This window comes from Pseudomonas sp. CFBP13508 (assembly GCF_005233515.1).
GTDB classification, from domain to species: domain Bacteria; phylum Pseudomonadota; class Gammaproteobacteria; order Pseudomonadales; family Pseudomonadaceae; genus Aquipseudomonas; species Aquipseudomonas mercuritolerans.
Map to the genome: position 1 here is coordinate 283,508 of NZ_QFZZ01000002.1, position 56,723 is coordinate 340,230.

Sequence of the window (56,723 nt, forward strand, 5' to 3'; positions counted from 1 at the left end):
GAGGTTGAACCGGTTTCCGGCAAGCTCGATGGCTTGAGCATTCTGCTGGTCGACGACTCGCCGGAAGTGCTGGAGACCTTGAAGCTGCTGCTGGAGATGGAAGACGCCGACGTAACGGCCTTCGATCATCCGGTGGCAGCGCTGAAAGCCGCTGAGAGCACGCGCTTCGATCTGATCATCTCCGACCTCGGCATGCCGGTCATGACCGGCTATGAACTGATGGCTGCCCTGCGCAAACTGCCGCTGGTGAAAAACGTACCAGCGATCGCCCTCACCGGGTATGGCACTCAGAGCGACATGCAGAAATCCCGGGAAGCCGGGTTCGATCAGCATCTGGGCAAACCGGTGGCGTACGACGACCTGATTGAAACCATCGAGGCGTTGCGCCGCTCGGAGTTGCTGTAGAGCTCGCCAGCGCTCCAACGCAAAAAGCCCCGCCGCACGAGTAAGTGCGACGGGGCTTTTTGTTTATTGAAGAGGTGGTGTCCCAGGCGGGGTTCGAACCTGCAACCTTCCCCTTAGGAGGGGGATGCTCTATCCAATTGAGCTACTGAGACACTGATTGACGCGGGCTGTATGCGACGCGACAGACGGCGTGCATGTTAACGGCCGGCCCTTGTTTTGTCATGTCGTCCGTAGGGCTTTTTAAGTGTAGGCAAGCGCCCTGGAAGATTGCGGGAACTTTTACCGGGCAAATTGCACTACGCGGAAATGCGGTCATTGCAGATTGCAATCAGCGTCGCCGGAAAAAACATACCAAACCCTTGTTTTTAAAGGACTTATCAGCCGTTACACTGTTGGCACGGCGGCTGCTATGCCTGTTCTATCAAAAAGAACAATTTGGAGCGTCGTGCCATGAACAGCACCCTCTTGCTTGCAAACGCAGCGGCATTGGCTTTCTTGCTCGGATCGCATTTTTTTCCCAAGGCTGACGTTGAGCAGCCAGTGGCGCAGCGCATGCCGCATTACCTGCAAGTGCAGAAAGCGCCGCAGTGGGCAGTGTTGAGTGAACGCAGCGACGCTTCTACACAAATGGTCAGCGAGCCTGAGCAAGCCTCGGCGCCAATCACCGAACGTCTGGTTTTTTGAAATATCTTCAGGAGTACAACATGTCCAAATCGGCGACAGGATTTCTGATCCTCGCTTTACTGAGTGGCGTTACCCATCTGGCGCTGTTCGAGGAGACGGAAGTCACCTTGCCTCTGGTTGGCTGTGGCGTGTTTGCGGTGCTGTTCGTGTTGGCTCTGATTGCAGGGCGCAAGATCAAGTTCGATCCGGTTCTGCGTTGAGCCGGATCACCTCGAGTAATGCAGAGACAGCTTCAGCAAGATCAGCAGAATTGTCGACCTGATGAACGGGGCTGTCGCTGGATCTTCGGTCTTTGAACAGTGCGTTGCGAGCCAGCCTCGCATCGATTTGCTCAGGGGTCTCCCGACCACGGCTGAGCAAGCGCTTGCGCAGGACATCATCGTTGACTGTCAGCAGAATCGGCACCAGGGTTGGATACCTCTCCATTGCTTGACGCAGGTTCGCTCTTGACCCGTTAACCAGTACGTGCCGGCCCGCTTGCAACCATTCATCCATTTCCCTTGGAATGCCGTAGGAGAGGCCGTTGGCTTGCCAGGCCAAGGAAAAAGCGCCGGCGTGCTGTCGCCGCTCGAACTCTTCAGGCGTCACGCCAATTGCATCTTCGCCGACGGACTCCGCCGAGCGGGTAATCACCCGGCGCATTACTTCACAGTTCAACGCCCGCAGTGGCTCACGTGATGCATCAATCAGGCTGTCCTTGCCCGAACCAGACGGCCCCATCAGGTAAAAAAGCTTGCCATCCATCCCGAAAACGCCCTCCGACGGGTCCTGCCTCTAGTAAATCGGCAAATTGCCACTATCCTGTACACATAGGGATCAAGAATAGCGAGCCGCATAGCATGCACGCTCCGAAGTCTTCGGACATCAACAGATGTGCATTCAAAAGCGGGCAGCGATACGGAAGGATGGAAAGTTTTCCAACCAGTCCGCATTTCTGACAACTGGTGCTGGCATTACGCCTTTACCCGGCTCAATATTTGTCACAGAATTGACGCCAATGATCTGGCAATTTTGAGGCATGATGCCGGCCTCTTAACAATTCAGGTTGAACCAATTGGTCCGGATGCTTGTCCTACCACACATCCTGCGGCCAATCCCGAGAACCGCTCCCCTGAACTAACCGGTTAAATATATGCGCCCATTGAAACAGGCAATTTATTCCAGCCGTACGGCTGACAAGTTTGTCGTACGTCTGCCAGACGGAATGCGTGAACGCATTGCCGAGGTGGCTCGCAATCATCATCGCAGCATGAACTCCGAGATCATTGCGCGCCTTGAGCAGAGTCTTATTCAGGAAGGCGCACTGGGCGAAGAGCTGAGCATGCGCCTGGACAGCCCGGAGCTGTCGCTGCACGAGCGCGAGCTGTTGCAACGCTTCCGTCAGCTGTCGCACCGTCAGCAGAACGCCCTGGTGTCGCTGATCGCACACGACGCAGAAATGGCCGCAGACGCGTCCTGAGTTATACCGAACATATTGAAGCCAGCATGATTGCTGGCTTTTTTTTGCCCGCAATATGACAGATGGCCGCTTGGCAATTGAGTGTGGCAGGCACAAAAAAGCCCGTCGATTTGACGGGCTTTTCATTGCACAAGGTCAGAGGAGGAAAATGGTCGCCAACCCGAGAAAGATGAAGAAGCCACCGCTGTCGGTCATTGCCGTGATCATGACGCTGGCGCCCATCGCCGGATCGCGACCCATTTTCGCCAGCGTCATCGGGATCAACACGCCCATCAACGCCGCCAGCAACAGATTGAGCGTCATCGCCGCCGTCATGACCACGCCGAGTGACCAACTGCCGTAGAGCATGTACGCGACCACACCGATCACCCCGCCCCAGACCAGACCGTTAATCAAACCGACCGCCAGCTCTTTGCGCATCAAGCGCGAGGTGTTGCCGGTGCTGACCTGATCCAGCGCCATGGCGCGCACGATCATGGTGATGGTCTGGTTACCGGAGTTGCCACCGATACCCGCCACGATCGGCATCAGCGCCGCCAGTGCCACGAGCTTCTCGATCGAACCTTCGAACAGACCGATCACCCGTGATGCGACAAATGCAGTGATCAGGTTCACCGCCAGCCACGCCCAACGGTTACGCAGGGATTTCCACACCGAGGCGAAGATATCTTCCTCTTCGCGCAGACCGGCCATGTTGAGGACTTCGCTCTCGCTTTCCTCACGGATCAGGTCGACCATTTCGTCGATGGTCAGACGGCCGATCAGTTTGCCGTTCTTGTCGACCACCGGCGCCGAGATCAAGTCGTAACGCTCGAATGCCTGAGCGGCGTCGTAGGCATCTTCGTCCGGGTGGAAACTGACCGGATCGCTGGCCATGACTTCCGCGACCTGCTTCTCCGGATCGTTGACCAGCAGACGCTTGATCGGCAGCACGCCCTTGAGCACGCCGTCGTAATCGACCACGAACAGTTTGTCGGTGTGACCGGGAAGCTCTTTGAGGCGACGCAGGTAACGCAGCACCACTTCGAGGCTGACGTCCTCACGGATCGTCACCATTTCGAAGTCCATCAGCGCACCGACCTGGTCCTCGTCGTAGGACAGGGCCGAGCGCACGCGTTCGCGCTGCTGGTTATCGAGACTTTCCATCAGCTCATGGACAACGTCTCGCGGCAGCTCGGAGGCCAGGTCAGCGAGTTCGTCGGCGTCCATGTCCTTGGCCGCAGCCAGGAGCTCGTGATCGTCCATGTCGGCGATCAGCGTCTCACGGACGGAATCGGATACTTCGAGAAGGATATCGCCGTCGCGATCGGCCTTGACCAGTTGCCAGAGCGTCAGACGATCGTCCAGCGGCAAGGCTTCAAGAATGTAGGCGACGTCGGCGGAGTGCAGATCATCGAGTTTGCGTTGCAGCTCGACGAGGTTTTGCCGGTGAACCAGGTTTTCCACGCGGTCGTGGTGCGGACCTTCCTGGCGATGAGTCAGGTCTTCAACGACACGCTGGCGCTGCAGCAACTCGATGACCTGAGCCAGGCGGTCCTGCAGGCTTTCCTGTGTTTTCTTTACTTCGATTTCGGACATAGGCGAACTCCACTCCCAGCAGCGGGGCACGCCGGAAGGATCAATCAGTCAATTCATGATTGGTGAAACGGTTTACTGAACAACTACTGGGTAAGTCCATGGAGGTTTTCCATAAGCCCCGGCGGGGCTGACGGGCGCAATGATACACGCCTGACGGTTTAAAACGTTGAAAAAATCACGGCTGAAACAAGCGCTTGCGAAACAAACCTGAGCACCTGCCTGACCCGTGCAAATGCGACGACTCATCTTGAAAAGAAAACACACCGGCAATGCAAAAAGCAGCGACTACCCTTGAGCGTAGATCGTCACGGAGGACATCGAATGCCATCAAAACCCGCGCTATATCTACTGACCGCCCTGTTCCACACCACGCCTGCCAGCGCCACCACACTTCATCGTTGCCAGGCCGCTGACGGCAGCATCACCTTCACATCGATGAGCTGCGCAACTGGCGAGCAGCTCTCAATTCAGGAAGTTCACCCCTACTCGCCTGGCTGGGTCGCGATCATGCCGGAGTTCAATCACGAAGCCGTGACCGGCATGAAAGACAGCGGACGCGAACCGGGCATCGTCGGCGGCACCGAACACAAATGTGGAACCCTGATCGATAACAGGCAGCGGCGCGAAGCGATCATCAATCGGCGAGTGATTGCCGGCATGAGTCAGCGCGATGTCGAAAGCGCACTGGGCAAGCCGGACAAGATCAACACGCGCACTTCGACCACGAGCTATCGTTACGACCTCAAGCGAGGCCGCAGTGCTCAAATTGATTTTGATGAAAGAGGCTGTGTGAAGGGAAAAGCCAAATCCCGGACAGCAAAAAGCCCGCGTTAAACGCGGGCTTCTTGGTATATGGTGCACTCGACAGGATTCGAACCTGTGACCGCTCGGTTCGTAGCCGAGTACTCTATCCAGCTGAGCTACGAGTGCATTTTGTGTTTTTAAACCAGACCACAACTGGCTGAAGCCGAGTTACTCACCTTACAGCAAATAACTCTTAAATGGTGCACTCGACAGGATTCGAACCTGTGACCGCTCGGTTCGTAGCCGAGTACTCTATCCAGCTGAGCTACGAGTGCATTTGTTGCCGCGCATTATAGGCCGTCTAATCTCTATGTCAAACACTTTTTCTAGTAATTTCAACAACTTACAGAAGAAGCCAGATTACGACGTACTAAGCAAATAATGGCGGAGAACGGGGGATTCGAACCCCCGACACCCTTTTGAGGTGTACTCCCTTAGCAGGGGAGCGCCTTCGGCCACTCGGCCAGCTCTCCGCAACACGGGGCGTATATTAACCAGCTTCTTCCCCGTTTGCAAACATAAAAATCGATAAAAATTAATGGCTTGGTTCTTCGTCCTTCTCTTTCTTTATACGCAGGTAAATTTCCTCACGGTGCACCGCAACCTCTTTCGGAGCGTTGACGCCGATACGCACCTGGTTTCCTTTGACGCCGAGCACGGTCACGGTGATTTCGCCGTCACCGATAATCAGGCTTTCCGCGCACCGACGAGTCAGAATCAGCATACCTTTCTCCTTACGCCATTCATTTCAGGGACAACAGTCTGCAAAAAAAAGGCACCCGACCTACAACCGCAGCGATCGTAGCCCTACATGCCTGAGTATTGACCAGCGCGAGCAAAAGAACAGTTCCGGGGCTCGCGCCATTCAAAAATAAAGGGCGCGGTCAGACCGCGCCCTTCACAGAAGCGGATTACTCGCCCTGACGGGCCGGAGCATCCAGTTCGAAAGCCGTGTGCAGCGCGCGCACGGCCAGTTCCAGGTATTTCTCTTCGATCACTACGGACACCTTGATTTCCGAAGTCGAGATCATCTGGATGTTGATGCTTTCTTTCGCCAGCGATTCGAACATGCGGCTGGCCACGCCTGCGTGGGAACGCATGCCGACGCCGACGATCGAGACCTTGGCGATCTTGGTGTCGCCAACGACTTCACGGGCACCGATCTCGCGAGCGGTGTTTTCCAGCACGGTCTGTGCAGCCTGGTAGTCGTTGCGGTGCACGGTGAAGGTGAAGTCGGTGGTGTTATCGTGCGCGACGTTCTGCACGATCATGTCGACTTCGATGTTCGCGGCACTGATCGGGCCGAGAATCTTGAACGCCACGCCCGGGGTGTCTGGCACGCCACGGATGGTCAGCTTGGCTTCATCGCGATTGAAAGCGATGCCGGAAATGATCGGCTGTTCCATGGTTTCCTCTTCATCAATAGTAATGAGGGTGCCCGGACCCTCCTTGAAGCTGTGCAGTACGCGCAGCGGAACGTTGTACTTGCCGGCGAACTCCACCGCACGGATCTGCAGCACCTTGGAACCGAGGCTGGCCATTTCCAGCATCTCTTCGAAGGTGATCTTGTCCAGACGCTGAGCGACCGGCACCACACGCGGGTCGGTGGTGTAGACACCGTCGACGTCGGTGTAGATCTGGCATTCATCCGCCTTCAACGCTGCAGCCAGTGCCACACCAGTGGTATCGGAACCGCCGCGACCGAGGGTGGTGATGTTGCCGTGCTCGTCGACGCCCTGGAAACCGGCGACAACTACCACGCGGCCGGCCTTCAGATCACCGCGAATCTTCTGGTCATCAATCTGCAAGATACGCGCTTTATTGTGCGCACTGTCAGTCAGGATCCGCACCTGATTACCGGTGTACGACACCGCCGGCACACCGCGCTTGATCAGCGCCATGGCCAACAGGGCAATCGTCACCTGCTCACCGGTGGACACGATCACGTCCAGCTCGCGCGGAACCGGTTGCGCCTCGCCACTGATTTGCTTGGCCAGATCGATCAGACGGTTGGTTTCGCCGCTCATTGCAGACAGCACAACCACCAGGTCATCGCCGGCATCGCGGAATTTCTTAACCTTGTCGGCGACCTGCTCGATTCTCTCGACAGTGCCGACCGAGGTGCCTCCAAATTTCTGTACGATCAAAGCCATTTCAAAGCCGCCTCTGCCCATGAAGGGCGCCCAATAATCTTTCGAACAGTCGCCAGGCCCGCCACTAGACTGCGAGCCCGGCGAGCCGTCTTATAAAGCCTGCTCGACGAATGGAACGGTCAGCGCCAGTGCGCCATCCAGCGCAGCGGCATCGACACCGCCGCCCTGCGCCATGTCCGGACGACCACCGCCCTTCCCGCCCACTGCCGCAGCAGCCTGTTTCATCAAATCACCGGCTTTGAGTTGGCCAGTCAGGTCCTTGGTTACACCTGCAACCAGTACGACCTTTTCCTCATGGACACCGCCGAGCAGGATCACTGCGCGGCCGAGTTTGTTTTTCAGCTGATCGACCAGCGCCAGCAGCGCCTTGCCATCCTGACCGTCCAGACGGGCGGCCAGCACCTTCACGTCCTTGACGTCCATTGCCGAGGCCGACAGATCGTCGCCCGCCGCGCTGGCTGCCTTGGCCTGCAACTGCTCGAGTTGTTTCTCCAGCAGACGGTTGCGCTCCAGTACCGCCGAGAGCTTGTCGATCAGGTTGTCGCGGCTGCCCTTGACCAGGCTGGCCGCTTCCTTGAGTTGTTCTTCCGCCGCGTTCAAGTAGGCCAGCGCCGCAGCACCGGTGACTGCCTCGATACGACGCACGCCCGATGCCACACCGCCTTCGCTGATGATTTTCAGCAGGCCGATGTCGCCGGTACGGTTGGCGTGGATACCGCCACACAGTTCAACTGAGAAGTCGCCCATGCTCAGCACGCGCACGCTGTCGCCGTACTTCTCGCCGAACAGCGCCATGGCGCCTTTGTTCTTCGCGGTTTCGATGTCGGTTTCTTCGGTTTCAACGGCGGAGTTCTTGCGAATCTCGGCGTTGACGATGTCTTCCAGCTGCTTGATCTGCTCAGGCTTGATCGCTTCGAAGTGGCTGAAGTCGAAACGCAGGCGCTGACTGTCGACCAACGAACCTTTCTGCTGCACATGCTCGCCGAGCACCTGACGCAACGCGGCGTGCAGCAAGTGCGTAGCCGAGTGGTTCAGCGCGGTGGCGTGACGCACTTCGGCGTCGACGTGGGTTTCCACCGGTGCGCCAATGGTCAGACTGCCCGCGGCCAGCACGCCGTGGTGGAGGAATGCGCCGCCGGTCTTGGTGGTGTCGCGCACGTCGAAGCGGCTGCTGCCGGCCTGAATGAAACCGCAGTCGCCGATCTGGCCACCGGATTCGGCGTAGAACGGCGTCTGGTTGAGCACGATCACGCCTTCCTGACCTTCGCTCAGCACGTCGACCGACTGGCCATCCTTATAGATGGCAACGATTTTCGCCGAGCCGCTGGTGGCGGCGTAACCGGTGAACTCGGTGGCCACGTCGACCTTGACCAGGGTGTTGTAGTCCAGACCGAACGAGCTGGCCGAACGCGCGCGAACACGCTGCGCTTCCATCTCGCGCTCGAAACCGGCTTCGTCGACGGTCAGGCCGCGCTCGCGGGCGATGTCGGCGGTCAGGTCCATCGGGAAACCGTAGGTGTCGTAGAGTTTGAACACCACGTCGCCTGGCACCACGGTGCCTTTGAGCTCGGCCAGATCCTGCTCGAGGATTTTCAGGCCGTGCTCCAGGGTCTTGGAGAACTGCTCTTCTTCAGCCTTGAGCACGCGCTCGATGTTGCTTTGCTGCTTCTGCAGTTCCGGGAAGGCTTCGCCCATCTCGGCGACCAGCGCCGCGACGATCTTGTAGAAGAAGCTGCCGGTAGCGCCGAGCTTGTTGCCGTGACGGCAGGCGCGACGGATGATCCGGCGCAGCACGTAACCGCGACCTTCGTTGGAAGGCAGCACGCCATCGGCAATCAGGAAACCGCAGGAACGAATGTGGTCGGAGACGACTTTGAGCGACGACTGATCGCCGTTTTCGCAGCCGATCGCTTCAGCCGAAGCCTTGAGCAGATTCTTGAACAGGTCGATGTCGTAGTTGGAGTTGACGTGCTGCATCACCGCACTGATCCGCTCCAGGCCCATGCCGGTGTCCACCGACGGCGCTGGCAACGGATGCAACACGCCGTCGGCGGTGCGGTTGAACTGCATGAACACGTTGTTCCAGATTTCGATGTAGCGGTCGCCATCTTCTTCCGGCGAGCCCGGCGGGCCGCCCCAGATGTGCTCGCCGTGGTCGTAGAAAATCTCGGTGCACGGGCCGCACGGGCCGGTATCGCCCATGGTCCAGAAGTTGTCGGAAGCGTAAGGCGCGCCCTTGTTGTCGCCGATGCGGATCATGCGCTCGGCGGGCACACCGATTTTCTGTGTCCAGATGTCATACGCTTCGTCGTCGGTGGCGTAGACAGTGACCCAGAGCTTTTCCTTCGGCAGCTTGAGCACGCCAGTCAGGAAGGTCCAGGCGAAGGTGATCGCGTCGTGCTTGAAGTAGTCGCCGAAGCTGAAGTTACCGAGCATTTCGAAGAACGTGTGGTGACGCGCGGTATAACCGACGTTTTCCAGGTCACTGTTCTTGCCGCCGGCGCGCACGCATTTCTGGCTGCTGGTGGCACGGGTGTACGCACGTTTTTCCTGGCCCAGGAAGCAGTCCTTGAACTGGTTCATCCCCGCGTTGGTGAACAGCAGGGTTGGGTCGTTGCCCGGAATCAAAGAGCTGGAGGCTACACGGGTGTGGCCTTGCTCTTCGAAGAAGCGAAGGAAGGCTTCACGGATTTCTGCGCTTTTCATTAGGTTCTTCCACGGAGGCTGCGGCCAAAGGCCTGTTCGAAACGTCATGAGACGAAGCGACGGCAAAGGGCCGCATTATATCGGCCCTGCGCGCGGGGTACAGCGTGTTTATACGATAGAAACGGTCAATTGGACGGCTGACGCTGTCACTTGCGTGAAAACTCGACGAATGTCGCGATCACTTGTTCGATTTGCGCGCGGCTGACGTCCATGTGCGTGACCATGCGCAAGCGCGCGGCGGCGCTGAGCCTGATTCCGCGTTCGCCGGCAAAGTCCTTGAGTGCTGCGGCCTTGTCGCCCATTTGCACATACACCATGTTGGTTTGCACGGGTTCGACGACGAAACCGGCCTCACGCAGACCCTCGGCGAGCAACTGGGCGTTGGCGTGGTCGTCGGCCAGCCGTTCGACGTGATGATCCAGCGCGTACAAGCCAGCCGCCGCCAGCAACCCGGCCTGACGCATGCCGCCGCCGACCATTTTGCGCAAACGCCGCGCCTTGCCGATCAGTTGCTCGGAGCCGCACAGCACCGAGCCGACCGGCGCGCCGAGGCCTTTGGACAGGCACACCGACACCGAATCGAAATGCTGAGTGATTTCCCGGGCATCGACGCCAAGCCTGACCGCCGCGTTGTACAACCGCGCGCCGTCCAAGTGCAATAGCAGGCCATGCTCTTGAGTAAAGCGTCGGGCTCGGGCCAGATACTCCAGCGGCAGCACCTTGCCCTGCATAGTGTTTTCCAGCGCCAGCAAACGGCTGCGGGCGAAATGGAAATCGTCCGGCTTGATCGCCGCCGCGACCTGATCCAGATCCAGTGAACCGTCGGCCTGCACTTCCAGCGGCTGCGGCTGAATCGAACCGAGCACCGCCGCCCCGCCACCTTCGTACTTATAGGTGTGCGCCTGCTGACCAACGATGTACTCGTCGCCCCGCTCGCAGTGCGCCATCAGGCCGAGCAGGTTGCTCATGGTCCCGGTCGGCACGAATAGCGCGGCGGCAAAGCCCAGGCGTTTGGCCAGTTCGGCCTCGAGGTGATTGACCGTCGGATCTTCGCCATACACGTCGTCTCCGGTGTCCGCTGCGGTCATCGCCTCGAGCATGGCGGGAGTCGGTTGGGTGACGGTGTCGCTGCGAAGATCGATAACACTCATGAACCTGGCCTCTGGTCAGCAGGGGGAATCCCTTTGTGAAGTGGGATTACTGCGGTCATCGCGCAGATTAATCAACCCTCGACCGAGCAAAAATCCCATTCTTTCTCGAGGAGACAAAGCCCATGTGGGAGCGAGCCTGCTCGCGAAAGCGCAGTAACAGTCAGCATATTCGTTGAATGTGAAGGCGCTTTCGCGAGCAGGCTCGCTCCAACAGTGTCATGTGCATGGCCGGGAAATATGTGTTACAAACTTGCCGCCGCCCGCCTATGGGCGGCACAAACGTTCTCAGGGCGGGGTGCAATTCCCCACCGGCGGTAATTGCGCGCAATGCGCATAGCCCGCGAGCGCTTGGCGTTGCACACGACTTGAGTCGGGGTGCGTCGGCAAGGTCAGCAGACCCGGTGTGATCCCGGGGCCGACGGTCATAGTCCGGATGAAGAGAGAACGGGATCGACGCCAAAGGGCCGTCCGCGTGCATCCGTGCCTGCGTTCGCACCCTTGCATCCCTTTCGATTCATAACGCCCTGTTTTTCACACAAACAGGAGTCAGAACATGCAACCCACCGCTATCGACAGCAAAAGCAAACATCCACAGGGCGAGCGCGTCGCGTTCATCCAGGCCTGCTGGCACAAGGAAATCGTCGACCAGAGCCGTAAAGGCTTCGTCGCTGAAATGCTGGTGCAGGGCTATCAGGAATCGGACATCGATTTCTTCGAAGTCGGCGGCGCCTTTGAGATGCCGCTGCACGCCAAGCTGCTGGCCAAATCCGGCCGTTACACCGGCATCGTCGCCGCCGCCCTGGTGGTGGACGGCGGCATTTACCGTCACGAGTTCGTTGCGCAATCGGTGGTCAGCGGCCTGATGCAGGTGCAGCTGGAAACCGAAGTGCCGGTGTTCTCGGTGTCGCTGACCCCGCATCACTTCCATTCGGGCGAAGAGCATCAGAAGTTCTTCTTCGAGCACTTTGTGCACAAGGGTCAGGAAGCAGCGCGGACTTGCGCGGACACGCTGCAGAAAGTTCGTGCGCTGCGTCGTACAGAGCCGCGTGCGGTAGCCGTGTAACGTCGAGTGAGTTTTTGACCTCACTCAAATCAAATGTGGGAGCGAGCCTGCTCGCGAAGAGGGACTGCCAGCCGACGACAAGTTGACTGGTAGACCGCTTTCGCGAGCAGGCTCGCTCCCACATTGGTTTTGTGCCGATTCAGATGTCGCTATCAGGCGAGGTTTTCGTCAGTGGCCGGGACGATCAGGATGCCGGCGCGCAGGCCGTTCTTGACCTTGGGGTTGGGGAAGATGATCCGCGCGCCCTGCTCTTCGATCACCCAGCGGGTATTGGCCAGGTCTTCGGCCAGCACATAACCCGGTTCCAGCTCGGAAAAGTTCTCGATGTCCGCCGGCAGGTTCAGGCGGAACGCGTCGCTGTGCTTGATGATTTCCCGCGCCACGCTGAACAACTGCAAGCCGTCCAGCCCTTCTTCTGTCTCCGGCTCAGTGCCTTCGATGATCTGCTTCAGACGGGTTTCCAGCAGTGAAACGTTAACGCCGTCGTTCTGCCCGAACGGCCGCGCCTTGCCCAGTTCCAGGGTGAAAGCCTCGGCGTCGAGTTTGTCGTAGGTGTACGAACTGAAGACGATGGATGGCTTGTTCTGCAACAGCACTGCTTCCATGCCGGCGGCGCGCAGGCGCGCCAGTTCGCGACGGGAATGCTGGCGCCCTTCCTTCCACGGGTACAAGGCGAACTGTTCGATTTTCGAGCCACGAATCGCCGTGTGCAGGTCGTAGTGCAGACGCTGGCGATCGGGCTTGCTGAAGAAACTCGCCGCCAGCCGTTCCAGCTCACAGGCGCGCAACGCTTCCGAGCCGCTGCTTTGTTCGTGGCGGCCGTTGAACAGCCGATTGACATCCTGCTCGACGAAACGCTCGCCCTTGCGGATCGCTTCCGGGTTGCCGAACAGGAACAGAATGCGTGCGCGCGGCTTGAGATCGCCGCGTGCAATGTCGTGCAGCAACCGATCGAGCAACTCGATCGGTGCGGTTTCATTGCCATGGATGCCTGCCGACAGCAGCAGGTCGAGGCCATTGTCGCGCGCTTCCGGGGGCCGGACTTCCAGCGCCCCTTCGCTCAACCAGCGCATGCGCACGCCTTCGACAGTCAGTTGAGTCTTCTCCGCCGGTTCGCGGCCGGCGAGGGTCAGTTCAAGCAGTTTGCCGAGGGCGAGCATAGAGCGGTTTCCTTAGTGGTCGTGGTTGCAATCCGGGCCGTGTACGTGATCCTCGTCAGCGCCGAGGTCAGCCGGTTCCATTTCCAGTTGCAGACTTACCAGATTAGTCGCCAATGGGCGCAGCAGCAGGTTGGCGTACTCTTCGTCACCTTCCTCGACGTCCACGCCGATCAGCAGCTGGCCACGGCCGTCCTGCTGGATCCACAGCTCTTTGCCTTGCCACATCACCGCGACGCGGGTGCACGAGGTTTGCAATTGCGTGCCGTCGGTGTCTTCAAGGATCAGCTGCAGGGAATCGCTCATGTTTTTACTCTCTTGGGGTGACACGCCGCGCGCCGCGTTCAGGCAGCGCGCCGGCGATCAATTGATCTGGAAGGGATAAACCGCGCCCAGTTTAAGGATTTGCGTCAGTTCATCCAGTGCCGTCCGGCATTCAAGCAGCAACTGCGGGTCCGCCAGATCGGTTTCGCTCAGGCGGTCGCGGTAGTGCTTTTCAACCCATGCGGTCAACGAACCGTATAACGGGGCCGTCATGATAACGCCTGGGTTGACCGCCGCCAGTTCGGTTTCATTCAGCGCCACACGTAGACGCAGGCACGCCGGGCCACCGCCGTTCTGCATGCTCTGCTTGAGATCGAAGACCTTCACTTCGCGGATCAGCCCGCCGGAACTGGTCAGGCTTTGCAGATAAGCCCAAACGCGTTCGTTGGCCTGGCATTCCTGCGGCACGATCAGCAGCATCGAACCATCGGCACGCGACAGCAACTGGCTGTTGAACAGGTAGGAACGCACCGCGTCATCGACGCTGACTGCCGAACGCGGCACACACACCGACTGGAAGTTGCCACCAACCTTGGCCAGCTTGCCTTGCAGTTCGGCGAGCATCTTGTCGGTCTCGAGGAACGCGTCCTCGTGATAGAACAGCACTTCACCGTTGCCCACGGCGATCACGTCGTTGTGGAACACGCCCTGATCGATGACGTTGGGATTCTGCTGCGCATAGACCACGCCTTCGTCACGCAGACCGTGCAGACGCGCCACGGCTTGCGAGGCTTCGAGGGTCTGGCGTGCAGGGTATTTCTGCGGCGCCGGGAAACGGTTGTCGAACGCACTGCGGCCGAACACGAAAAACTCGACGCCCGCCTCGCCGTACTCACGGCAGAAACGCGTGTGGTTGGCCGCGCCTTCGTCGCCGAACTGCGCCACTGCCGGCAATGCGGCGTGATGGGCGAAGTGCTGTTGATTGGCGAACATCGCCCCGAGCACGCGGCTGGTGGTCGGGTGTTCGATGCTGCGGTGATATTTGCAATTGAGGTTGGCAGCGGTGAAGTGCACGCGGCCGTCAGCGGTGTCGGCACTCGGGCTGACCGTGGCGGCGTTGGCCACCCACATGCTCGACGCCGAGCAACTGGCGACCAGCAGCGGCATCGCTTCTTTGGCGGCGCGTTCGATCACTTGCGCGTCAGTGCCGCTGAAGCCCAGACGGCGCAGCGCGGCCACGTCGGGACGTTCCTGCGGAGCCAGCACGCCTTGCTGAAAGCCCATGTCCATCAGCGCTTTCATCTTCGCCAGACCTTGCAGCGCCGCTTCCTTCGGATTCGAGGATTGCTGACTGTTGCTCTGCGAGGCGACGTTGCCGTAGGACAGACCACCGTAGTTATGGGTCGGCCCCACTAGACCGTCAAAATTGACTTCATAGGATTTCATCAGCGAGGCTCCACGAGAATCTGTTGTTATAGGCTTCAGTAACTATTCTTTAAGACCGAGGCGCGGCCTTCGCGAGCAGGCTCGCTCCCACACTGGAATGCATTTCCCTGTGGGAGCGAGCCTGCTCGCGAATGGGCGCTACGCCATTTTCACGCCAGGCGTCAGGGCCGATGGCAACACCAGGCTCGGGGTTTCCAGCGAGGCCACCGGGTACGCGCAGTAATCCGCTGCGTAATAGGCGCTGGCCCGGTGGTTGCCCGAGGCGCCGACGCCGCCGAATGGCGCGCTGCTCGCGGCGCCGGTCAGCTGTTTGTTCCAGTTGACGATGCCGGCGCGGCTTTCCAGCCAGAACTGCTGGTAACGCGCTTCGGAATCGGAGAGCAAACCGGCGGCCAGTCCATAAGCGGTGTTGTTGGCTTCAGTGATCGCCGCGCCGAAATCGGCATAGCGGATCACTTGCAGCAGCGGCCCGAACAGTTCTTCGTCCGGACGCTCGGCCACGGCCGTCACATCGACAATGCCCGGGGTCAGCAAAGCCGATTGCGCTTGCGGCTGAGTCATTTCCAGCAACGCCACCGCGCCGTTGGCCAGCAGTTGTTCCTGCGCATCCATCAAGGCTTTGGCCGCGCCGAGGGAAATCACCGAGCCCATGAACGGTGCCGGTTGCTGATCGAAGGCACCGACTTCAATGGTCGAACTGACTTCAACCAGACGCTTGAGCAGGCTGTCGCCCCACGCGCCTTGCGGCACCAGCAGACGGCGGGCGCAGGTGCAGCGCTGGCCGGCAGAGATGAATGCCGACTGAATGATCGTGTACACCGCCGCGTCCAGATCAGCGACCTGATCGACCACCAGCGGGTTATTGCCGCCCATCTCCAGCGCAAGAATCTTGTCCGGGCGACCGGCGAATTGCTGGTGCAGGTGATTGCCGGTGCGGCTGGAACCGGTGAAGAACAGACCGTCGATACCCGCGTTCGCCGCCAGCGCGATACCGGTTTCCCGCGCGCCTTGCAGCAGGTTCAACACGCCTGCCGGCAAACCGGCTTCGATCCAGCACTTGACCGTCAACTCGGCGACTTTCGGCGTCAGTTCGCTGGGTTTGAACAACACACTGTTACCGGCCAGCAGCGCCGGGACGATATGACCGTTAGGCAGGTGACCGGGGAAGTTGTAAGGGCCGAACACCGCAACCACGCCGTGGGGCTTGTGGCGCAACACGGCGGTGGCGTCGCCCAACGGGCCGCTCTTCTCACCGGTGCGCTCGCGGTAGCTCTGCACCGAAATCGCGATCTTGTTGACCATGCTGGTGACTTCGGTCGCGGACTCCCACAGCGGCTTACCGGTTTCTTCGCCGATGGTGCGAGCCAGTTCGTCAGCGTGGTTTTTCAACGCAGCAGCAAAAGCTTCGAGGACGCTGATGCGCTCCTCGAGGGTGCGACGTGCCCACTGAGGAAATGCCTGGCGAGCAGCCTGAACCGCCGATTCGACCTGCGCGGCAGTGGCGCCCTCGCCCGCCCACAGCACTTGCTGGGTCACCGGGTTCAGCGATTGAAAGGCCTCGCCCTGACCGGCCAGCCACTCACCTGCGATGTATAGCGAATTCATTATTTCGACTCCCGTGCAGCGGACAGCGCCACGGCGCGAACCTGATCGCCGGCGCTGAGTTGAAGACGTTTCGCGGTCTGTGGATCGACCACCAGGGTGCCCGCAGCCAGACGCGCTGGCGCAGCCGTGATGCGGCAATCCTCGCGCTTGCGGTTGTGGATGATGAACGGCGTGGCGTCATCGCCCGGCGTGCCGACGGCCAGCACCAGCGCTTCGCTGTCACGCACCGCGCGGATCTTGCTGGTTTCGCATTCGATGGCAGGGCCGGCGTCGAAGATGTCGACGTAACCCTGATAGCTGAAGCCTTCGCTCTTGAGCATCGCCAGTGCCGGTTCGGTGTCCGGGTGCACCTGGCCGATGACGTTGCGCGCGTCCGGCGAAAGGAAGCAGGTGTACAGCGGGAATTTCGGCATCAGTTCGGCGATGAACGCCTTGTTGCCGACGCCGGTCAGGTAATCGGCCTGGCTGAATTCCATCTTGAAGAAGTGTCGCCCCAGGCTTTCCCAGAACGGCGAGCGCCCGGCGTCGTCGGACACACCGCGCATTTCGGCGATGATCTTGTTGCCGAACAGCTCCGGGAACTCGGCGATGAACAGCATGCGCGCCTTGGACAGCATCCGGCCGTTGAGGCCGTTGCGGTAATCGGCGTGGAGGAACAGCGAGCACAGCTCGGAATTGCCGGTCAGGTCGTTGGCCAGAAACAGCGTCGGAATTTCGCGGTAGATGTTCAGCTCTTGCGAAGCGCTGACGGTCAGACCGACGCGGAAGTTGTACCAGGGCTCGCGCAGGCCGACCGCACCGGCGATGGCGGAAATGCCCACCACGCGGCCGTCATCGTCTTCGAGCACGAACAGATAGTCGGCATCGCCACGCCCGGCTTCGCCGCGAAAGGTCTTCTCGGCCCAGCCGACCCGGTGGGTCAGGCGCTCTTCGTTGGCCGGCAAGGTAGTCAGGCCGGTGCCGGTGCTGCGGGCCAGGTCGATCAGCGCGGATAAATCGCTGCTGCGTACGGGACGAACAATCATGCTATCTCCTCAAACGGGCCGCTCGCGCCACCCGTGAAACTCGCTAAGGCGTTAAACCGCCACCAGGCGCACGCTGGCACCTTCACCGACGCCCAGGGCTTCGGCTGCTTCCATATCCAGCGTCACCGGTTTGCCCGGCGCGTAATCCAGCTCCAGCAACACCGCGCGGTAATCCTGCAACTGTGCGTTGGCCACCAGGTACTGGCGTCCGGCGCCTTTGACCGGCTCGCCGATCTTCACCGGCACCACGCGGCTCTGGGCGATCGAACGGATCCCGGAAACCCGCGCATGCAGGGTCGGGCCGCCGTCGAAGATGTCGATGTAGTGATCGGTCTCGAAGCCTTCGCGCATCAGGATGTCGAAGGTGATCTGCGCCCGTGGGTGCACCTGGCCCATCGCCTCTTGGGCGGAATCCGGCAGCAGCGGCACGTAGATCGGGTAATGCGGCATCAGTTCGGCGAGGAAGGTGCGGCTTTTCAGCCCGCACAGGCGCTCGGCTTCGGCGTAGTTGAGGTCGAAGAAGTTGCGCCCGATCGCATCCCAGAACGGCGAGTCGCCATTCTCGTCGCTGTAACCGACGATCTCGGTCACCACCGAATCGGCAAAACGCTCCGGGTGGCTGGCGACGAACAGCAGGCGGCCACGGGAATTGAGTTCGGCCCACGGCGATCCGACCAGTTCGCGCTGCACGTAGAAACTGGTCAGCAAGCTGTTGCCCGTCAGGTCGTGGCACTGCGAAAGCACGTGGATCTTGTTGTGGATCTTCAGCTCGCGGGAGGCGTGGACGAAAGTCTCGTTGCGGAAGCTGTAGAACGGCTCCGAATAACCGGCGGAAGCGACGATGGCCGAGCAGCCGACCAGTTTGCCGGTGCTCGAGTCTTCGAGGACAAAGAAGTAACTCTCTTCACCGTTGAAGCTCACTTCGGCGGCGAACGAAGCTTCGCTCGCGGCGATCTTGTCGCTCAGACGTTCCACGTCATCCGGCAAGGAAGTGACACCAATCGGGCTGTCCGCAGCCAGACGCTGTACCTCGCCCAGATCAGCCATTTGCGCGGGGCGCATCACCAGCATGGTGTCACTCCTTTCTCTTCAATATTCACAGAAAAAACCGGGCCCACATAAAGATCGATGCAGGAATGGGACTTGTGGCGAGGGATTTATCCCCGCTGGGGGGCGAAGCACCCCCAAAAATATGGGGCCGCTGCGCAGCCCATCGGGGATAAATCCCCTCACCACAGGTTCAATCCAACAGGTGAATGTGCCCGGTATCAAAAATTGGTTCGGCGCCGGAAAAACTCCAGGCGCCGAAAGGTCCATCAGGCTTGCGTCAACTTCGCCGCAGCACGTTCGAAGCGGTCGAGACCTGCGTCGATATCGGCATCTTCCACCACCAGGCTCGGGGCGAAACGGATCACGTCCGGGCCGGCCTGGAGAATCATCAGGCCTTCCTGCTCGGCGGCGTTGAAGATGTCCTTGGCCTTGCCTTTCCAGACGTCGCTCAGCACGCAACCGATCAGCAGACCGAGACCGCGTACCTGAGTGAACAGGCCGTATTTCTCGCCGATCTGTTGCAGGCGGGTCTTGAACTTGTCGTGCTTGGCGTTCACGCCGTTCAACACTTCAGGGGTGTTGACCACGTCGATCACCGCTTCGGCAACGGCGCAGGCCAGCGGGTTGCCGCCGTAAGTGGTGCCGTGGGTGCCGACGACCAGATGTTTGGCCAGCGCTTCGGTGGTCATCATCGCCGCGATCGGGAAACCGCCCCCCAGGCTCTTGGCGCTGGTGAGGATGTCCGGCGTCACGCCGTAATGCTGGTAAGCGAACAGCTTGCCGCTGCGGCCCATGCCGGTCTGCACTTCGTCGAACACCAGCAGCGCGTTGTTCGCGTCGCACAGTTCGCGGGCACCTTGCAGGTAAGCCAGCTCGGCCGGCAGTACGCCGCCCTCGCCCTGGATCGGCTCGAGCACGACCGCGCAGGTCTTCTCGGACACCGCGGCTTTCAGTGCGGCCAGATCGTTGTAGGGAACGTGGGTGATGCCAGTGATTTTCGGGCCGAAACCGTCGGAATACTTCGACTGGCCACCGACGTTGACGGTGAACAGGGTACGGCCGTGGAAGCTGTTCAGCGCGGCGATGATTTCGTATTTCTCGGTGCCGAAACGGTCGAATGCGACACGACGGGCCAGCTTGAACGCGGCCTCGTTGGCTTCGGCGCCGGAGTTGCAGAAGAACACACGCTCGGCAAACGTGGCGTCGATCAGCTTGTGCGCCAGACGCAGGGCCGGTTCGTTGGTGAACACGTTGGACACGTGCCACAGCTTGTTCGCCTGTTCGGTCAACGCACCGACCAGCGCCGGATGCGCGTGGCCCAATACGTTGACGGCAATCCCGCCGGCGAAGTCGATCAGCTCGCGGCCGGCCTGATCCCAGACCCGGGAACCGGCGCCACGCACCGGAATGAAAGCGGCAGGCGCGTAGTTGGGAACCATTACCTGGTCGAAATCGGCGCGTTGTACCGCAGCGTGCTCAACGGACATCGGAGTCTCCTGAAGAGGAACACCCGCCTGGAACTGGCGAGCGATGAGGGGATTGTAAGGACAGTTGGGTGCCCGGCCTTGTCGCCAAGCGACAACTTCTTATAGCGCAAACCCCGGATTTTCCCGGGTTTACGGCAATGCGACATATAGCGTCGCAAAGGCGCAGTTTACCGGGCGCGGCCGATTTGCGGCAGGCCGCGCAGAATACCAAGTCAGCCTCGCGGCAGAGACATAAATATGTACCGCACGAGGTGCGCTGGCTGCTGATTTGCTGAGGGCTCTTCCCAACGCCAAGGAATGGCCATGCACCTGTCTGAAGGACACCCACCGGCAACCCCGACTGTCGCCAACGACGCGCGACATCCCGCTGAGCATTACCAACCGCTGAAAAAGGCGATCCCCGACTGGCTGGGCGACATCTCGGCCACACGGCGAGACGCACTGAAGAAGAGCGTCCCGCAACTGCCCGAACCGCTCAAGACCGCTCCAGCCGAGCAGCATGCGCAGATGAAAAGTCTGAATGCCGCGCACATCAGTGCCCAGAGTGAAGTGGATAAAAGCCTGGAGCATTTGCAGGACGCGGCAGCGTTCGCCGAGCCCCTGCTCAAGGCAGAACTGAAACGCGCTTTCGATCTGGATCTGGATGTCAGAAACACCTATGTGCGTTTGTACATCCCTGCCACCACTCCCTGGTTCCCTATCAAGACCGGCGCAAGGGTGTGGAGCATTTCGCTGCTCGACGCCGCATTGCATAACTTTGAAGACAAGGAAACCCGCACCGACGCCTTCGAAGCCGAGTCAACTTTCACCACGCCACCGACCACGACGGGACAGTTCGACACCTTGCCCGCGATCAAATCAACGATGAGCATCGCCGCGTTCACCCAGTTGTGTCGCCGACTGGATGTCGGCGCGAAGTATCAAGCCAGCCTGGAAGAAAATCTCGGCTACTCCGATCCCATGATCGCCTCGGTATTGCGCAGCAAGCTGGACGCCAGCGAGAAGGCTGCCATGAAAGCCTCTTTGCAATGGGCACGGATGAACCGCGATGTGTCGGAGAACGCAGTGCGCCTGGTCGAGGCCCTGCTCGATGGCATGAAAGGCATCTACATCCATGGTGCGCCCTTGTTGTGCCATGACGTGACGATGCTCTGCGCGCCACTGACCGGCATCGTTGTCTTCGGGCCGGACTTGACCGTGTCGCGAACCAACGCGCGGATCGTGGCCTATGTGCCGGACGATCCCGAGCACCCGTTCAAGGAATATGCCTCGCCGCTGGAAATGGTCGTTGAACTGACGCGCCAGTTGCGCTCCAAGGAGTACCAGCGGTTCTTCAGCCGCTTCGTCAATCATGAACAGCGCGGATTTTTCTTCGGCACCCTCAACAGCCGCCTCAGCGAAATCAAGTGGCATCCCCACGAACCCGGCAGCTCCCTGCCGGCCTGGCGCGAGGCGCCTGTGGAGCGACCCGATCTGCAGACTGCGCTGGTGCCGTTTCAGGACGACCTGTGGCAGCACCTCTATCAGACGAAACTGAACAAGATTTTCAATGACGGCCGCAGCATCGCCGTGCCCACCGCAGCAGTCGACCAGAAGGCACGCTGGGCGTTCTGGGACTCGGTGGTCGACATCATTTCCACGATCGCCCAGACCGCCGCACTGATCGTCGCCCCCTTCGTACCGGTGTTGGGCGAAGTCATGATGGGGTACATGGCTTACCAGATGCTCGACGAAGCGTTCGAAGGCATCATCGAATGGGCGCAGGGCCGCACCACCGAAGCCTTCGAACATCTGATGGGCACCGTGGAATCGCTGATCCAGTTGGGCATGTTTGCGGTTGGAGGTGCGATTGCCTCGGCTGAGTTTCGCAACGTCTTGCCCAAGGAAGTCGTAGCGTTTATCGACCGTTTCAAACCGGTAAAACTCGCCAATGGTGAAACCCGCTACTGGCAACCCGATCTCGAGCGCTACGAATACCCGGCCCGGCCCGAACCGGATTCGCAACCGACCGCACTGGGCCTGCATCCACATCAGGACAAACAGTTGCTGCCTCTCGAAGATGCGCATTTTTCCGTGCAGGAACACACAGTGCCCGGCCAGTACCGCATCGAACATCCGACTCGCCCCGACGCTTATCAGCCTGTGGTACGGCACAACGGCGACGGGGCCTGGCACACCGAGCTCGAACGCCCCGTGGAATGGGACGGCGAGACCGCACTGCGGCGCATCGGCCCGGCGGTAGAGAGCTTTACCCCGGCCGAGCGCAAAACCATTCTTCAGGTCAGCGGCAGCAGCGAAGATGCCGTGCGCAAAATGCATGTGAATCAGGAGAAAGTCCCGCCGCTGCTGGCCGACAGCATCCAGCGCTTCAAGCTTGACCAGCAGTTGCAGCGCTTCATCGATCAACTCGACAGCGACGTTGCGCAAGAATTTCTGCGCGCCGACCAGGTCACTCAACTGCAATTGCTCAGCGAACATGGCCGCTGGCCGAGCAACCAGCGCCTGCGCCTGATCGATCGCAAGGGCGAGCTGCTCTGGCAGTCCAGCGCAGACGAAAGCCTGCCGTTGACGGAGTTGCGTCAGGACCAATTGATCGGCGGCGACCTGCTCAAAAGCCTGCTTTCGGTTCTCGATCAAGCACAGATCAAGGCACTGCTCGCCGAACCCTTCACCGCGACACCGCCACTGGACGTGCGCTGCCAGACCCTGCGCAAGCAAGTGGTCGAGCTCGCCAGAACGCACCGAAGCACACTGTTCGAATCCCGCTATCGAGCCTTGCAGCACCTCGACGATCCGCTGGCGCAACAGCTCAAGACTCACAACCCCGAATTACCAGCGAGCGTCACCCGCGAGCTGCTCGACACTGCCACAGGGGGTGAACTGCTACAGATCAGCGATGGACAGCTGCCACCGCGCCAACAGGAACTGATGCAATTGGCCAGCCAGGAAGTGCGCATCACCCGGGCCTACGAGGGGCTCGAACTGGACTCGGTGAAAAATTCCGATTCCGACTCGCTGTCGCTGCACAGCCTGAAATTCCTGCCGGGCTGGAGCGGCGATGTGCGGATCGAAATCCGCGACGGTCGCTACGAGGGTCCGGTGGTCGACAGCATCGGGCGCGAGGACGCGCCTGAACAAAAGGTACTGGTCAGGCGCGATGACGGGCGCTATCAGCCCTTCGACGACCGCGGCCAGGCACTGCACTCATTCGGCGATTTCCATTCCAGCCTGTTGTACGCATTGCCCGACAGTGAGCGCAGCAGTCTCAATATCAGGGTGGGCCAGGGCAACGTGCTGAAAGCCGCCATCCGCGAACGCGCCATGGAACGTGAAGAGCTGCGCGTCGTGCTACAGGAGACGCCGATTCGGCCACCGGTCTTCGATACGCTAAGGCTGCTGGGCAGCGACGGTTATTCCCGAGTTGAACAAAGCGATGAGGAAATTCTGGAAGGCTACCGGCAGGACATCCGCGCGCTTTACCCGAAGCTGACCGACCTGCAGATCAGCACAGTGGAGCAGAACATGCGCGCCAGTCCGCTGGGCCAGCGCGCTGAGATCCAGCGGCTGCAGGATGAATACCTGCAATTACAGAACGAGCTGCATGTCTGGGCCAACAACCCGCCCCTCAGTCATCCCGATACCGGCATTGCACTCACCCCGGTGCAGAAACGCGCGGAGATCCAGAACCGACGATTGCTCAGGGAAGAAATCCTCAAAGGCTGGCGTCGGGAGTACCCTACCGACCTCGATGATTACGCCATGGCATCAGGTCACGCCATGAAGCTTGTGCACCCGATCATCGGCGACCTGCCCACGCTGTCGGCTGACCTCAGGCATATCACCACCCTGATCCTTGATGGCGGCGCCACGCCGGGCTCACTGGACAGTTTTCTGCGACAGTTTCCGCGATTACGGATTCTCGATGCACAAAACCTGAGGCTGCCGTCGCTGCCTCAGGCACTCACACACATGCCTTATCTGCGCGAACTGAAAATGCGCAAATGCGGGCTGAGCCTTACGATCACCACGCAGGCTGTGCTCGCCTCCATGCCACAGCTGACCATCCTCGATCTGCAGGGCAACGCCCTTGGTTTGCCACCCGACCTGCACGCGTTGCCCTCGTTGCGTTACGTCAATTTGTCGCGGACCGGCATACATAGTCTGCCAGATGACCTGTTGGATCATCCTCGACTGAGTTCCGGCCAGTTCGATGGCAATCGCCTGACAGCGGTGCCCGAAGGGTTCTTCAATTTGCCCCCCTCCTTGAGCGATAACTTCACCTTCGCTGACAACCCGCTGACCCCAGCGGCGCGCGAACGCGTGAAAAACTTCCATGAATATTCCGGCCGACACTTCGACATTCGTCCGGAGAGCGCAGATCTGCAGCGCACCATCGCACTGTTCCCTGACCTCAACGAGGAGCAAGCCACCAAAGTGTTCTACCGCTTGCCCGGAACACTGACTGAGGCCCGTGTCCAGTTGGCGCTCTGGGAAGCCGAGGTCAGCCAGTTGAACCTGGAACTCAGCCAATGGATCAACCAGGCGGCCACGTTTCACCCTGAAACAGGTGAACGCCTGCCGATCGCCGAACAGACGCGTGAGCTGGATGCCAGGCGGAGCTTCGCGCAACAACTTGAGCAGTTCTGGCGCAGCAGATCCGTGTCCACTCGCGAGGGCAGTCTTGAGGCCAGCGCTGCGTTCAGTGGTGACATGCCCGTGCTCAGCGCAAACTTCGAGCACGTTTACGATATGACCCTGACTGGCAATCGGCAGATTTCGGCGATCGCGCCGTTTCTGGAGTGCTTCCCCCAACTGACCAGGCTCAAGCTGAACAACTTCGAACTCGAACCGAAGGCGTTGCCGATGAATACGCTGACTCGTCTGTTCGAACTGCAGATGAAAAACTGCGGCGTGCTGTTGACTCCGGAGAATCAGGCGGCGCTGCTGTCTTTCGACCATCTGCACCAACTGGATCTGAGCGATAACCCGTTGGGAACCTTCCCCGACCTCAACCTGTTGCCCCGGCTGTGGGACATTGACCTGTCCAACAGCGGCCTCAGCGTTGTCCCGGATGGACTGGCCAGCCACCCGAATCTGCGCTCCGCAATTCTGTCCGGCAATCGCATCACGCAATTACCGGACGCCCTGTTCGATCTGCCTGCCGAGCGCAGCGGCAGCATTGATCTTTCCGACAATCCCTTGTCGACCGAGGCGCGCGACAACGTCCAGACCTACTATCGCAGCCATCGCAAGGACTTCCATGTCATGGCCGCCGACGAGGACATTGGCCTGGCGCAGGAATTGTTCACCAATCTCGATCAGCAGAAGGCCAGCGGCATGATCTACGATCTGCCGGGCAATCTGGCCGACAGCCGCGCACAACTGCTTCGCTGGAAAGCGGAGCTGGCGCAGATGCAACTGGATCTCGAGCGCTGGGTGCAGGAAACGCCGTCCACGCATCCGGTCACAGGCCGTGAGCTTTCGGAAATGGAGCAGGCGCAACAGCATTCGGCACGGACCGCATTCAAGCAAGACCTGGAGGCTTTCTGGCGCCAGCGGTCCAAAGTGGACGGCAAGCGCAGCACGGCCCTTGTGACCGATCTGAAATTCGTCGGCCAGATGCCTCGCCTGAACGTCGACTTCAGCCATGTCTCAACCCTGAAGCTGACGGGCAATGCAGCGATCACCGGCATAGACACGTTCGTGGAGTCCTTTGCCGAGCTGCGGGTGCTGCAAATGAAGAAATTCGCGCTGAATGAAATTCCGCCCTTCATCGCCAACCTGAACAATATCGAACAGCTGCGCCTGGACGGCTGCGCCATCAACTACACCTCCGCCGGACATGATGTGCTCGTGTCGCTGAGCAAGCTCAAGCGTCTGGACCTGAGCAACAATCCACTGACCGTGACACCCGATCTACAGACGATGCCGGCATTGCAGGACGCTTTTCTGACCCGTTGCAATCTCTCGTCTCTGCCCGAAGGTATTGCCGAACACCCGGCTTTGCAGTCCCTGTATCTCAACGACAACAAGATCACACAGTTGCCGGAAGCATTGTTCAGCGCAAATCCGAATCGCACCGCCGGCGTGCGGCTGGCCGGCAATCCGCTGTCTCTGGCTGCTCGCGAGCGAATCAAGACCTACCATGCCGAACACAATCGCCACTTCGGCATACTGCCCGCCCCGAATGACGTTGCGATGGCGCGCAGAGTGTTCCCGCACTTGAGAGACGATATGGCCATCGACATGATCTATCGCCTCCCCGGCACATTGCAGGCAGGTACGGCGCAACTGATGAGCTGGGATGCCGAAGTGACCCGACTGCTCAGCGACCTCGAAGCGTGGCAGCAGCGCGTACCGAGTCATGATCCGACAACGGGCCAACTCTGGACCGCGCAGCAAAGAGCAGCGCAACTTGAGGCGCGAAACCAGTTCAGCGAAAGTCTTGAGGATCTCTGGCGCGGCAGTCGTATCGACATGCCGGATCTGCGCCTGGAAGTCTTGACTACCGAGGCTCCATTCGTCGGCGAACTGCCACAACTGAGCGCCGATTTCAGCCAGATCACGCACCTGAAAATCCAGGGCAATCCACAGCTGAGTATTGCCGATGGCTTTCTCGATTGCTTCACTGGGCTGGAGGGACTGGAATTGCCTGGTTTCGCACTGGGCCGAATCCCGCAAGCGCTGGAGCGCATGCCTTCGCTTGAAACGCTCATGCTCAGCCGATGCAATATCACCCTCGATACTGCCGGACAAGCCACGTTGTCGACCCTGAGTCGCCTGACGGCGCTGGATCTGTTCGGTAATCCGCTGGGCCAGACGCCCGATGTATCGACGCTTGCCAACCTGACCTTCATCGATCTGATCCGCACGGGAATCGAGCGTGTGCCCGCCGGGCTGGATCGACCTGCGCGCCTGAAAACGGCGCTGCTGGGCGAAAACAACATCATCGGATTACCTGAGGATCTCACGGTTTTCGCCAACCGCGGCGTGGATCTGGCTGCCAATCCACTGTCTGCCACCTCGCGCGAACAGATCAAGGCGTGCTACCTGCTCAAGGACGACAATTTCGGTGTCTGGGCCGAACAGGCGGATCTCGATCTGGCCCAGACGCTGTACCCGGGGTTGACTGCCTTCGATGCCAATGACCTGGTCTATCGCCTGCCCGGTTCAATGGCGGACGGACGCAGCGAACTGCTGCGTCGGCAGACCGAGCTCACCTCGTTACTCGGCAGTCTTGATGCCTGGGTCAATGCAACGCCCACTGATTCGGTTAACCAGGGCGTGCCGGAAAATGAAGCGTGGCGCGAGCAAGTCGTCCAGCGCCAACGCTTCAAGGACAACCTGGAAAAACGCCTGCGGCACTTCCCGGTCAACCCCATGGACGGCGAGTTCGTCTGCGACCTTTCGTTCACCGGCGAGCTGCCGCCGCTGTCTGGGCGTTTCGATTACATCGACCAATTGCGGCTGACCAGCACGGCGAGCACTCCTCCTCCCGTCGATCGCTTGCTGGAGCTGTTTCCCCGGCTCAGGGTGCTGGATATCCGCAATTACCCGTTACGTCGGGTTCCTGCGCCGGTCTTTGGCCTCGAAACCCTGAGTAGCCTGAACCTCTCGGGCTGTGAGATCGCAATGACTGCCCGCACGGCAGAGGCTTTCGCACCGCTGAAAAATCTCGGTTCTCTGGATTTGAGTAACAACCCACTGGGGCACAGCCCCGATCTGATCCACTTTCCCGACCTTCAGTTGCTGGACCTGAGCAACACCGGCCTGACCATGCCGCCCGCTGGCTTGTTCCGGCTGACTCAGTTGCGCAAGGCTGACCTGTCCAACAACAGAATCAGGGCGTTGCCGTCCGGGTTTCCGTCCCGTCCCGACATCATGATGACCGAGTACGATTTCAGCGCAAATCCGCTGCAAGCGGAAAGTCAGCAACGTCTGGACAGGTACAACACGGCCCTTGGCGCGCACGACATCGAGACGCGGGCATCGAGTACTCCCGCCTGGAATGAATTTGACGATTTCATGGATTCGGATTTTTCCGATGGCGAGGAGCGACCGTTACCGCCGAGCGACCCTGACTGACGCGCTGTCAGCCGCGCTCCGGCGGTACTGACGACAATTCGAACGGGCTGCTGCTGCGCCGCTGGTTGCGATCTTCGCGCGGCGTGGCACCGAAGAAATTGCGATAGGCGCTGGAAAAATGCGGCCCCGAGGAGAAGCCACAGGACAGGCCGATCTGGATGATCGACTTGCTGGTCTGCATCAACATCTGCCGGGCCTTGTTCAGGCGCAATTCCAGGTAGTACTGGCTCGGCACGCGGTTGAGGTATTGCTTGAAGATCCGCTCCAACTGCCGACGGGATACGCACACATGCTGGGCGATTTCGTCGGTGGTCAGCGGCTCTTCGATGTTGGCTTCCATCAGCAACACCGCTTGGGTCAGCTTCGGATGGCTGGAGCCGAGGCGATTCTGCAACGGAATGCGCTGACGCTCACCACCCTCGCGGATGCGCTCGACCACCAGTTCTTCCGACACCGCACCGGCCAGCTCGGCGCCGTGATCACGGGCCAGCACCGCCAGCAACAGATCGAGCACGGACATGCCGCCGCACGCGGTCAGGCGATCGCGGTCCCAATCGAACAGATGACTGGTGGCGATGACTTTCGGGAAGCGCTCAGCAAAATCGTCCTGCCAGCGCCAGTGCACGGCGGCGCGATAACCGTCGAGCAAACCGAGCTGGGCCAAGGGATAGACACCGGCCGACAGCCCACCGATCACGCAACCGGCACGCACCAGTTGCTTGAGCGCACTGCTCAGCGCCGGCGCCAGGGTGGTCGGTGGCTCGTCAGCGAGCAGGAACAGTTTCTGGAAATTCTCGAGCTTGCCGGCCCAGGGTTCGCCGGGCAATTGCCAGGCCCCTTCGCTCTGCGGCTCGGCCTGCAGGAACGACAGTTCGTAAACCACGTCCGGGTGCACCCGCTGCGCAACACGCAAGGCCTCCTCCGCCAGCGCCAGCGTCAACGCTTTAGTGCTGGGCCAAATCAGGAAACCAATTCGATGGGCAGTCATGGGCGGGCAATCCGAAACGAACAACGGTGATGAAGGCATGGGCCAATGCTAGCCCGGAAATGAATACAAATCCTGAGTCCGACACAGATCCATGTAGGAGCTGCCGAAGGCTGCGATCTTTTGATTTTCGAAAAACAAGATCAAAAGATCGCAGCCTCGTTGCACTCGGCAGCTCCTACAGGGGATCTGGGTCAGGCTTCAGGTCGCGAAGCATGACCTAATCTGGTGCACAACGGCAGTCCTGATTTATTTCAGGCTGCCCGACAGAAACTGCTGCAAGCGCTCCGACTGCGGGTTGACCAGCACTTCGCGCGGGTTGCCGCTTTCTTCGACGACGCCTTTGTGCAGGAACACCAACTGGTTCGACACTTCACGGGCAAAGCCCATTTCGTGGGTCACCACGACCATGGTGCGACCTTCCTGCGCCAGCGCCTGCATCACCTTCAGCACATCGCCGACCAGTTCCGGGTCGAGGGCCGAGGTCGGTTCGTCGAACAGCATCACTTCCGGCTCCATCGCCAGCGCACGGGCGATCGCCACGCGCTGCTGCTCGCCGCCGGACATGTGCCCCGGGAACGCGTCCTTGCGATGGGCCACGCCGACCTTGTTCAGGTAATGCTCGGCCTTTTCGCGGGCTTCGGCCTTGGACACACCGAGCACATGCACCGGCGCTTCCATGATGTTTTCCAGCGCGGTCATGTGCGACCACAGGTTGAAATGCTGGAACACCATCGACAGGCGCGAACGCATGCGCTGCAGCTGCTTCGGGTCAGCGGCTTTCAGCGCGCCGTCCTTGTTCGCCACCAGTTTCAACTCTTCGTTGTTGAGCAGGATCTTGCCCGCGTGCGGCTGCTCGAGCAGGTTGATGCAGCGCAGGAAAGTACTTTTGCCGGAGCCACTGGAGCCGATGATGCTGATCACATCGCCGGCGGCGGCTTTCAGGGACACACCCTTGAGCACTTCGTGACTGCCATAGCGTTTATGCAGGTCTTGGACTTCAAGTTTGTACATGCGGTCGGTTCTCACAAAAACAGTCAGTCAGTCGTTGAGCAAGCGCCCGTGACGCAGCGCTTCGCGCCCCGCCACCTTGGCCAGCCAGAAACCGGGTTGGGCATAGCGCAGCCGTTCAATGGCAAACAGCACCCCGGACGTACCAGCACATACCGTGCTGACCCGATCGGACACAGGGTCGATCACTTGAAAAATCTCGTCGCCCGCCTCGACCCATTCGCCGGGCTTGCGGGAAAAACTCACCACACCGGGGTGCGGCGCGAACAACAATTCGGTGCCTTCGAAAGGCATGCCTTCGCACGCTTCGTGTATCGGGTTCGGCCACTCGCCAGTGATCAGGCCTTGCTCGGCAAGGAACGCCAGAATGCCTTCGGCGTAAGCCTCGGCTTCGACGCGGCCGGTGTCGGCCTGCCCGCCAAGCTCGATGGTCGTCGCCAGACACGCCAGCGGAATCTGCGCATCGGGGAACTGCCGCGACAGGCGCAGCCACGGCAAGGAGCAGGCTTCATCGAACGAGCTGCCGCCGGAATCTTCCGCGAGCAAACCAACCTTGACGTTCAGGTGCGCCGACAGCGAACGCCACTGCGGCCAGTGCTGCGGCAGCGCGTACATGTGCAGCGCGGCTTCGGCATCGCAGTGCAGATCCAGCACCACATCGGCGGTGCAGGCGTGGCTGAGCAGCACACGCTGCATCCCCTGCAACTGGCTGCTCGCTTCAGGCAGGCCGGCCAAGTGGTCGGCCATTGCCTGGCGGATCAGGCGCACGTTGGCGTGCGGATCATCACCGAGTTTTTCGCCCAGCGCCGTCGCGACCGGCGCGCTGAGCTCGACGAAGTCACGGTTGAAATTCTTGCCGCTGCCCGCCTCGAAACGGCCCTGGAAATTGCCTTGCAGCAACTGCCCGAGACCGATCGGATTGGCCACCGGCACCAGCTCGATCACGCCGTTGAGCAAGCCTTGGGCTTCGAGTTCGCCGAGGCGCTTTTTCAGCTCCCAGGCAGTGCGCATGCCCGGCAGTTCATCGGCGTGCAGGCTGGCCTGGATGTAGGCCTTGCGCTCGCCGCTGCCGAAACGGAAAACCGAAACCTTGCGCTCGCTGCCCAGGTGGCTCCACGGCAATACGTGGTCGATGCGTTGCATATCAGTGCTTCCGTGGCGCGAGGTAGCTCAACCAGCGACGCTCGGCCAGTTTGAACAGCTTGACCAGAATGAAGGTCAGGCACAGGTAGAACACGCCCGCGGTGATGTACGCCTCGAACGGCAGGTAGAACTGCGCGTTGACGGTGCGCGCCGCGCCAGTGATGTCGATCAGGGTCACGATCGACGCCAGACTGGTGGTCTGCAGCATCATGATCACTTCGTTGCTGTACTGCGGCAGCGCGCGGCGCAGGGCCGACGGCAGCAGAATGCGCTTGTACAGTTTGAAGCGCGACATGCCCATGGCCTTGGCCGCTTCGATCTCACCGTTCGGCGTGGCCTTGAGGCTGCCGGCAATGATTTCCGCGGTGTAGGCGCTGGTGTTGACCGCAAAAGCCAGGCAGGCACAGAACGTTGCGCTCGACAGCCACGGCCACAGGAAGCTTTCGCGTACCGCTTCGAACTGGGCCAGACCGTAGTAGATCAGGAACAGCTGAACCAGCATTGGAGTGCCGCGAATCACGTAGGTGTACAGCCACGCGGCGCCGTTGACGAGCGGGTTTTTCGAGACGCGCATCAGCCCCAGCGGCAACGCCGCGAGCAAACCGAAGAACAGCGACAGCGCGAGCAGTTTGAGGGTGGTCAGCAGGCCGCCGAAGTACAGCGGCAGTGCCTCCCAGATGACGTTGTAGTCGAAGATCATAGATCAGCCGCCCTTACGCCTACCGAGTAGCGCTTCTCAAGGTGACGCAATGCCAGCAACGAGACACTGGTGATCACCAGGTACATCGCCGCCACTGCGAGGAAGAAGGTGAAAGGCTCGCGCGTGGCATCTGCCGCCTGCTTGGCCTTGAACATCATGTCTTGCAGACCGACCACGGAAATCAGCGCGGTGGCCTTGGTCAGTACCAGCCAGTTGTTGGTGAAGCCGGGAATCGCCAGACGAATCATCTGCGGCACCATCACCCGGAAGAACACCTGAAAACTGCTCATGCCGTACGCCATGCCCGCTTCGGCCTGGCCTTTGGGGATCGCCATGAACGCGCCACGGAAGGTCTCCGAGAGGTACGCCCCGAAGATGAAACCGAGGGTGCCGATACCGGCGGCCAGCGGGTTCAGGTCGATGTAGTCGTCATAGCCGAGCATCGGCGCGACGCGGTTGAGCAGGTCCTGACCGCCGTAGAAGATCAGCAGGATCAGCACCAGGTCGGGAATGCCGCGGATCACCGTCGAATACAGGTCGCCCAGCCACGCCAGCCAGCGCACCGGCGACAGGCGCAACGCGACACCGATCAGCCCGAGAACGATGGCCAGAGCCATGGACGACAAGGCGAGCTGAAGCGTCAGCCATGCGCCATCGAGGATGACAGCCCCGTAGCCTTTCAACATGATTCAGGTCCTCGAAAGTTGGGATGAAAAAATGGCGCAAACCGCAGAGATTCTGTTGCTTGCGCCATTTCGGACTTGTCGCAGAGACGTCTTACTTGCCGTAGATGTCGAAGGCGAAGTACTTGTCCTGGATTGCTTTGTATTTGCCGTTTTCGCGGATGGCCGCGATGGCAGTGTTGATCTTGTCTTTCAGGGCGTCGCCCTTGCGCACCGCAATACCTACGCCGTCGCCGAAGTATTTGACATCGGTGAAGGCCGGGCCAACGAATGCGAAGCCTTTGCCGGCGTCGGTTTTCAGGAAACCATCGTCCAGCAGGGTGGCGTCAGCCACGGTACCGTCGAGGCGACCGGCAGCCACGTCGAGGTAGATTTCGTTCTGCGAGCCGTACGGCTTGATCTCGGCGCCCAATGGAGCCAGAACTTCGCGGGCGAAACGCTCGTGGATCGAGCCACGCTGTACGCCGATGTTCTTGCCTTTCAGCTCAGCCAGACCTTCGCTGACCTGAGTACCGGCCTTCATGACCAGACGCGCCGGGGTGTTGTAGTACTTGTTGGTGAAGTCGACCGACTTCTTGCGATCTTCGGTGATCGACATCGACGACAGGATGGCGTCGATCTTGCGCACTTTCAGTGCCGGGATCAGACCGTCGAACTCTTGCTCGACCCACACGCACTTGACCTTCATCTCTTCGCACAGCGCGTTGCCGATGTCGTAGTCGAAACCGACGATGCTGCCGTCCGGTGCTTTCGAAGCGAATGGAGGGTAAGCCGCTTCGATGCCGATCTTCACAGGTTTTTCGTCAGCGACGGCATTCAGCGACAGCACGGACAGTGCCAGGGCGCCAAGCAGCACAAGTTTCTTCATCTTGGGACTCCATCGGTAAAGGGCAAAAACGGCAGAGTGAGCGACAGCCCAATATGCGAATGGGTGAATCGGAAATCGGTTGCGCATCGGCGGAAATTTCCCGTTGAAACCGCAGGCGATTTCAACGTCAGCCACGATGAGCGAGTGATCGGCATTCTAACGACAGGCCCGAAGCCGATATTTCTTCAATGCGACAACTAATTACAGATGCACCGAGAAAGCGGTTTGAGCTCATTGACAGCCCTGCAAATTCATGCAAGAGCGAAAGACAGTGAACCGATACATATTGCAAGTTGCGGGCCTATTATTCGTAAACCCTTCTAATCCGGCAAGCGCAGCGTTATGTCTTATTTTTCCGCGGGGCTTTGGCGGCTCTAAAACGGCGCACCGCGTTTCCCTTCGCCCCGGTTTGGCGCGGGCGGTTACACATTGGGTTGTGGCGGGTAACAGCGGGAAAGGTCTGACGGTGCAGATCGATAATTATTGGTAGGGGTGTTGCGGGTTCCTACAGCTGACTACTGCGGTGTCTGACAGATCGCCTTCGCGAGCAGGCTCGCTCCCACATTTAAAATGCGCCCGTTTCCTTGTGGGAGCGAGCCCGCTCGCGAAGAGGCCAGCCCGATCAACACAAATCCACCAGGCACAAAAAAGCCCCATCCGGCATCACCGGACAGGGCTCCTATGCTTCTAACGCTTAAGCAACATTCATGGTCTTGTGCGTATCAATCAAATGCTGCACCACACCCGGATCCGCCAGGGTCGAGATGTCGCCCAGCCCATCGTATTCCGCCGTGGCGATCTTGCGCAGGATGCGGCGCATGATCTTGCCCGAACGGGTTTTCGGCAGCCCCGGTGCCCACTGGATCACGTCCGGCGAAGCAATCGGGCCGATCTCCTTGCGCACCCAGTTCTTCAGCTCCAGACGCAACTGCTCGGTCGGCTCCTCGCCGTTCTTCAAGGTCACATAGACATAAATGCCCTGCCCCTTGATGTCATGCGGCACACCCACCACCGCAGCTTCGGCCACCTTCGGATGCGCGACCATCGCGCTCTCGATCTCGGCGGTGCCCATGCGGTGGCCGGACACGTTGAGCACGTCGTCCACGCGCCCGGTGATCCAGTAGTAACCGTCCGCATCGCGACGCGCGCCGTCACCGGTGAAGTACATGCCACGGAAGGTCTTGAAGTAGGTATCGACGAAACGATCGTGATCGCCGTACAGCGTACGCGCCTGACCCGGCCACGAATCGAGAATCACCAGATTGCCCTCGGCCTCGCCCTCGATGATGTTGCCGAGGTTGTCGACCAGCGCCGGCACCACGCCGAAGAACGGACGCGCCGCCGAACCCGGCTTCAGCGCGTGAGCACCCGGCAACGGGCTCATCATGTTGCCGCCCGTCTCGGTCTGCCACCAGGTATCGACGATCGGGCAACGCGACTTGCCGACATTCTTGTAGTACCAGTCCCAGGCCTCCGGGTTGATCGGCTCACCGACCGAACCGAGCAGGCGCAGGCTGCTGCCATCGGCGCCTTCCACGGCGGCCTGACCCGAGGCCATCATCGCGCGGATCGCGGTCGGCGCGGTGTAGAGGATGTTGACCTTGTGCTTGTCGATGATCTTCGCCACCCGGGTGATGTCCGGGTAGTTCGGCACACCTTCGAACAGCACGGTGGTCGCGCCGTTGGCCAGCGGGCCGTAGACGATGTAACTGTGGCCGGTGACCCAGCCGACGTCGGCGGTGCACCAGTAGATTTCGCCCGGGCGGTAGTCGAACACGCGCTCGTGGGTCATCGCCGCATACAGCAGATAACCGCCGGTGGTGTGTTGCACGCCCTTCGGCTTGCCGGTCGAGCCGGAGGTATAAAGGATGAACAGCGCTTCTTCGGCGCCCATCTCTTTCGGCGCGCACACAGTGCCCGCGACTTTCATCAGGTCTTCGTACCAGATGTCGCGATGCTGGTTCCACTTGATGTCGCCACCGGTGCGCTTGCACACGATGACTTTCTGGATGCTGCTGGTTTCCGGGTTGGTCAGGGCGTCGTCGACGTTGGCCTTGAGGGAAATCTTCTTGCCGGCGCGGATGCCTTCGTCAGCGGTGATCACCACTTTCGATTTGCAGTCGATGATGCGACCGGCCAGGGCTTCCGGCGAGAAACCGCCGAACACCACCGAGTGAATCGCGCCGATCCGGGTGCAGGCCAGCATGGCGACCACGGCTTCGGGGATCATCGGCATGTAAATGGTCACCACATCGCCACGGTGCACGTCCTGACCACGCAGGGCGTTGGCCAGTTTGCACACTTGCTCGTGCAGTTCGCGGTAGGTGATGTTGCGGCTTTCGGAAGGATCGTCGCCTTCCCAGATGATCGCGACTTGGTCGCCGCGCTCGGCCAGATGGCGGTCAAGGCAGTTATAGGACACGTTCAGGGTGCCGTCGGCAAACCACTTGATGTCGACATGGTGATCGTCGAACGAGGTCTGTTTCACCGTGGTGAAGGGCTTGATCCAGTCCAGACGCTTGGCTTGCTCGCGCCAGAAGCCGTCAGGGTTGACGACCGACTGCTGGTACATGGCTTTGTAGGTCGCCTCGTCAGTCAGCGTGTTTGCCAGAACCTCGGGACGAACGGGATACAGAGAAGCCGCACTCATCTTTCCTACCTCGGTGTAATAGTTGTTTTTGTATGACCCCGTTGTAGCCGGGTGGGCCCCATAGAACCATTCGACGATGGTTGTAGGAGCTGCCGCAGGCTGCGATCTTTTGATCTTCAAAGCAAGATCAAAAGATCGCAGCCTCGTTGCACTCGACAGCTCCTACAGGGGCCGCGCGAGGGATTGTTACCAAATATGCCAAAAGTGTTTATCAAAACCCGCTCTGTTTACCCCGGCCCCACCGCCCTAAAATTCACCTCGCCAACAAGGCAACCGCGATTAACAACGTTACAGCCCCCACGAAGGCCGTTAATCCAGCTCTCCAAGTAACGCATCAACTACTCAAGCTCCACACGCAACCCTAAAAAGGTTGCGTGACCCCACTCGACCTCAAAAAGGTGAATTAGAAATGAAAGCTTTATTGGTTCTGGCCCTCAGCAGTCTGTGCGCAACCGCCATGGCAAACGAGGGTCCGACTGATGTCGCACAGCAACAACCGGTCATCGAGGAATACACTTACTCCACACACCTGGACATCGCCAAAGTTGTATCGATGAGCGAAATTCCAAATGTCTGCGAAGTAGTACCGGCAAAAATGGAATACGACGACTCCAAAGGCCAACGCCACATCCTGCGCTACAGCATCATGGGCAACGGCTGCACGAACTGAATCAGACTGCACCGAATCGGATCGCTCAGCGCTACATTGAGGGTCGATTCCAGCCCGACTTCGGTCGGGCTCAGTTGTGTCTGGAACCGCGAAAAAGGCTTGCAAAACACTAGATATAGTGAAAAACGCGCTTTTCTGGCTATTTTTTAAACAGAAAATCACCCGCCAAAAATTTAACGAAAAAAAATCTGCCGGCCTCGACTCCGCGCAAAGCCCTGTAATCCCTCGGTCGGACCGAAATCCGCCCCCTCCTCGGCCTCGCCATGAGCCGATTCGCCGCACCACGCCGGTAAAAATTTCCCTATAATGCCGCCCTATACGGGTCAGCAATATTCCCTTACAGGGAGCAAAAGCCATTCTGAAGCCCCGCAACAGTGCCCGACGCTGATTGCGCCCATCAGAGGCTCTCGGAACCCGTCAAAATTTCTGTTTATTTGCCTGCGTGCATCGCTGCAAAAAACGACATCCAACGCGGCTTGTTTGGCCGTGTGAAAAACCAACCCTTCAGGTTTCACACGGGCACAAGCCCTCACGCAGGAGACGACACGTCATGCTGAGCTGGGACGAATTCGATAAAGAAGACAGTGAAGTCGCAACCGTGAAAGGCGCCAACGCCGGCCACGCAAGCGAAGCCAACATGGACCGCCTCGACAACGCCGGCGGCGCCGCAGCGCTGGAAGCCCGCGCCGTCACCGCCGACGACTCGGCCGCCGTGGCCCGCGCCAAGGCTGCACTGAACTCCCTCGACGTCGCCGAAGGCCTCGCCGAACTCGAAGGCGCCTCCGCCCGTGTCGCCGTTGACGAAAAGCGCATGATCAACTGCCGCGCCGACCTCAACCAACTCGTGCCATTCAAGTACGACTGGGCCTGGCAGAAGTATCTGGACGGTTGCGCAAACCACTGGATGCCGCAAGAAGTCAACATGACCGCCGACATCGCCCTCTGGAAAAACCCGGAAGGCCTGACCGACGACGAGCGCCGCATCGTCATGCGCAACCTCGGCTTCTTCTCCACCGCCGACTCCCTGGTTGCCAACAACCTGGTCCTGGCCGTGTACCGCCTGATCACCAACCCGGAATGCCGCCAGTACATCCTGCGCCAGGCTTTCGAAGAAGCGATCCACACCCACGCCTACCAGTACTGCATCGAATCGCTGGCCATGGATGAAGGCGAAATCTTCAACATGTACCACGAGATCCCATCGGTCGCGAAAAAAGCAGCCTGGGGCCTGAAGTACACCCGCTCGATCTCCGATCCAAAGTTCGAAACCGGCACCCCGGAAACCGACAAAGAGTTGCTGCGCAACCTGATCGCCTACTACTGCGTTCTGGAAGGCATCTTCTTCTACTGCGGCTTCACCCAGATCCTCTCCATGGGCCGCCGCAACAAAATGACCGGCGTCGCCGAGCAGTTCCAATACATCCTGCGCGACGAATCCATGCACCTGAACTTCGGCATCGACGTGATCAACCAGATCAAAATCGAAAACCCGCATTTGTGGGATGCTGAGATGAAGGAAGAAGCGACCCAGATGATTCTGCAGGGTACGCAGCTGGAGATCGAATACGCACGTGACACCATGCCTCGCGGGGTGTTGGGTATGAACGCGGCGATGATGGAGGACTACCTGAAGTTCATCGCTAACCGTCGTTTGTCGCAGATTGGTTTGAAGGAAGAGTATCCAGGGACGACTAACCCGTTCCCTTGGATGAGCGAGATTATGGACTTGAAGAAAGAGAAGAATTTCTTTGAGACTCGGGTTATTGAGTATCAGACTGGTGGGGCGTTGAGCTGGGATTAAACTCCGCACAACTTTATGAAAAAGGCTGCCATGAGGCAGCCTTTTTCTTTTTCCAAAAACAACATTTCCGCGAGGTGGCTATTTACATGATCCAACTCCGCCTTAGGAAAAGCTCGCTAGGCACGCGATAGAACAAAATTCAACACATTGTTATTATCAAAGCCAATTAACATACAATCCCCAGGAGCAGCCATCGCCATAACTGGATTGGTTTGAAAGTAAAGTCTATGCTCAGATCTATTCGGGTCTCTTTCACGGGAATCGTACCAAGTAATATTAACCTCACTAACAGCACTACCTCCCAGCAAAGAAAACCTTGCGGGAATCGTACGACGATCTAAGCCGAGCAAACTCTTCAGCTCGACAGTTCCATTAAACTCATGCTGCCCCGAAACGTTCGTATCTACTTCAACAGGCGCCAATATTTTAGAGTAAGGCACATGCGAAAATATACTATGAATACTCATACAGCATCCTTTTCTGAAAGATTCAACATTCAAACATTATTGGGTACGGGCGGAATGAGTAGATCAAGCGGAAGATCCTCACTTCTCCGAGCGCTCCCCAGCGCACCATCTCGATTCAAAGATGAAAAAATAGCATCTTTTACGACACACAAAAATTCAACTGACGCCTCAAGAACTTTTTGAAGCTCCATAAACGTAATTTTTGTGCCAACACTATGCGCCACGTCATGCCTGCTATTAATCGCATTACTATAAAGACTGACTGTTTCATCAGCAATATGAGTATTCAAATAGTTTTTGGCTTCCGTACTAAAAAAACCCAGAAAGCCTGAAACTTCATTTTTTCCGACACTTCGCAAACATCTTTTACCCGTAGCGATTGCAAAGTTCTTCAACTCAATATCGCCCGCACCGTCAAGACGCGACTCCAATATCTGATAAATCGACTGCTGAATATCCGCACACAAAACTATCAAAACATGTTGAGTCAAATACGACTCTATCTCGCTATTCCACGAGTCGGTAGCACTTAAGTGTGCTTCACACTCATCGAGTGCGGCTTTCGTCCTTAAAAGCATAGAATTTATCTCCGCACATATTCAAATGCCTTAGCAATCCGGGTTTGCAGCGACTTATCATCACTCGTGCTCATTGAAATAGCGTCTACATAGCTCTTGTCGCCCAACAAACTCCGGTACCTTCTATCCAGAGAACCATCTGACTCTTGCAAGCTCGACACCGCAACAAACATCGAATCTAAAACAGCAAAGTTTAACGGCCCCCTAATATGAAAAGGCTTGGGGCCTAGCTCGTCATCTATCAATGATATTGTTCTGCAAAAATCGGACTCGACCTTTTGAAAGAAACTCGTCTTTGACTCCCCTTCCAATTTATTAACCTGAGCCATAAAAGAACTCAAAAAGTTCTTCATTGGTTTCTCATAATTATTCCATCTATATTGGAGAGTTACCAGACGCAAGATAAGCTCTACATCACGAAGTCTCTTATCTTCTTTTGGCTTGCCTATTACGGCACGCCAAGCAGGAAAGTTATTTAAATGCTGAAGCAGATCCGCAAACTCACCATTATAGACACACCGGCGAATTTCCATGGCATTCAAGTTTATACCGCCCGTATTGAGGCGCTCAAAAATATGATAAATACTTGAATCATCTTCCGGATCCAACTGCTGAATAACAGTAGCCCTTAAAACAGTATCATCTAGTAAAAAACGATCAGACTCATCCAGTTCATCGTAGGTCTTGTTCTTCCATTTTGGAAGGACATTCGTTAAGCGAAATATTTTTTCATCAAAACGATTACTGAAAAATCGAATAGCTGACATTATGCGTTGCTGCCCATCAACTATTGATAATTTATTTGTTCCTCTGACTTTATAAAGAAACACACCGGGAACAGGGAGTCCTAGCATAAAGGACTCGATCAGCTTGCTGGCTTTTCTTTGATCCCAAACATAGTTTCTCTGAAACTCTGGAATTACAAGCTGCCCACTTTTAAACTTATCGAAATACCCCCGAAGCGTTAAATCAGCAGGGTAATTAGAAATTTGGTATACCGATTGATCCTCGTCCTCATCAGTATCAGGCTCGCCAACATCAACTTCCCAGTCGTCAATTTCTGTCTTTTCCATCAGAACGCTCTACACAATAGGTATCATTAATCCCAAAGCGGGCTTTGAGCTTGGCACTGTGCCATCATGCACATTCGCAAACCTATCACATGAAGCAAGGAGCATGGAATACCAATTATCGGAAAAACCTGCTCATTTCTTGCCACCTTCAGACTATTGCAAAAAAAATCATTTTATGTAAGAGCGCCTCACCCTCCTGGAGTGTAGATCGCTATCAATATGGAGATTCAAATAACGAATTCCAAATAGAGGACTTAACGCTCAGGACTTTGATGAAGCTTTTACAACATCAATAAAATCTTCAAGTCCTAGCAGCCAACCTTGCTGTTCAATTGAATAGGTTTCTTGCAACCTACTTGGAACCACCAGTTGAACTCCGCTAGATTTCATTTCAATTGTTTGCCTCTTACTAATCGCGGCCTCCATTGTAATCAGATGCTTCCTAGAAATCTGATGAGCCTCACTCAAAACTTGGCGCCAACGATCTTTACAAGAGGTCTTTGCTCCAAGCATAAATAATTTTCCCCTTGGAAACTCTGGATCATGATACTCAGCGAACCCAGGAAATAAAAAGTCTGGTCGAGAGCGATTTTCTGTTACTTGACTCTTGCCTCGCCCCTGTTCAAAACGTAAGCCATGCAATTTAAAAATTTTGTCGAGATGGCCTTCAAATGCATGTCCAACTCTAGACTTACGGCGATTTTGTACACTCAACGAGAAACTTATGAACGCCTCGACGTCATCACCCTTCGTACCAAATCCCAAACGGAGGCGTTGCTGAACTAAAAACCGCTCATAAATACGAAATAATTTTTCTTCATGCTCCATCCAATTAAGTATGGCGTCATCAGGAAATCTTATAGGGTCAATAGAACTTTCGATCGACTTTCTTGCGTAGCTTGAAAATGAAGAGGTTGTTGGAAAGTTCTTTCCACCGAAAATGTCGATAAGTCTTCCTAGCCAGACATCATCACCACTCTCAACTCGACTGACCTCTACCCCTAGTTCTTCGAGCATTAGACGTAGAGGCAAAAGTAACTGAACAGAATCTAATGTTCCCGATGTAAATGTTTCGTTTACATTGTGCAATCCAAACAGCAGTCGTAACTGACTTTCAATTGTGCTCCCAGCAGGCGTGAATATCATTAACAAAGTGCCGTCACGCATCTTCGCCACGAGAAAAAAATCTCCCGCAGCAAGCAGCTCTGTCACAGCATTTCGATTGTAATAAAGACGGAATTCAGGACTTCGATGTGGTTGATTTCGCCGACAGTCATACCATGTTACTGCGCTATCATTGATATCCGGAGCATCAGACTCATCAGTAAAATAAACTTGCTTGGCGTTGAATCGAAACTCCTCGGTTTTTCCTGGACTACCCAAATATTGCTTAAACCCGGCAGCGGGCAGACCTCCAATTTCATGTTGATTAGACCTGCCAGGATCTGCGTCCACGGCACTTAGGTATTTGGCGGCTACGCCTTCGAAATAGTCACTTATGCGGTCGGAGAACATATTCTTTCGTCTATCTGTAAATATTCATTACCATTTATCAGCCAATTTGCTATCTGGTCAATCAATAGGGGAGATTTTTTTCTACTCATTGACCTAATCGCACATTCCCAAACGATGAGCACTCGCCATCCATCGCTCAAGAGCGCAGCCTCCTGAGATCGATCTCTCGTCTGATTTTTTTTAATTTTATCTAACCAGAAATCTGGACGCGTTTGGGGTATTTTGAAGTATCGACAGGTATGCCCATGCCAGAAGCAGCCGTGGACGAACACCACAGCTTTGTATTTTGGTAGTACCAGATCAGGTTTACCGGGAAGATTATTGGCGTGTATGCGGTAACGAAACCCACGGGCATGTAAAGCCTTTCGGATCAAAACCTCTGGCCTGGTATTTTTACCTTTAATACCAGACATCATTCGGGATCGGGTTGCGGCATCTACAACATCGACCAAGCATCACCTCCATGCACTCGATAACTCAATTCCTTTGTATACCCTTGGGGACTCCAAACTCAAGGGTCGCGTTGAGCTATCTAATGCATTGGTGGAGGGAGTCGACGAGAAAAAATTACTCCAAACCTTGGATGGAGATGCCTCTCCTTACTCAGGAAGAGCAAACTCCAACTGCGGTCGTTCCTCTTCTGCGTTTTTTTCCTTCGCGGCCAATATCCGATCCTTCATCAACCGAGCTACAGCCTCAAAAACTGGGACTGCCACTGAGTTACCAAACTGTCGATACGCTTGGGTGTCGGATACAGGAATTACAAATTTGCTTTCCCCCGGCTTGTCAAAACCCATCAGGCGCGAGCACTCATGCGGAGTCAATCGGCGTGGGCGATTAAGCTGATTCAATTCACTGTTGAAATCCAAGGTATCCATAAACCCGCGGTCGACCAGGATTTCCGAACCATCCTTGTGGTACCTCGCCGACAGCGTACGGGCGACATCGTTTGGACGAGTCAAACCAAAGCCAAAGCCATTACCCTTCTCACGATGCTTCTCGGCATACCGGTAAAGATAGTCCCAAAGCTTCGGGGTGAGGATGTACTTCTCGTCCACGTCCTTATCGAGCAGATCACCGAAGCTAGGTCGCTGTTTTGGTATGAGCTTGCTGATGTCGCGCAGGGTGAATCCTTGGTGAACATTGAGATCACGGCGGAAACCGACGAGCACGATTCGCTCACGATGCTGCGGCACGAAGTGTCTGGCATCGATGACCTTGGGATCTGAGCCTTTTGGCGCATTGACATCTGCAACCTCGTAGCCCAGTTCATCCAACGCTTCGCAGATGATCCGGAACGTATTGCCCTTGTCATGGCTTTTCAGGTTTTTCACGTTTTCAAGCAAGAATGCAGCCGGGCGTTTCGCGGCAATTATCCGAGCCACGTCGAAAAACAGAGTGCCTTGGGTCTCGCACTCAAAGCCGTGCTTACGGCCCAAGGAATTCTTCTTGGAAACACCTGCAAGCGAAAAGGGCTGGCAGGGGAAGCCCGCTAACAGAACATCGTGATCAGGAATTTCGCGATCGATGTTCTTGTAGGCTTCCTCGTCACTGATTTCGGGCTTATCAGAAAGCGTGACCGAGCGGATATCGAGATTGAACCTATGGCGAGCAGGATCGCAGTAGTGGTTCGCCTTGTACGTTTTAACGGCGTACTTGTTCCATTCGGATGTGAACAAGCACTCGCCACCGATGGCTTCAAATCCCTTCCTGATACCGCCAATGCCGGCAAAGAGATCAATAAAGGTGAATGAAGGTTTGTGGTTCAAGCGCTTGGGCAGCAAATCCTTGAGACGTGTGAACTCAATATGGGAGAGCTTCGGCGACGCCTTTTCCTTGATCCAGCGATTGATGGTTTCACGGCACCAGTGGCCGGGACTTACATCGTTGAGAATCTCAGCCAACTGCCCTTGATCGTAGATCTCCAGCAGCTTGTGCAGCAGCGCTAGGTCAGTTGCGGGATGGGTCTCAGGCTCGTACGAACCCGAGGTTGATTCGCTCAAGGATTCAAAAGAAGGTGTTTCAAAAAGATTCATGAGCCCGAAATTCCTCTGGGTCAAAACTGTGACGAATGGTCACCATTCTATCCCGCGGAACTTCAAAGTAAATGAAATTTCCTGGATTCCGTGAGATGAGTCTTGGCGACACGGATATGGCAGCTGCGGGATTCAACGGCAATCAAGCACTGGATATAAACACAGCATAATTTACTCTGCATCTTTGTCCAGGTTTCCTTCCGCCTCATTACCAGTAGGAAAAGTCGCTGGTTGACGACCATCCCTGATGCCCCTACCCTCAGCTCCGAGCCTAAGAAACTCTACAAACCAGAGCGGTCCTCCGCACCCGACAGTCATGCGGTTTTTTTTCGTCTGCGGTTTCTCTACGCCTGCGAAAAATCCCGTTATGTCGGGAGTGGGCGAATACAAGACCCGAAAGGGGAATATGTCCGGCCCGTCTCTGGTGGGTTTCTTAGCTCCCGACACCCTAACGAATGCCCTAAGAAAGCAGCCAGAGGTAAATGGAAATGCCTGAATATCAAACCTTCATGATGAAGGTGAATTGCTGTACCCATAGAACGCCCTCGCTGCTTCCGACTCCGGAGGCCTGTCATGTCTGAGCCACTATTACCGACTCGATTTACTCGCAACAAAACCCACCTGCACGCCCTTCTGGTCGAGAACCAGGCGTGGTTCTGCGTCCATGAGCTGGGCCGGTTGATGGGCAAACATCTTGATGAACGTCAGTTGCGCAAACTCGACACTGATCAGCGGCAGATGATGCGCGTAGAGACCTATGGCGAAGCTGAGGACCACATGATGGTGAGTGAGTCGGGTGTGTATGCGCTGCTGATCTATCACTACTGTCCTGAGTATCGGCAGCTTCGTGAGTGGCTGACGCATCAAGTTGTGCCTGCTCTGCGTGACGCTCGTCCGGCGCGCTCGGTTGAGCGTCCGACATTGAGTGTTCTGAGCTGGCCGCAGATGTCGCTGAGTACGTTGCACTGGCAGGATGAGCCGTGGATTCGGTTGCGGGATATGCCGTGTTTGCTCGCAGATGATTCGTTCAATCGCCATGAGTCCTGGTGGCGCAAGGCTTCGCGATTGTTGCGTGGAGGCTGATGGTTTCAGAAATCCGCTGTTTGAGTTTTCCAGCAGCGGATTTTTTGTGGCCAAAAATCCTTGGGGCAGCTTCGCTGCCCATCGGGGATAAATCCCCTCACCACGATTGAAATGTGTTGCTGCCGGCCGGGAGTCGGGATTGGGTATTGAGTCGATGCCGAGAATCGCCAGCAGACTGCCTCCCACAGATTCCGCCTCACCCTGAAAACAATCAGTGCAACCCGCGCCGCCTCCCGCTATTAATACCCCTCCCCCACTCAAGGATCCGAGCCCCACCATGAAATTCGATCTCGCCTACTGCCTCAGCCTCGACGACAAGTTGTCGATCTATGACGTTCGCGATCTCAATTTCGATGAAACGGTGGCGTTTGACTCGGCGAAGGAACACTTCCAGTGCCCCAACGATGCCTGTCGTGCGGCGTTCGAGGCTTCCAACGAGTTGGGTACGTTCAACGCGAAGAATGTGAATTACGTGCGCACGCCGCACTTCAAGAATCTGCCGACCACGCAGCATGTGGCGGGTTGTCCGTATGTGAGTTTGAAGGCTTCAGCGTCTGGCGTTGAAACGGCGCATGGCGAGGTGGATGACGGGCGTGAGGAGCATTTCCCGTCGGAGTTATTGCTGACCCGGCGTGAGTATGTGCGCAAGCCTGCCACGCCAGCGGGGGCGGCGGATGTGTTGCGGGATGATCCGGTGCGGGTGGCGGCGGACGCTGGTAAAGAGTCGGCGAGTCGTGAGTCGGCGCCGGACAAGACCAGTGTGTTTGCGCATCCGGTGGAGTGTTTTGTTTCCAACTTCGCCGACAAGGATTTGCTCAAGCGCATGCCGTTGAAGATTGGCGAGCATACGGCGCCGTACAGTTCGTTCTTCAAGAAGATTGAATATCTGACGGACAACAAGGGGCTGATTTATTGGGGGCGGATCAAGAAGATCGAGGACTTCCATAGCGGCGCCAGTTTTCGCATCGATTTCGTAGACAAGGTCTGGTTCAAGAAGCCCGAGGATAGTAAGAAGAAGCCGTATCCGGTCAGCGTTTATCTGAACAAGAAGCTGATCGACAACTACCGCAAGCGCAAGGCGTTTTTGGAGGAGATCAAGCACGCTGTGGATAGCGACAAGGCGTTGTTCTGTTTCTTCTATGGGGTGACGCCGGAGTTGAAGCAGGTGCCCGGCAAGAAGAACCCCGAAAAGCCTTTCGAGGTCTTCAATGCCAATATGGAGAACCTGGATCACTTCATTATTCGTGAAGCGCCGGGGTTGGAGTGACGCTCAGTTGATGCGTGCCCCTTCTTCAAACGCTCGAATCTCCCGCTCCGCCTCCCTGCGTCGCTCAAGTGGAGCCTGAACGCCCAGATCTTCCACTCCGCAATACTGGCGCAGCCAATGAGCGAGCATTTCTTCATCAGGGCGAAAGTAATCTTTTCGGTCCTTGGTGTTTCGAATTTGCGAATTCATCCGCGCATCGAAACCGATAGCTGCACGTTCGCCTTGGGGCAAACAGCCCCACTCTGCCGTGCAATCCTCGAAAAACCAGGCGATTTGTTCGATGTGCTTTTGTGCGCTGCGATGGCCACGGCGATAAAAACGATACTCGCGACTCAGCTCGAGACGATCGGTCATTGTCCCCGCATCAACCCATTGCATGAGGTCATGATTGATTGCATCGCGGATCAGACCTTCGCGCCAACGCTCGTTAAACCACGCTACAAACCCTTCGGCGTCGGCCTTTTTGGCATCGGCCAGGATCACGCAATAGCGGGTTTTGATGTGCAGCACCAACAACACATGTTTGCGCTGCACAGTGATCGCATGAACCAGCCACTGTTCGTCCGCGCCGTTCAGCTCATCATCCTCAATAACTGATGACGGCGGTTTGGTGTCCACCGGCGTGATCGTTTTGCCTTTATGGACACGGCTGAAGAACTTGCTGGCGGCTTCGGTGCAATTAAAGATCAACATTCAGGTTCTCTTGGAAGCGCGGGTGACATTGGGTCAGTCATCTCGAACGATCTCTTCGACCCACTCAATTTCATATCGCTGACGTTCGATATCAGAGATACGCGTCTGTACTTCATCGCTCAGAATCGACAATTCCGCATCGGTCAATAAATCATGCGAAATCATGAGGGTCAGCTTCCACATTGCGGAGGAACGAGACAGTCCATCGAACATGCGAGCCATGTCGTGGTTTCGATCGTTGATCAAGCCATAGATCATGCCGTAACGGGCATGGGCGGACAGCGCACCGTGCTGAGTGATTGTCTTGGTATCGGCGAGCACGCCTTGGCAAAAACGGTCGAGCGCGACTTTGCGCAGTTGCTTGAATTTCTTCCAGTCACTTTCACTGATCGACATGACGTTCCCCGTGTGTTCTGTTTGACCTCAGCAAGATTAACCCGGTTAACCGCATTAGCTCATCTCGTCCACATACCCAGCATCACTAGCATAAGTAAGCCAACATAGATTTGGGCATGCATTCTATCCGGTATCCGCCCAATCCACCGCGCAGCCAATCTGATCCCCAGCAACGAACCAACCGTCAGCAGCGCAAATGCCAGCACATCGACATACCCGACATACCAAACACCCAGATCAGCACCGGTGAAACCGGCCAGCGCCATGTACGTCAACGTCCCGGCCAACGCTACCGGCACGCTGAGCGGATTGGCCATCGATGTGGCTTGCGACATGCTCAACCCGCAACGGCGCAGCAGCGGCACGGTCATGACGCTTCCTCCTACACCTAGGAAGGTCGCGATGGCGCCGATGCCTACGCCGCCGGCCGATGTTTCCGTCGTGGTCAGCCGCCGTGGGAATGTGGTTTGGGACTGTGTGAGAAATCCTCGGCGCAGCAGGCAATCGACGATGGTCACGCCCAGGTAGGCGATGAAGGCGTAGCGGATCACTTGGCCGCTGACCCACATCGCAGCGATGGCGCCGACGACCGCGCCCACGCCGATAAACCCGCCCAATGGCCAGAGGTAGTCCCGGAGCAGATTGCCCGCGCGCTGGTGTTTGCGCGTGGCGATCAGGGCGTTGACGATCATCACGCAGGTCGAGGTGGCCACGGCGATGTGCATGGCCGACTGGGCGATGGGGTCGTCGGCTGCGTAGCTGGCGGTGAGCATGCGATAGAGCAGCGGCACAATGACGAAGCCGCCGCCGAAACCGAAGAGCACGGCGCTAATGCCGGTGAGGCAGCCGAACAATGTAAGCAGGAGGTAGAACATGGTGGGCGTCCAGGATCGGGGGAGCCCAGGACATTAGAGCGTGATGCACTGGCCGGCTTCAGTAGTTGGGCCAATAATGTTCGCGTTTACGCCAATCGCCGGAACACGCCTGATGCGCAATATTTCGATCAATCAGCTCGATCACACGCCTCGCCCGGTCGTGGCCATCGGTACCGATTATTCCCACGGCCACCTACTCCCGTTTCATACGCATCGCCGTGGGCAATTGCTCTACGGCGCCACCGGCGTGATGCAAGTCAGCACCCGGAACGGTAATTGGGTGGTCCCGCCGCAGCGCGCGGTGTGGATTCCGCCGGGCGTGGCCCACGAGGTATTAATGCTCGGAGTGAGCACGCGCAGCCTCTACATCGAGCCGGGCAACGTGGAATTGGGGCCGGACTGCCAAGTGCTCAACGTGTCGCCGCTGCTGCGGCATCTACTGATGGAAGCGGTGGACGTGCCACTGATGTACGACCAGGCCGGACGCGACGGTATGCTGATCAACTTGCTGTTGCATGAACTGGCACGCAGCGCGCCCCTTGCCCTACACATTCCCATGCCCGCCGAAGGAAAGCTCCTCAGTCTGTGTCAGACCTTTCTGAACATGCCCAACACCCATCAATCCCCGCAGGATTGGGCCGATCAGTTACACATAAGCTTGCGTACCTTTAACAGATTGTTTCGGCAGCAGACCGGGCTCAGCTTTCGTCAGTGGCGCCAGCAGGCGTGCGTCGTGCAGGCGTTGGCACGGTTGGCAGCAGGGGAAGCGGTGACGCGGATTGCCCTGGACTTTGGCTACGAGAGCCCGGCGGCGTTTTCGACGATGTTTCGGCGTGTGCTGGGACAGGCACCGTCCGTCTGGTTGGAGCCGACGAACTAGGCAAATTCGAAAAATGCGTTTGATCCCGGCCGAAAACAACTGTACAAAAACACAGTACATTTTCAATCAGCACTTTTGAGCCCGGAGCACACCATGGCCTCTCTTGCGATGAACCACGTCCTCGAACGCATTGCCCTTTTCCAGTTCACCCCGACCCACTGCGTCCAGGCCCGCGCCATCCTGGGCTGGAGCGTTGAGCAACTGTCGCGCGAAGCCGAGGTGGCGGTGGCAGATATCCAGCGGTTCGAAGCGCAGCAGGACGTGGCGGACGCCGCAAGACTGGCACTGGCTTATCGGTTTGAAGCGCAGGGGTTGGTGTTCTTCCCGGGGTTTGCACCGGGGCGCAGTGTCAGGGCGCAGGGTATGGCGGGGGAATCGGTGGGGCGTGGGGATTTTGCGATGGCTGACTGAAATGGCAATTTGATAATTATTCCAAAATAGGTATATTTCGCATGAGTGCAAGGAAGCCGCTTATGTGGGTCTGCAGTAGTAAAAAAGATCTCAAGCAGATGCCCACAGGGGTACAAGACGTTTTTGGTCACGCACTGGATCTGGCTCAATGTGGCCTGAAGTATTCAGATGCAAAACCATTGAAAGGGTTCGGAGGCGCAGGTGTCCTGGAGTTGATAGAAGACTTCGACACCGACACCTACCGCGCCATTTATACGGTTCGTTTTGGCAGTGCAATTTACGTTTTGCACTGCTTTCAGAAAAAGTCGAAAAGCGGGATTAAAACCGCCCAGTCGGACATTGATCTGATCAGAAACAGACTTCGAGCCGCCCAGGAACATGCGAAAGGATCAGAAAACCATGGAGATTGAAGTAGGTAGCGGAAACGTCTATCACGATCTGGACTTACCCAATGCAAGTGAAATGCAGGTGAAGTCGCAGCTCGCAGCGAAAATTGGCGCAATCATTAAGGCGCGTCATCTCACTCAGATTCAGGCGTCAGAAATCTTGGGACTATCACAACCCAAGCTTTCCGAAATGTTGCGTGGCAAATTTCGCGGAATCAGTGAGGCCAAAATGATGGAATGCCTTTCACGTCTCGGGCGAGATGTGCAAATTGTAGTCAAATCGGCCCCCCGATCACGGAAAGAGGGCCGTATTGAGGTGGTATTCGCTTGAGGCGAACGCGTCAGGCATTCTGAGCAAGCGCCTCCCCCTCCTCTTCAACCGCCATCCACCACGCACTCCCCCGTTGTGGATGCGCAAGGTTGAACGCCTCCCCCATCCGCGGTGTGGTAATCGCAATACTGCGTTCCCATGCAAGCGCAAGGATGCGGTCGAACGGTTCATGCCAGGCGTGCATGGCCAGGTCGAAGGTGCCGTTGTGGATCGGGAAGAGCCAGCGGCCCTTGAGGTCGATGTGGGCTTGCAGGGTTTCTTCCGGTTGCATGTGCACGTGGGGCCATTCGACGTTGTAGGCGCCGGTTTCCATCAGGGTCAGGTCGAACGGGCCGTATTGTTCGCCGATGCGTTTGAAGCCGTCGAAGTAACCGCTGTCGCCGCTGAAGAAGATTCGTGTGTCGGCATCGATCATCACCCATGACGCCCACAGCGTGCTGTTGCCGTCGAACAGGCCACGGCCGGAGAAGTGCTGCGATGGGGTGGCGATGAAGCGGATACCGGCGATTTCGGTGCCCTGCCACCAGTCGTACTGGCGCACCTTGCTGGCGTCGATGCCCCATTTGATCAGGGTGTCGCCCACGCCCAGCGGAGTCAGGAAGTAAGTGGTTTTGGCGGCGAGTTTGAGCACCGCTTCGTAGTCGAGATGGTCGTAATGATTGTGCGAGAGTATCACCGCTTCGATCGGCGGTAGCTCGTCGATGCTGATCGGTGGCTGATGGAAACGTTTCGGGCCAGCCCATTGCACCGGCGAGGCGCGCTCGGCGAAGACCGGATCGGTGATCCAGAATTTGTCGCGCAGCTTCAGCAACAGCGTCGAGTGCCCCAAACGGTAAACGCTGTGATTGGGCGCTGCGAGCAGATCTTCACGGGTCAACGGTTGCACAGGAATGGCGGCGCTCGGACGGGTGTCGCGCGGTTTGTGGAAAATCATGTTCCACATGATCCGCAGCATTTTGCGCAGGCCTTCGCGCTGAACCGGCGCATGATTGCGAAACAGCCCTTGATCCTGGCGCGAGGCTTCAGGCGTGGGTGTGTTGTCCGGGAGAGAGACTGGATTGGCCATGGCTGAACGACTCCGAAAAACCGTGTGCTGCACGGTATTCCACGGGAAATGAAAATGGCCAAGCTGCACGCAAAGGCCAAACGCTCTGGTTTGTAAGGTGCGAGGATTAACGCAACATTACACTGAGCGGTGTAGTTTCTAGGTTGCATCAAAGCCGGCGCCAAGTAAACTGCCGAGTGTAATTTCCGCCCCTTCTCTGCCGAAGTCCGCTCATGACCGCTCCACAACGCCTCACCGATCGCAAACGCGAAGCCATCATCCAGGCGGCGATCGCCGAATTCCGTGCCCACGGGTTCGAAATCACCAGCATGGACAAGATCGCCGCCACGGCCGGGGTGTCGAAGCGGACGGTGTACAACCACTTCCCGAGCAAGGAAGAGCTGTTCGCCGAAATCCTTAATCAGTTGTGGGCGCGGATCATTGCCGAGCCATCGGTGAGCTACGACCGCGAGCAACCGCTGCATGAGCAGCTGCGCCTGATGCTGCGAGAAAAAGTGCAGATGATGGCTGACGAGAATTTTCTCACCCTCGCCCGAGTGGCAATTGCCGCAACCATTCATTCCCCTGAGCGTGCGCAGAACATGATCGAGCGCATGGGCGAACGCGAGGAAGGCCTGACCGTCTGGATACGCGCAGCGCAAGCCGACGGACGGCTCAAACCGGTGGATCCAGAATTTGCCGCGCATCAAGTACAAGGTTTGCTCAAGGCATTCGCGTTCTGGCCGCAGATCTCGCTGGGTCGCGCGGCCCTTGATCCAGACGCGCAGAATGCAGTTGCCGAGTCGGCGCTGGAGATGTTCCTGGCACTGTATCAGCGGTGAATCACTGACGCGTCGAGCCGCGTACAACTAATCTCGCAAAAAGTTATACAAACTCGTGAAAAATTCCTTTCTTGTACAACTTTATTAAGTTTTGTATAAGTAGCCATCTGCCAGTAACGGAACGCTGGCATTGAGCAGTCACCACCGAATGCCGTCTGTGCATTTCGGTCTGCCGGCGCAGGAATAGGCACTGAATCCTTTTGATTTTCCCCAATCCCGAGTATCGCAAGCATGTTTTTCAATCGCCAGAAAGCCGCCCTCGCTGAACTGCAACACACCGTTTTTGACCAAGCTGCGATGCTCGAAGCGATCAACCGTTCGATGGCGTTGATCGAGTTCGATCTTGATGGCGTGGTGTTACGTGCCAATGACAATTTCCTCAAGACCATGGGTTACACGGCTGCCCAGGCGATCGGCCAGCCGCACCGGCATTTCTGTACACCGGAATTCGGTCGCAGTGCCCAATACACTGAATTGTGGTCGCGCCTGAAGAATGGCCAGTTCCAGTCCGGCACTTTTGAACGGGTCAACAGCAAAGGCCAGCCGGTCTGGCTCGAGGCCAGTTACAACCCGATCAAGGATGCGTCGGGACGGGTGATCAAAGTGGTCAAGTACGCCATGGATGTCACCGCCAAGGTGCAGCAGGAGAACGAGGCCAACGCCAAGCTGCAGGCGATTGATCGGGCGATGGCGGTGATCGAGTTCGATCTCGACGGCAACATTCTTACCGCCAACCAGAATTTTCTTACGCGCATGGGTTACAACCTCGCCGAGCTCAAGGGCCAGCATCACCGTTTGTTCTGCACCCCTGCGCTGGTCAACAGCAGCGCCTATCAGGATTTCTGGCGCCGCCTGAATCAGGGCGAGTTCTTCCACGGGCAGTTCGAGCGCGTGGATAAACGCGGTCAGACCGTCTGGCTGGAGGCCAACTACAACCCGGTCTACGACGCTTCGGGGCGTTTGTACAAAGTCGTGAAGTTCGCGTCTGACGTTACCGCCCGTGTCGAGCAACACGAGCAGGACGCGCGCAGTGCCAGCACCGCTTATCACATCTCGGTAGCGACGCGAAAAGTCGCCGAGCAAGGTACGCAGGTGATTCAACAGGCTGCCAGCGAAATGCGCGAAATCGCCGAGGACATCAGCCAGTCCTCAACGCTGATCGCGCAACTGGGCGACCGCTCCGAGCAGATCACCGCCATCGTCAACACCATCCGCGCGATCGCCGATCAGACCAACCTGCTCGCCCTCAACGCCGCCATCGAAGCCGCGCGCGCCGGTGAACAGGGCCGCGGCTTTGCCGTGGTGGCCGATGAAGTACGGCAACTGGCGGCGCGCACCAGCGGTTCCACCGCCGAGATCTCCACCATGATCAGCCTGATCCAGAGCGAAACACGGCAGGCGATCAAGAGCATGCAAGGCACCCGCGACCGCGCCGCAGAAGGCGTGGAACTGGCCAATCAGGCCGGCACGGTGATTCTGCAGATTCGCGATGGCGCCAGTGAGGCGGTGGATGCGGTGAGCATGTTTGCCAATGAGCGGGCGCCGAATTGAGGTTTGTGCAGGGTCGATAGAACGAGTCGCGATCTTCGCGGCAAGCCCGCGAAGATCGGCCACCACAACGCAGAGCTATAGTGACGACACGTCCCAAGCCCCGCCGAGTGCCCCATGAATAGCGAAAAACCCGAAGTATCCAACGCCCCGATTGATCACCTGCGCTTTCACCGCCCCCACGCCCACCTGAATACGACCTTCGGCAACGATGCTTTTGCCCTGCGCGCCGAAGCCTTTGCGCGGTTCTTCGGCACGCCGCTGTTCCTTGGAGCGCAAACCTTGATCGTTGCGGTATGGATCGGCCTCAACGTATGGGGCGTGACTCAATTCGACGTCTACCCGTTCATCCTGCTGAACCTAGCCTTCAGTCTGCAGGCGGCCTACGCCGCGCCATTGATCCTGCTTGCACAAACCCGTCAGGCCGCGCGCGATAAAGCGCAGGCCGACGCCGATGCGCAGCACCGCGAAGCGCTGGCACTGGCCAATACCGAACGTCAGGCTGAGGCGGCGAAGAATTCCGCGCAATTGCTGGCATTGCTGGAACAAAACACGCGCCTTACCGAAATGACGAAAACCCTCACCGAGCGCATCGAAGGCCTGACCAGCGAGTTACACGCTCACGTGTGCCAGAACTAAGGCCGCCTTCGCGAGCAGGCTCGCTCCCACATTGGATCTGTGGCGTTCACAAAATCCCTGTGGGAGCGAGCCTGCTCGCGAAGAGGCCCGCAACCACACAGCAAAACCTCAACCGCGCACCAGACTCCGCACCGCAACAATCTCCGGCACTTCAACCTTGCTCATGTAAACCCGCAACGGCTCAGTGATGTTGATGCGCTCGTCGATATGTTGATCGAGCAGCAGCTGAATCAACTCGCGCTTGAGCGTCATGGCGGTGTCCGACAGCGGTGCCCAGACGAATTCATTGACCGGGATGATGCCGTCGTCGGCCACGTCCATGCCGAACGAATCTTCGCTGAAACGCACGATGTACTGGCCGGTCTTGCGGTTGAGGCCGACGAAGCCTTTGAGATCGTCGGCAGCCTGGCAGATGAGTTGGGAGGTGATGCGCATGGTAAACCTCACGAAAGATGATCGATGGTTTACACGCAGGGCAACGCAGCGGCGCGCCCTCTGCCGGAGCGTCTGCCGAGGGCAAGCGTACTGCAAACAGCGCCACAAAAGTGCAGGAAATTTCCGTTTTGCGCGGTTTATGTCGGTCTGGCGATAGCCCTGCGGCGCTTCAATTGTTAAAAGGTACGTCTCGAAAAAAACCTGCGAAAGGAACTCGACCATGCCTGCCACTTTTACCCGAAGCGCTCTGGTGCTGAGTCTGTTGTTCGGCCTCGGTCAGGCGCACGCCGACAGCCACCCGGAGCCCAAGGCAATCGCTGCCGCCCACGGCATTCCGCATCCAGCGGTGATCGCCCACCGTGGCGCGTCGTTCGATGCCCCGGAATCCACCGCTGCGGCCTACAAACTGGCGCGCGACCTCGGCGCCGATTACCTGGAAATGGATTTGCAGCGCAGCAAGGACGGCGTGCTCTTCGCCCTGCACGACGACAACCTGCAACGCACCACCGACGTCGCCAGCAAATTCCCCGAGCGCAAGGACAGCCCGGCCACTGCGTTCACCATGGCCGAACTGAAAACCCTCGATGCCGGCAGCTGGTTCAACACCAAGTACCCGGATCGCGCGCGCCCCTCCTACGCCGGGCTTAAGATTCTTACCCTCGATGAAATCATCGACATCGCCCGCGCCAACCCGCAGCACAAGCCGGGCCTGTACATCGAGACCAAGGAGCCGCAGCTGTTTCCCGGCATCGAACATGACCTCAAGGAAAAACTGCAGGATCGCGGCTGGCTCAGTCCGGCCGGTTCGAAACTGGCGAAAAGTGCGCTGGGCGTCGGTCAGGGCAAAGGCAAGGTGATCCTGCAGACGTTCGACAAATCCAGCCTTGAACTGCTGGAGAAAGAAATGCCGCAAGTGCCGAAGATCCTGCTGTTGTGGGTCGGTGAAGGCAGCATCGAGCCGAAATCCGCCGTGACGTTTGCCGCGTCCGGCGAGAAAGACAAAAACGTGTTCTACGGCAAGCAGGAGCCAAAATCCGAAGCTGAATTCAAGCAATGGGTCGATTACGCCAAGGCGCAGGGCGCGATCGGCACCGGCCCGTCGGCGAAGCTGACCCATGGTGGTGATCAGAGTTATTCCGACCTGGTGCAACCGTGGATGAATCAGTACACCCACGATCAGGGCATGCTGGTGCATGTTTATACGGTCGACGAGGCGGTGGACTACGAGAAAGTCATGGCAGCGGGGGTTGATGGCATCTTCACCAACCGCGCCAGTGAACTGTTGAAGTTTTACAAGCGTCCGGCTGTTGGCAGTGTTGATGAGGTTCTGAAGAAGAACGGTTTCTAAGTTGTTATCGAGTCGCCTGCTTCGCGAGCAGGCTCGCTCCTACAAAGAGCAGTTTTATCGCGAGGCAGAGATTTAAGGGTGAGTTAAGTTGCGCTGGTTAATCTGAACCCACTTACACAGATCAACCACTTCAACGCACTGCCAAGGAATGAACCGATGAAAACTTTGACTGCCCTGTTTACCGCCGCTGCCCTGACCCTCACCGCTGGCCTGGCTCAGGCCGATGTTCGCATCGACCAGAT

At 57.8% G+C, this 56,723-nt stretch carries 51 protein-coding genes, 4 tRNA genes and 1 riboswitch (2 of these 56 running past the window's edge); of the genes, 20 read left to right on the top strand and 35 right to left on the bottom strand.

The window, feature by feature from the left end:
• Positions 1-405, top strand: the end of a protein-coding gene (locus tag PspCFBP13508_RS05790; RefSeq protein WP_137213939.1) for a CheR family methyltransferase. 3,732 nt of this gene lie to the left of the window's left edge; 405 of the gene's 4,137 nt are visible here — the last part of the coding sequence; the start codon falls outside the window, past its left edge; its stop codon occupies positions 403-405.
• Between the two features lie 75 nt (positions 406-480).
• On the opposite strand, the gene PspCFBP13508_RS05795 is transcribed toward PspCFBP13508_RS05790, so the two are convergent.
• Positions 481-557 (bottom strand) — tRNA-Arg (locus PspCFBP13508_RS05795).
• A gap of 298 nt (positions 558-855) precedes the next feature.
• Here PspCFBP13508_RS05795 and PspCFBP13508_RS05800 point away from each other — a divergent pair.
• Positions 856-1,089 (top strand): hypothetical protein, encoded by a 234-nt coding sequence (locus tag PspCFBP13508_RS05800; protein ID WP_041479268.1) that lies wholly within the window; start codon positions 856-858, stop codon positions 1,087-1,089.
• A gap of 20 nt (positions 1,090-1,109) precedes the next feature.
• Positions 1,110-1,289, top strand: coding sequence for a PA3371 family protein (locus PspCFBP13508_RS05805; protein ID WP_016773599.1), 180 nt, complete (start codon positions 1,110-1,112; stop codon positions 1,287-1,289).
• Here the strand turns inward: PspCFBP13508_RS05805 and phnN are convergent.
• Entirely contained in the window at positions 1,264-1,833 is a 570-nt protein-coding gene (phnN, locus tag PspCFBP13508_RS05810) for a phosphonate metabolism protein/1,5-bisphosphokinase (PRPP-forming) PhnN (protein WP_137213940.1), read from the bottom strand. The two genes, PspCFBP13508_RS05805 and phnN, sit on opposite strands and share 26 nt — an antisense overlap.
• A gap of 388 nt (positions 1,834-2,221) precedes the next feature.
• On the opposite strand from phnN, the gene PspCFBP13508_RS05815 reads away from it, so the two are divergent.
• The gene (locus PspCFBP13508_RS05815) at positions 2,222-2,548 is read left to right on the top strand and encodes an Arc family DNA-binding protein (protein WP_003178899.1); all 327 of its coding nucleotides are present in this window, start codon (positions 2,222-2,224) and stop codon (positions 2,546-2,548) included.
• A gap of 135 nt (positions 2,549-2,683) precedes the next feature.
• Here PspCFBP13508_RS05815 and mgtE read toward each other — a convergent pair whose 3' ends face one another.
• Entirely contained in the window at positions 2,684-4,126 is a 1,443-nt protein-coding gene (gene mgtE / locus PspCFBP13508_RS05820; RefSeq protein ID WP_137213941.1) for a magnesium transporter, read from the bottom strand.
• 321 nt (positions 4,127-4,447) lie between these two features.
• Between mgtE and PspCFBP13508_RS05825 the strand changes: the two genes are divergently transcribed.
• A complete protein-coding gene (locus PspCFBP13508_RS05825; RefSeq protein ID WP_137213942.1) occupies positions 4,448-4,960 on the top strand; it encodes a cell envelope protein SmpA in 513 nt (170 codons plus the stop codon).
• A gap of 19 nt (positions 4,961-4,979) precedes the next feature.
• Here PspCFBP13508_RS05825 and PspCFBP13508_RS05830 read toward each other — a convergent pair.
• The 7 genes from PspCFBP13508_RS05830 to ltaE form a co-directional block, all read right to left on the bottom strand.
• Positions 4,980-5,056: transfer RNA gene (locus PspCFBP13508_RS05830), tRNA-Arg, on the bottom strand.
• Positions 5,057-5,128: 72 nt separating this feature from the next.
• A tRNA-Arg gene (locus PspCFBP13508_RS05835) sits at positions 5,129-5,205 on the bottom strand.
• 107 nt (positions 5,206-5,312) lie between these two features.
• Positions 5,313-5,403 (bottom strand) — tRNA-Ser (locus PspCFBP13508_RS05840).
• A gap of 62 nt (positions 5,404-5,465) precedes the next feature.
• Positions 5,466-5,654 carry a carbon storage regulator CsrA gene (gene csrA, locus PspCFBP13508_RS05845; protein WP_002554426.1) on the bottom strand — a complete coding sequence of 63 codons (189 nt, stop codon included), beginning with the start codon at positions 5,652-5,654 and terminating at the stop codon, positions 5,466-5,468.
• A gap of 187 nt (positions 5,655-5,841) precedes the next feature.
• A complete protein-coding gene (locus tag PspCFBP13508_RS05850; protein WP_016773595.1) occupies positions 5,842-7,083 on the bottom strand; it encodes an aspartate kinase in 1,242 nt (413 codons plus the stop codon).
• Between the two features lie 90 nt (positions 7,084-7,173).
• On the bottom strand, positions 7,174-9,789 hold the full coding sequence (alaS, locus tag PspCFBP13508_RS05855; protein WP_137213943.1) for an alanine--tRNA ligase: 2,616 nt from the start codon (positions 9,787-9,789) through the stop codon (positions 7,174-7,176).
• 146 nt (positions 9,790-9,935) lie between these two features.
• Entirely contained in the window at positions 9,936-10,940 is a 1,005-nt protein-coding gene (ltaE, locus tag PspCFBP13508_RS05860) for a low-specificity L-threonine aldolase (RefSeq protein WP_137213944.1), read from the bottom strand.
• A 277-nt stretch (positions 10,941-11,217) separates the two neighbouring features.
• A riboswitch (FMN riboswitch) is annotated at positions 11,218-11,390 on the top strand.
• A gap of 103 nt (positions 11,391-11,493) precedes the next feature.
• Here ltaE and PspCFBP13508_RS05865 point away from each other — a divergent pair.
• Positions 11,494-12,003 (top strand): 6,7-dimethyl-8-ribityllumazine synthase, encoded by a 510-nt coding sequence (locus PspCFBP13508_RS05865; RefSeq protein ID WP_137213945.1) that lies wholly within the window; start codon positions 11,494-11,496, stop codon positions 12,001-12,003.
• 152 nt (positions 12,004-12,155) lie between these two features.
• Here the strand turns inward: PspCFBP13508_RS05865 and astE are convergent, their stop codons facing one another.
• From astE to PspCFBP13508_RS05900, 7 genes are all read right to left on the bottom strand, one after another.
• Complete coding sequence (gene astE, locus PspCFBP13508_RS05870) at positions 12,156-13,163, bottom strand: succinylglutamate desuccinylase (protein ID WP_130912330.1); 1,008 nt, start codon at positions 13,161-13,163, stop codon at positions 12,156-12,158.
• 12 nt (positions 13,164-13,175) lie between these two features.
• On the bottom strand, positions 13,176-13,466 hold the full coding sequence (locus tag PspCFBP13508_RS05875) for a hypothetical protein (RefSeq protein ID WP_016773591.1): 291 nt from the start codon (positions 13,464-13,466) through the stop codon (positions 13,176-13,178).
• Positions 13,467-13,523: 57 nt separating this feature from the next.
• Positions 13,524-14,870: an N-succinylarginine dihydrolase gene (gene astB / locus PspCFBP13508_RS05880; protein ID WP_130912331.1), complete on the bottom strand. Its 1,347-nt coding sequence runs from the start codon at positions 14,868-14,870 to the stop codon at positions 13,524-13,526.
• Between the two features lie 138 nt (positions 14,871-15,008).
• On the bottom strand, positions 15,009-16,478 hold the full coding sequence (gene astD / locus PspCFBP13508_RS05885) for a succinylglutamate-semialdehyde dehydrogenase (protein ID WP_178084477.1): 1,470 nt from the start codon (positions 16,476-16,478) through the stop codon (positions 15,009-15,011).
• The gene (astA, locus tag PspCFBP13508_RS05890; protein ID WP_024014014.1) at positions 16,475-17,500 is read right to left on the bottom strand and encodes an arginine N-succinyltransferase; all 1,026 of its coding nucleotides are present in this window, start codon (positions 17,498-17,500) and stop codon (positions 16,475-16,477) included. Before astA ends, astD begins: the two co-directional genes overlap by 4 nt.
• A gap of 51 nt (positions 17,501-17,551) precedes the next feature.
• Positions 17,552-18,571, bottom strand: coding sequence for an arginine/ornithine succinyltransferase subunit alpha (gene aruF / locus PspCFBP13508_RS05895; RefSeq protein WP_024014015.1), 1,020 nt, complete (start codon positions 18,569-18,571; stop codon positions 17,552-17,554).
• A 245-nt stretch (positions 18,572-18,816) separates the two neighbouring features.
• Positions 18,817-20,037, bottom strand: coding sequence for an aspartate aminotransferase family protein (locus PspCFBP13508_RS05900; protein WP_137213947.1), 1,221 nt, complete (start codon positions 20,035-20,037; stop codon positions 18,817-18,819).
• A 303-nt stretch (positions 20,038-20,340) separates the two neighbouring features.
• On the opposite strand from PspCFBP13508_RS05900, the gene PspCFBP13508_RS05905 reads away from it, so the two are divergent.
• Complete coding sequence (locus tag PspCFBP13508_RS05905; protein WP_137213948.1) at positions 20,341-28,122, top strand: DUF6543 domain-containing protein; 7,782 nt, start codon at positions 20,341-20,343, stop codon at positions 28,120-28,122.
• Positions 28,123-28,129: 7 nt separating this feature from the next.
• On the opposite strand, the gene argR is transcribed toward PspCFBP13508_RS05905, so the two are convergent.
• The 7 genes from argR to acs form a co-directional block, all read right to left on the bottom strand.
• Positions 28,130-29,110 carry a transcriptional regulator ArgR gene (argR, locus tag PspCFBP13508_RS05910; RefSeq protein ID WP_024014018.1) on the bottom strand — a complete coding sequence of 327 codons (981 nt, stop codon included), beginning with the start codon at positions 29,108-29,110 and terminating at the stop codon, positions 28,130-28,132.
• 246 nt (positions 29,111-29,356) lie between these two features.
• On the bottom strand, positions 29,357-30,121 hold the full coding sequence (locus PspCFBP13508_RS05915) for an ATP-binding cassette domain-containing protein (RefSeq protein WP_003227281.1): 765 nt from the start codon (positions 30,119-30,121) through the stop codon (positions 29,357-29,359).
• A gap of 27 nt (positions 30,122-30,148) precedes the next feature.
• On the bottom strand, positions 30,149-31,261 hold the full coding sequence (locus PspCFBP13508_RS05920; RefSeq protein WP_137213949.1) for a succinylglutamate desuccinylase/aspartoacylase family protein: 1,113 nt from the start codon (positions 31,259-31,261) through the stop codon (positions 30,149-30,151).
• 1 nt (position 31,262) lies between these two features.
• Positions 31,263-31,961 carry an ABC transporter permease gene (locus tag PspCFBP13508_RS05925; RefSeq protein ID WP_130911161.1) on the bottom strand — a complete coding sequence of 233 codons (699 nt, stop codon included), beginning with the start codon at positions 31,959-31,961 and terminating at the stop codon, positions 31,263-31,265.
• On the bottom strand, positions 31,958-32,647 hold the full coding sequence (locus tag PspCFBP13508_RS05930) for an ABC transporter permease (protein ID WP_016773583.1): 690 nt from the start codon (positions 32,645-32,647) through the stop codon (positions 31,958-31,960). The genes PspCFBP13508_RS05925 and PspCFBP13508_RS05930 overlap by 4 nt, the downstream gene beginning before the upstream one ends.
• Before the next feature lie 91 nt (positions 32,648-32,738).
• Positions 32,739-33,512: an ABC transporter substrate-binding protein gene (locus PspCFBP13508_RS05935; RefSeq protein ID WP_024014020.1), complete on the bottom strand. Its 774-nt coding sequence runs from the start codon at positions 33,510-33,512 to the stop codon at positions 32,739-32,741.
• 694 nt (positions 33,513-34,206) lie between these two features.
• Positions 34,207-36,162 (bottom strand): acetate--CoA ligase, encoded by a 1,956-nt coding sequence (acs, locus tag PspCFBP13508_RS05940; RefSeq protein ID WP_056788049.1) that lies wholly within the window; start codon positions 36,160-36,162, stop codon positions 34,207-34,209.
• 409 nt (positions 36,163-36,571) lie between these two features.
• Here acs and PspCFBP13508_RS05945 point away from each other — a divergent pair, with 409 nt between their 5' ends.
• Together PspCFBP13508_RS05945 and PspCFBP13508_RS05950 are read left to right on the top strand one after the other, a co-directional pair.
• Entirely contained in the window at positions 36,572-36,832 is a 261-nt protein-coding gene (locus PspCFBP13508_RS05945) for a DUF2790 domain-containing protein (protein ID WP_042607210.1), read from the top strand.
• A gap of 550 nt (positions 36,833-37,382) precedes the next feature.
• The gene (locus tag PspCFBP13508_RS05950; RefSeq protein ID WP_016773579.1) at positions 37,383-38,633 is read left to right on the top strand and encodes a ribonucleotide-diphosphate reductase subunit beta; all 1,251 of its coding nucleotides are present in this window, start codon (positions 37,383-37,385) and stop codon (positions 38,631-38,633) included.
• Between the two features lie 116 nt (positions 38,634-38,749).
• Here the strand turns inward: PspCFBP13508_RS05950 and PspCFBP13508_RS05955 are convergent, their stop codons facing one another.
• The 6 genes from PspCFBP13508_RS05955 to dcm form a co-directional block, all read right to left on the bottom strand.
• Positions 38,750-39,100 (bottom strand): type II restriction endonuclease, encoded by a 351-nt coding sequence (locus PspCFBP13508_RS05955; RefSeq protein WP_137213950.1) that lies wholly within the window; start codon positions 39,098-39,100, stop codon positions 38,750-38,752.
• Positions 39,101-39,129: 29 nt separating this feature from the next.
• Positions 39,130-39,678 carry a hypothetical protein gene (locus PspCFBP13508_RS05960; protein WP_137213951.1) on the bottom strand — a complete coding sequence of 183 codons (549 nt, stop codon included), beginning with the start codon at positions 39,676-39,678 and terminating at the stop codon, positions 39,130-39,132.
• A 5-nt stretch (positions 39,679-39,683) separates the two neighbouring features.
• Positions 39,684-40,751 carry a DUF262 domain-containing protein gene (locus tag PspCFBP13508_RS05965; protein WP_137213952.1) on the bottom strand — a complete coding sequence of 356 codons (1,068 nt, stop codon included), beginning with the start codon at positions 40,749-40,751 and terminating at the stop codon, positions 39,684-39,686.
• Positions 40,752-41,012: 261 nt separating this feature from the next.
• Complete coding sequence (locus PspCFBP13508_RS05970; protein WP_137213953.1) at positions 41,013-42,266, bottom strand: type II restriction endonuclease; 1,254 nt, start codon at positions 42,264-42,266, stop codon at positions 41,013-41,015.
• Positions 42,248-42,718 (bottom strand): very short patch repair endonuclease, encoded by a 471-nt coding sequence (locus PspCFBP13508_RS05975; protein WP_137213954.1) that lies wholly within the window; start codon positions 42,716-42,718, stop codon positions 42,248-42,250. Before PspCFBP13508_RS05975 ends, PspCFBP13508_RS05970 begins: the two co-directional genes overlap by 19 nt.
• A gap of 147 nt (positions 42,719-42,865) precedes the next feature.
• Positions 42,866-44,302 carry a DNA (cytosine-5-)-methyltransferase gene (gene dcm / locus PspCFBP13508_RS05980; protein WP_137213955.1) on the bottom strand — a complete coding sequence of 479 codons (1,437 nt, stop codon included), beginning with the start codon at positions 44,300-44,302 and terminating at the stop codon, positions 42,866-42,868.
• 573 nt (positions 44,303-44,875) lie between these two features.
• Between dcm and PspCFBP13508_RS05985 the strand changes: the two genes are divergently transcribed.
• Both PspCFBP13508_RS05985 and PspCFBP13508_RS05990 read left to right on the top strand, forming a co-directional pair.
• Entirely contained in the window at positions 44,876-45,385 is a 510-nt protein-coding gene (locus PspCFBP13508_RS05985; RefSeq protein ID WP_137213956.1) for a Bro-N domain-containing protein, read from the top strand.
• Between the two features lie 277 nt (positions 45,386-45,662).
• Positions 45,663-46,652: a hypothetical protein gene (locus tag PspCFBP13508_RS05990; protein WP_137213957.1), complete on the top strand. Its 990-nt coding sequence runs from the start codon at positions 45,663-45,665 to the stop codon at positions 46,650-46,652.
• Positions 46,653-46,655: 3 nt separating this feature from the next.
• Here the strand turns inward: PspCFBP13508_RS05990 and PspCFBP13508_RS05995 are convergent, their stop codons facing one another.
• Genes PspCFBP13508_RS05995 through PspCFBP13508_RS06005 form a run of 3 tightly spaced genes read right to left on the bottom strand, consistent with a single transcriptional unit; the run spans position 46,656 to position 48,616 of the window.
• Entirely contained in the window at positions 46,656-47,345 is a 690-nt protein-coding gene (locus PspCFBP13508_RS05995) for a hypothetical protein (protein ID WP_137213958.1), read from the bottom strand.
• Positions 47,346-47,378: 33 nt separating this feature from the next.
• Positions 47,379-47,741: a hypothetical protein gene (locus PspCFBP13508_RS06000; protein WP_137213959.1), complete on the bottom strand. Its 363-nt coding sequence runs from the start codon at positions 47,739-47,741 to the stop codon at positions 47,379-47,381.
• A gap of 59 nt (positions 47,742-47,800) precedes the next feature.
• The gene (locus tag PspCFBP13508_RS06005; protein WP_137213960.1) at positions 47,801-48,616 is read right to left on the bottom strand and encodes a sulfite exporter TauE/SafE family protein; all 816 of its coding nucleotides are present in this window, start codon (positions 48,614-48,616) and stop codon (positions 47,801-47,803) included.
• 112 nt (positions 48,617-48,728) lie between these two features.
• On the opposite strand from PspCFBP13508_RS06005, the gene PspCFBP13508_RS06010 reads away from it, so the two are divergent.
• From PspCFBP13508_RS06010 to PspCFBP13508_RS06025, 4 genes are all read left to right on the top strand, one after another.
• Positions 48,729-49,496: a helix-turn-helix transcriptional regulator gene (locus PspCFBP13508_RS06010; protein WP_137213961.1), complete on the top strand. Its 768-nt coding sequence runs from the start codon at positions 48,729-48,731 to the stop codon at positions 49,494-49,496.
• 93 nt (positions 49,497-49,589) lie between these two features.
• Positions 49,590-49,907 (top strand): XRE family transcriptional regulator, encoded by a 318-nt coding sequence (locus PspCFBP13508_RS06015; RefSeq protein ID WP_137213962.1) that lies wholly within the window; start codon positions 49,590-49,592, stop codon positions 49,905-49,907.
• Between the two features lie 62 nt (positions 49,908-49,969).
• Positions 49,970-50,317, top strand: a complete 348-nt coding sequence (locus PspCFBP13508_RS06020) for a type II toxin-antitoxin system RelE/ParE family toxin (RefSeq protein ID WP_263470472.1) — start codon at positions 49,970-49,972, stop codon at positions 50,315-50,317.
• Positions 50,307-50,624, top strand: a complete 318-nt coding sequence (locus PspCFBP13508_RS06025; protein ID WP_122602120.1) for a helix-turn-helix transcriptional regulator — start codon at positions 50,307-50,309, stop codon at positions 50,622-50,624. Before PspCFBP13508_RS06020 ends, PspCFBP13508_RS06025 begins: the two co-directional genes overlap by 11 nt.
• A 10-nt stretch (positions 50,625-50,634) precedes the next feature.
• Here the strand turns inward: PspCFBP13508_RS06025 and PspCFBP13508_RS06030 are convergent, their stop codons facing one another.
• The gene (locus tag PspCFBP13508_RS06030; RefSeq protein ID WP_137213964.1) at positions 50,635-51,690 is read right to left on the bottom strand and encodes an MBL fold metallo-hydrolase; all 1,056 of its coding nucleotides are present in this window, start codon (positions 51,688-51,690) and stop codon (positions 50,635-50,637) included.
• A gap of 212 nt (positions 51,691-51,902) precedes the next feature.
• Here PspCFBP13508_RS06030 and PspCFBP13508_RS06035 point away from each other — a divergent pair, with 212 nt between their 5' ends.
• From PspCFBP13508_RS06035 to PspCFBP13508_RS06045, 3 genes are all read left to right on the top strand, one after another.
• Positions 51,903-52,511: a TetR/AcrR family transcriptional regulator gene (locus tag PspCFBP13508_RS06035; RefSeq protein WP_016773570.1), complete on the top strand. Its 609-nt coding sequence runs from the start codon at positions 51,903-51,905 to the stop codon at positions 52,509-52,511.
• 231 nt (positions 52,512-52,742) lie between these two features.
• Positions 52,743-54,062 (top strand): PAS domain-containing methyl-accepting chemotaxis protein, encoded by a 1,320-nt coding sequence (locus PspCFBP13508_RS06040; protein ID WP_137213965.1) that lies wholly within the window; start codon positions 52,743-52,745, stop codon positions 54,060-54,062.
• 114 nt (positions 54,063-54,176) lie between these two features.
• Positions 54,177-54,698: a DUF1003 domain-containing protein gene (locus PspCFBP13508_RS06045; RefSeq protein WP_137213966.1), complete on the top strand. Its 522-nt coding sequence runs from the start codon at positions 54,177-54,179 to the stop codon at positions 54,696-54,698.
• A 108-nt stretch (positions 54,699-54,806) separates the two neighbouring features.
• Here the strand turns inward: PspCFBP13508_RS06045 and PspCFBP13508_RS06050 are convergent, their stop codons facing one another.
• Positions 54,807-55,133, bottom strand: a complete 327-nt coding sequence (locus PspCFBP13508_RS06050; RefSeq protein WP_130911174.1) for a DUF2025 family protein — start codon at positions 55,131-55,133, stop codon at positions 54,807-54,809.
• Positions 55,134-55,353: 220 nt separating this feature from the next.
• On the opposite strand from PspCFBP13508_RS06050, the gene PspCFBP13508_RS06055 reads away from it, so the two are divergent.
• Positions 55,354-56,481, top strand: a complete 1,128-nt coding sequence (locus tag PspCFBP13508_RS06055) for a glycerophosphodiester phosphodiesterase (protein ID WP_137213967.1) — start codon at positions 55,354-55,356, stop codon at positions 56,479-56,481.
• A gap of 156 nt (positions 56,482-56,637) precedes the next feature.
• Positions 56,638-56,723, top strand: partial view of a PepSY domain-containing protein gene (locus tag PspCFBP13508_RS06060; RefSeq protein ID WP_016773566.1) — the start only. 220 nt of this gene lie beyond the right edge of the window; 86 of the gene's 306 nt are visible here — the first part of the coding sequence; it begins with the start codon at positions 56,638-56,640; the stop codon falls past the right edge of the window.

Bases quoted from the DNA above. Each gene is read 5' to 3' on its own strand.
- phnN (WP_137213940.1), bottom strand. From the start codon at position 1,833: ATGGATGGCAAGCTTTTTTACCTGATGGGGCCGTCTGGTTCGGGCAAG.
- PspCFBP13508_RS05955 (WP_137213950.1), bottom strand. From the start codon at position 39,100: ATGAGTATTCATAGTATATTTTCGCATGTGCCTTACTCTAAAATATTG.
- PspCFBP13508_RS05950 (WP_016773579.1), top strand. From the start codon at position 37,383: ATGCTGAGCTGGGACGAATTCGATAAAGAAGACAGTGAAGTCGCAACC.
- PspCFBP13508_RS06045 (WP_137213966.1), top strand. From the start codon at position 54,177: ATGAATAGCGAAAAACCCGAAGTATCCAACGCCCCGATTGATCACCTG.
- csrA (WP_002554426.1), bottom strand. From the start codon at position 5,654: ATGCTGATTCTGACTCGTCGGTGCGCGGAAAGCCTGATTATCGGTGAC.
- mgtE (WP_137213941.1), bottom strand. From the start codon at position 4,126: ATGTCCGAAATCGAAGTAAAGAAAACACAGGAAAGCCTGCAGGACCGC.
- PspCFBP13508_RS06005 (WP_137213960.1), bottom strand. From the start codon at position 48,616: ATGTTCTACCTCCTGCTTACATTGTTCGGCTGCCTCACCGGCATTAGC.
- dcm (WP_137213955.1), bottom strand. From the start codon at position 44,302: ATGAATCTTTTTGAAACACCTTCTTTTGAATCCTTGAGCGAATCAACC.
- PspCFBP13508_RS05925 (WP_130911161.1), bottom strand. From the start codon at position 31,961: ATGATCTTCGACTACAACGTCATCTGGGAGGCACTGCCGCTGTACTTC.
- PspCFBP13508_RS05850 (WP_016773595.1), bottom strand. From the start codon at position 7,083: ATGGCTTTGATCGTACAGAAATTTGGAGGCACCTCGGTCGGCACTGTC.
- PspCFBP13508_RS06050 (WP_130911174.1), bottom strand. From the start codon at position 55,133: ATGCGCATCACCTCCCAACTCATCTGCCAGGCTGCCGACGATCTCAAA.
- PspCFBP13508_RS05965 (WP_137213952.1), bottom strand. From the start codon at position 40,751: ATGGAAAAGACAGAAATTGACGACTGGGAAGTTGATGTTGGCGAGCCT.
- aruF (WP_024014015.1), bottom strand. From the start codon at position 18,571: ATGCTGGTGATGCGCCCCGCGCAAATGGCTGATCTGGGCGAGGTACAG.
- PspCFBP13508_RS05990 (WP_137213957.1), top strand. From the start codon at position 45,663: ATGAAATTCGATCTCGCCTACTGCCTCAGCCTCGACGACAAGTTGTCG.
- PspCFBP13508_RS06040 (WP_137213965.1), top strand. From the start codon at position 52,743: ATGTTTTTCAATCGCCAGAAAGCCGCCCTCGCTGAACTGCAACACACC.
- PspCFBP13508_RS06035 (WP_016773570.1), top strand. From the start codon at position 51,903: ATGACCGCTCCACAACGCCTCACCGATCGCAAACGCGAAGCCATCATC.
- PspCFBP13508_RS06020 (WP_263470472.1), top strand. From the start codon at position 49,970: ATGTGGGTCTGCAGTAGTAAAAAAGATCTCAAGCAGATGCCCACAGGG.
- PspCFBP13508_RS06015 (WP_137213962.1), top strand. From the start codon at position 49,590: ATGGCCTCTCTTGCGATGAACCACGTCCTCGAACGCATTGCCCTTTTC.
- PspCFBP13508_RS05920 (WP_137213949.1), bottom strand. From the start codon at position 31,261: ATGCAACGCATCGACCACGTATTGCCGTGGAGCCACCTGGGCAGCGAG.
- astA (WP_024014014.1), bottom strand. From the start codon at position 17,500: ATGATTGTTCGTCCCGTACGCAGCAGCGATTTATCCGCGCTGATCGAC.
- PspCFBP13508_RS06030 (WP_137213964.1), bottom strand. From the start codon at position 51,690: ATGGCCAATCCAGTCTCTCTCCCGGACAACACACCCACGCCTGAAGCC.
- PspCFBP13508_RS06000 (WP_137213959.1), bottom strand. From the start codon at position 47,741: ATGTCGATCAGTGAAAGTGACTGGAAGAAATTCAAGCAACTGCGCAAA.
- PspCFBP13508_RS05800 (WP_041479268.1), top strand. From the start codon at position 856: ATGAACAGCACCCTCTTGCTTGCAAACGCAGCGGCATTGGCTTTCTTG.
- astB (WP_130912331.1), bottom strand. From the start codon at position 14,870: ATGAAATCCTATGAAGTCAATTTTGACGGTCTAGTGGGGCCGACCCAT.
- PspCFBP13508_RS05825 (WP_137213942.1), top strand. From the start codon at position 4,448: ATGCCATCAAAACCCGCGCTATATCTACTGACCGCCCTGTTCCACACC.
- PspCFBP13508_RS05935 (WP_024014020.1), bottom strand. From the start codon at position 33,512: ATGAAGAAACTTGTGCTGCTTGGCGCCCTGGCACTGTCCGTGCTGTCG.
- PspCFBP13508_RS05815 (WP_003178899.1), top strand. From the start codon at position 2,222: ATGCGCCCATTGAAACAGGCAATTTATTCCAGCCGTACGGCTGACAAG.
- ltaE (WP_137213944.1), bottom strand. From the start codon at position 10,940: ATGAGTGTTATCGATCTTCGCAGCGACACCGTCACCCAACCGACTCCC.
- PspCFBP13508_RS05960 (WP_137213951.1), bottom strand. From the start codon at position 39,678: ATGCTTTTAAGGACGAAAGCCGCACTCGATGAGTGTGAAGCACACTTA.
- PspCFBP13508_RS05985 (WP_137213956.1), top strand. From the start codon at position 44,876: ATGTCTGAGCCACTATTACCGACTCGATTTACTCGCAACAAAACCCAC.
- PspCFBP13508_RS05945 (WP_042607210.1), top strand. From the start codon at position 36,572: ATGAAAGCTTTATTGGTTCTGGCCCTCAGCAGTCTGTGCGCAACCGCC.
- PspCFBP13508_RS05995 (WP_137213958.1), bottom strand. From the start codon at position 47,345: ATGTTGATCTTTAATTGCACCGAAGCCGCCAGCAAGTTCTTCAGCCGT.
- PspCFBP13508_RS05970 (WP_137213953.1), bottom strand. From the start codon at position 42,266: ATGTTCTCCGACCGCATAAGTGACTATTTCGAAGGCGTAGCCGCCAAA.
- PspCFBP13508_RS05875 (WP_016773591.1), bottom strand. From the start codon at position 13,466: ATGAGCGATTCCCTGCAGCTGATCCTTGAAGACACCGACGGCACGCAA.
- argR (WP_024014018.1), bottom strand. From the start codon at position 29,110: ATGACTGCCCATCGAATTGGTTTCCTGATTTGGCCCAGCACTAAAGCG.
- PspCFBP13508_RS06010 (WP_137213961.1), top strand. From the start codon at position 48,729: ATGCGCAATATTTCGATCAATCAGCTCGATCACACGCCTCGCCCGGTC.
- PspCFBP13508_RS05905 (WP_137213948.1), top strand. From the start codon at position 20,341: ATGCACCTGTCTGAAGGACACCCACCGGCAACCCCGACTGTCGCCAAC.
- alaS (WP_137213943.1), bottom strand. From the start codon at position 9,789: ATGAAAAGCGCAGAAATCCGTGAAGCCTTCCTTCGCTTCTTCGAAGAG.
- PspCFBP13508_RS05915 (WP_003227281.1), bottom strand. From the start codon at position 30,121: ATGTACAAACTTGAAGTCCAAGACCTGCATAAACGCTATGGCAGTCAC.
- PspCFBP13508_RS06025 (WP_122602120.1), top strand. From the start codon at position 50,307: ATGGAGATTGAAGTAGGTAGCGGAAACGTCTATCACGATCTGGACTTA.
- astE (WP_130912330.1), bottom strand. From the start codon at position 13,163: ATGCTCGCCCTCGGCAAACTGCTTGAACTGACCCTCGCCGGCCGCGAA.
- acs (WP_056788049.1), bottom strand. From the start codon at position 36,162: ATGAGTGCGGCTTCTCTGTATCCCGTTCGTCCCGAGGTTCTGGCAAAC.
- PspCFBP13508_RS05865 (WP_137213945.1), top strand. From the start codon at position 11,494: ATGCAACCCACCGCTATCGACAGCAAAAGCAAACATCCACAGGGCGAG.
- PspCFBP13508_RS05930 (WP_016773583.1), bottom strand. From the start codon at position 32,647: ATGTTGAAAGGCTACGGGGCTGTCATCCTCGATGGCGCATGGCTGACG.
- PspCFBP13508_RS05805 (WP_016773599.1), top strand. From the start codon at position 1,110: ATGTCCAAATCGGCGACAGGATTTCTGATCCTCGCTTTACTGAGTGGC.
- PspCFBP13508_RS06055 (WP_137213967.1), top strand. From the start codon at position 55,354: ATGCCTGCCACTTTTACCCGAAGCGCTCTGGTGCTGAGTCTGTTGTTC.
- PspCFBP13508_RS05900 (WP_137213947.1), bottom strand. From the start codon at position 20,037: ATGTCCGTTGAGCACGCTGCGGTACAACGCGCCGATTTCGACCAGGTA.